We start from the raw sequence: 56,984 nt of genomic DNA, 5'->3' as shown, positions 1-56,984 counted from the left end.
AATGCGGGCATGGTGGTGGGGATCGACCCGAGCGACTACCCCACCGATGCCGCCGCATTCGACGCCCACCTGGGCCACACCCACGGCATCGAAGCAGTGCCGCAGGGGCAGTTCCACCCGCTGGCGGGCATCGTGCTGCAGCGCCAGCTGGAGTCCAACGCCTTCGTGCTCGGCGGGCGCGACTACAGCGCGCCGGGGCAGCTGGTGGGCGACTTCATCAAAGGCACGCCGTCCAAACATCTGGGCGATGTGGAGCCCTCGTACAAGCCCGGCGTGGCCCTGGGCGACCTGCACGCCGCCCTGCCCGGCTACGCCATCGCCGCACTGCGCGAGGCGCTGCCCGTGTTCGGCCGCAAGATCAAGGGCTTCGACATGCATGACGCGGTGCTGACCGGCGTGGAGACACGCACGTCGTCGCCGCTCAAGATCGGGCGCAATGAGAACCTGCAGAGCCTGAACACCGCCGGCCTGTACCCGGCGGGCGAAGGCGCGAGCTATGCGGGCGGCATCCTGTCGGCAGGGGTGGACGGGATCAAGGTGGGCGAGGCGGTTGCGCGCGCCCTGCTGGGCACCACGGCCTGACGTAGTGGTGGTGGCATGCCGGCTGCGCTGACGCACCCGACCCGCGCGCAGTTCGCTGCCGCGGCCCTGGCCATGGCCGCCGTGGTGCTGGCCTCCAACATCCTGGTGCAGTTCCCGATCAACGACTGGCTCACCTGGGGTGCCATCACCTATCCGGTGGCCTTCCTGGTGAGTGAACTGGTCAACCGCGCCCACGGCCCGCAGCAGGCACGCCGCGTGGCCTGGGTGGGCTTTGCGGTGGCGGTGGCCGCATCGCTGGTACTGGCACCTGCGCGCATTGCCATCGCGTCCGGCACGGCGTTTTTGCTGTCGCAATGGCTGGACATCGCCGTGTTCGACCGGCTGCGCCACGGCACCTGGTGGCGCGCGCCGTTGGTGGCCACGCTGTTGGCTGCGGTGCTGGACACGGCGGTGTTCTGGAGCATCGCCTTTGCTGGCAGCAACGATCCGTGGGTGACGTGGGCGCTGGGGGATCTGGGGGTGAAGCTGGTGTTGGGTGTGGCGCTGCTGCTGCCGTTTCGGCTGCTGGTGGGTCGGAGCGCTGCGCTCTACACACGGTCGGGTTGAGGTTGTAGAAACCTGTGCGCTTGACCTGCGTCCGTTCGGGTTGAGCCTGTCGAAACCGGGGCGCATCGATCCACGTCCGTTCGGGTTGAGCTTGTCGAAACCGGGGTGCGCTCGCAGGCTCGCTGGTTTGTACCGCGTGCCTGGTTCAAGGGCGGAGGCCGGGAGTCGCCCGGCGTGCGAGTAACTTTCTTTCCGTGGGGTGCGCTGCGGAACTCGCTGCGCGCTGCCGCGCTACGCTCAAACATCCGCAGCGAGTCAGTTCACKATGCGTGTGTCCTTCGGCACACGCTCACCCCACGCCCTGCGCTCCTCGGCGCATCCTGAAGGGATGGGGCAGCCGGACATCCACACGGGCCATTGCTTCGCTCGGCCCCACCTCGCGGGCGCAAGCGCCACGCGCTGCGCAGGCAGGGCCGAGCGCAGCAATGGCCCGTATGGCTGTTCGGAGGTTGGCTGTTCGGCTGTCCACCCCCTGTGGCTGCGCCTGCGTCGGGGCGGTTGCGGGGTGGCATGCGCGTCGSAGCGCGCATGCYTCGTSMTCTAGCTCGCCGCAGTTGTCTGAACGGAGCGCCTCAGGCGCGCAGTGAGTTCTGCGGCGCACCCCGCAACCGCCCCGACGCAGGTTTGCCCCGTAGCGCAGCGAAGGGGTCGCAGACTKGGGGTCGCCTTCTCTTTGGTGACTTTCTCTTGGCGAACCAAGAGAAAGTTACCGCGCCGCCGGGCGCGCACCCCGGCTCCCGCACTCAACACGGGCATGCTGCCGAATCAGCGAGCCCGCGAGCAGCACCCAGGTTTCGACAAGCTCAACCCGAACGGATAGCGGGCAGATCACCGGCACAGGCCCAGGCTTCGACAAACTCAACCCGAACGGGCGAGGCTGCAACAGCTCAGGTTCCGACAAGCCCAATCCACGCAACCTGAAGAGCCCCAACCCCAGTCGCCACCACAACCAGCGCCGAGCCCCACGCCCTACTTGCGCTGCAAGAAATCCACCGCCAGCGCAGCCAGCGTGCGCGCCCCCACCGGCAACTGGTCTTCATCGATGTCGAACAACGGCGAGTGATTCGACGGTGCCTTGTTGAAGTCCGCCCCCTTGGGCGGCGCGCCCAGGAAATAGAAGAAGCCGGGAGCCACCTTCTGGAACTCCGAAAAATCTTCCGATCCGCTCACCTTGGGGATGATCATCGCCTTGCCCCCCGACGCCAGCTTGAGCGCGGGCAGCGATGCGGCAGTCAGCTCGGCCGGGTTGGTGGTCACCGGGTAGGCCACGGGCCCGAAGCGCACCTTGGCCTTGGCGCCGCTCGATGCTGCGATCTGCTCGGCCGTGGTGGTGATGCGCTTCAAGGCCTCCTGGCGCATGCCTTCGTCGAAGGTGCGCAGGGTGCCCAGCAGCTCCACGTTGTCCGGAATGATGTTGTAGCGCGTGCCGCCGTGGATGGAGCCGATGGTGACCACCGCAGGCTCCTGGCTGATGTTGAGCTGGCGGCTCACCACCGTCTGCAGGCCCAGCACGACCTGGCTGGCGGCCACCACCGGGTCGACCGCGTTCCAGGGCGACGAGCCGTGGCCGCCGCGGCCTTCCACCTGGATGCTGATGTTGTCCGAGCCCGCCATCAGCGGGCCGCTGCGGTAGCCCACCACGCCGGACGGCAGGTTGGCCGTGATGTGCAGGCCGTAGATGGCCTGCACGTCCTTCATCGCGCCCTCTTCCACCATGGCCTTGGCGCCGAAGCTGGGCACCTTGCCGTTGGCGTCGGCCTCCACCGGGGCGCCTTCCTCTGCGGGCTGGAAGATGAACTTGATGGTGCCGGGCAGCTGGGCCTTCATGCCGGCCAGCGCCTCGGCCGCGCCCATGAGCATGGCCACGTGGGCATCGTGGCCGCAGGCGTGCATCACCGGCACTTCCTTGCCCAGGTAGGTGGCCTTCACCTTCGAGGCGAACGGCAGGCCGGTGTTTTCGGGCACGGGCAATGCGTCCATGTCGGCCCGCAGCGCCACCACCTTGCCCGGCAGCCCGCCGCGCAGAGTGCCCACCACGCCGGTGCCGCCCACGTTGGTCTGCACCTCCATGCCCAGCTTCTTGAGGTGCTCGGCCACGAGCTTGGCGGTGCGCACCTCCTGGCCCGACAGTTCCGGGTGGGCATGGATGTCGCGGCGCCAATTGACCATCTTGGGCGCTACCTTGTTCACGGCGGTGTCGATGGCCTGCAAGCCGGCGGCATCGAGCGCTTGAGCGTGGGCCGAAGATACGACGGCCAGCCCGCTGGCAGCGAGGCCGGCGGCAAGGGCGATGGCAGAAAGGGTTTTGTGCATGGAGCAGGTCCGTAAAGGTGGGTGGCAGCTTGCAAAGCCGTGATGGAACAAAAAAGCACGTCCATGCTAAAAGCTGCACCCCACTGCATGACAAGCGAAAATAGCCATCCAAAGAGCCAATACCGCCATGCAGCCTCCACGTTTCCCCCCGCCCGCCGGCACGACGGGTCGCACCGAGCCTGCGGTGTATCGCATCGACATCCCTTTGCTGCCCGAGTCCGCGGCAGGCAATGCGCTGCAGCTCATCGACCTGCTGCGCAGCGCGAATCTGCTGGCCGGCTTGCGCCTGGGCGCGCAGGCACCACGCCTGGCCTGGCGGCTGCTGGACGCCGAGGGCCTGCCCCTGCCGCAGTTGCCGGGGCCGCTGGCGGCCTATGGCGCCGCCCCTACCCAGTCAGACGACCCGGCGGCCGACCGCGCGCCCGCCCAGGCGCTGTTCATCCCGTCGTTCCACGCGCCGGACATTCCGGCCATCCGCGCGGTGGCGGGCCGCTACGGCGCGCTGTCGCGGCAGCTGGGCATTGCGGTCGATGCGGGTTGCAAGCTGGTCACCGTGGGCAACGGCGCCTGGCTGGCCGCGCACAGCGGGCGGCTCAACGGGTGCCAGGCGAGCCTGCCGTGGTTCTACATCGCGGGGTTCGAGCGGGACTTTCCGGGCATCGGCCTCAGCCTGGGCCAGGATGTCTCGGACGACGGGCCCTGGCTCAGCGGCGCGCTGCCGCACAGCGTGAATCTGCTGGCCATCGCCCTGGTACGCCACGCGATGGGCCCGGAACTGGCCGCCGCCTGCGAGTCCGTGATGGCACCCGACCACCAGCGCGCCCGCGCCGCGTTGCAGGCCAACGCGCAGCAGCACATCCCGGCCACGCGCGACAGCACCCTGGCGCGCGCCATCGCCTTCATGGAGGCGCACCTGGACCAGCCCTACGCCCTGGCCCGGCTGGCCGAGGCTGCGTCGGTGAGCACGCGCACGCTGCTGCGGCACTTCCAGCAGGAGCTGTCGCAGTCGCCGCTGGACTACCTGCACGGCCTGCGCTGCGCGCGCGCCCGGGTGATGCTGGAGGTGACGCTGGAGAGCGTGCCCAGCATCGCCGTGGCCTGCGGCTATGCGGACCCGGCGGCCTTTCGGCGCATCTTTGCGCGCTACACCGGCATGGCGCCGGCCGAGTACCGCAAGCGGCATGCGCTGCGCGCGCCGCGCCGGCGCTGGCGGGTGGAGGTGGCGGCGCGCTGAGATCGGAAGGGTCTAACGCAGCAGCGCGTTGCCGGCGGGCAGGCGGAACGCCTCCACCAGCTCGGCCAGTTGCTGCGCCTGCACCCGCAGGCCTTGGGCGGCGGCCGACGATTCCTCGACCAGCGCGGCATTCTGCTGCGTCATCTGGTCGAGCTGCGACACGGCCTCGCCCACCTGGCTCAGGCCCGTGGTCTGCTCGCGCGCGGCGGTGCTGATCTCGCCGATGATGGTGGCCACCTGGCCCACAGAGTCGACGATCTCGCCCATGGTGCTGCCGGCCGCGTGCACGAGCTTGGAGCCTTCGTCCACCTGGCGCACGCTGTCGCTGATCAGGCCGCCGATCTCCTTGGCCGCCGTGGCCGAGCGCTGGGCCAGGTTTCGCACCTCGCCCGCCACCACCGCAAAGCCGCGGCCCTGCTCGCCCGCGCGGGCGGCCTCCACCGCGGCGTTGAGCGCGAGGATGTTGGTCTGGAACGCGATGCCGTCGATCACGCTGGTGATGTCGGCAATGCGGCGCGACGACAGGGCAATGCCGTCCATGGTACCGACCACGCGGTCCACCGCCTCGCGGCCGCGGCGCGCCACATCGCTCGCGCCCGTGGCCAGGCTGCTGGCCTGCGCGGCGGCGTCGGCGCTGTGGCGCACGGTGGCCAGCAGTTCTTCCATGCTGGCGGCGATTTCTTCCAGGTTGGAGGCCGTGTGCTCGGTGCGGGCCGACAGGTCGCTGTTGCCCGCGGCGATCTCGCTGCTGGCGCCCGCCACCGAGGTGCTGGCCTGGCGCATGCCCACCACCAGCCCGGCCAGCCGTGCCTGCATGCCGCCCAGGCGTGTCAGCAGGGCTTGCAGTTCGTCGCGGTTGCCGGCACTGGGCGTGGGCACGGCGGTCGTCAGGTCGCCTTCGGCGATGCGGTCGGTCACTTCGGACGCTTGTGACAGGGGCTGCAGGATGGAGCGCGAGAGCAGCCAGGCGCAGGCCAGGCTCAGCAGCAGCCCCACGGCAGAGCCTGCCGCCAGCAGCGCGATGCCCTGGCTTTCGCTGCGGCCAGCGGCTTCGCGGGCTTCCACCACGCGCTGGCGCTGGTACTCGGCCAGCTTGTTCACCGACGCCGCGTACGCATCGGCTGCAGGGCGCAGGCGCGTGGCGATGGCGTCGGGCGGCAGGGCCTCGCCGTCCTTGCGGCGCTTGACCAGATCGTCGCGCACCGTGCGAAAGCCGTTGCCGGCCTTGTCGATGGCATCGAACAGGGCCTGTGATTCGGGGTCGGCCGCGAGTTCGTCCAGCCGCTTGCGCACCTCGGCCGAGCGGGCCGAGGTGACCTTGCGGTCCGCATCGATGCGGGCCGCGTAGGCCGCGTTGTCGATCTCCAGCAGGGTCTCGGCGCGCACCGAGCTCAGCACCACGATGGCGTGCAGTTCGCGCGCCAGCAAGGCGCGTTCCGACGAGGCGCCCCCCAGGTCATCCGCAATGTCCTGCAGCCCCGCCAACCGCCAGATGCCGACGGCGGCAGACAACGACATGACAAGGCACACAACGCCAAAGGCCAGGGCCAGGCGCACCGCAACACGTGCGTGGGAGATGGACATACAACAGGGTTCCGTAAGAAGGTTTTCGGGGCACGGCGTACACGACCGGCCACACTGCCCGGCCCCGTGGCGAGTTTATCGACAGAAAGTTACAAACACTTGAGAGCTGAGGCCACCTCCCCACGCCTGGGCCCAGAGGCAGGGGCCGCTCGGCACGCCTGCCACCGCACTCGCCGCGGCTCGGCCTTCCCCCACGAGCGCCGGGCCCCGCCGAGGCGCCCATGAAAAAACCGCCGCAGGGCGAAACCCTGCGGCGGTCGATGGTGGGGGGCACGGGGGCGTTGAAAACCCCGTGCAATCCGCCTTACTGCTGCGCGTTCTGCAGCGCGGCGATGCGCTCTTCGATGGGCGGGTGGGTGGAAAACAGCTTGCCGATGCCGCCGGCAATGCCGAAGGCGGCGACGCTCTTGGGCAGCTCGCCGGGGTGCATGCCGCCCAGGCGGGCCAGGGCGTTGATCATCGGCTGGCGGCGGCCCATGAGCTGGGCGGCACCCGCGTCGGCGCGGAACTCGCGCTGGCGGCTGAACCAGGCCACGATCATCGCGGCGACGAAGCCCAGCACGATGTCGAGCACGATGGTGGTCACGTAGTAGCCGATGCCGGGGCCCGAGCTGTTCTCGTCGTTCTTGCGCAAAAAGCTGTCGACCGCGTAGCCGATGACCCGCGACAGGAACACCACGAAGGTGTTCATCACGCCCTGGATCAGCGTCATGGTGACCATGTCGCCGTTGGCGATGTGGGCCACCTCATGGCCGATGACGGCCTCGACCTCGTCGCGCGTCATGCCCTGCAGCAGGCCGGTGGACACCGCCACCAGCGCCGAGTTCTTGAAAGCCCCCGTGGCGAAAGCGTTCGGGTCGCCTTCGAAGATGCCGACTTCGGGCATGCCGATCTTGGCCTGGTCGGCGAACTTGCGCACGGTCTCCACGATCCAGCGCTCATCGGGGGAGCCGGTGCCGTCGATCACGCGCACGCCCGAGGTCCACTTGGCCATGGGCTTGCTGATGAGCAGCGAGATGATCGCGCCGCCAAAACCCATGATGAGCGCAAAGCCCAGCAGCGCGCCCAGGTTCAGCCCGTTGGCCGTGAGGTAGCGGTTCACGCCCAGCAGGCTGGCCACCACCCCCAGCACGACAACGACGGCCAGGTTGGTCATCACAAATAACAGGATCCGCTTCATGGAATGAGTTCTCCGTGGGGTCTACAACAACAACAGTGTTCGCTGGTCCAGATGGGGGCCGGGGGCGGTGCTTCAAGCGGCACGCCCAGCGTGGAAAGCCGCCTGCACCCCGCGCCGGCCCGCCCATGGCCGCGATTTCATCGCGCTATGGTAGGTGCAAACCCGCGGCGCGACCTTGATCACACAAGCGTTGACGGGAATTACGGCCGGGGCCCGGGGCGCGGCGCTGCCCGAAAGACCTGGGCGTCGGCATAAAAGCCGGGGGCCTCGTTGGCCGGCCACCAGCCCGGCACGCCCAGCACCGGCAGCGGCACGAACGGCTTGGCAGCCCAGGTGTGCGGCTGCACGGCCTGCGCCAGCCAGGCGTCGAGCTCGCCCAGGCCGTCCCCAGCACCGATCACTCCCGAATTGATAGCTACTGGCGCTGGATAGACGTGCGCCACCATGGGTTTTCGGGGTGCTACCAGCTTCTCCAGCAAGGCATGGCCGAACAGCACCAGCCGGGCCTGGGGCCACAGCGGGCGCAGGTCGATGAACAGGCGCTGCCAGTCCCGTGCGCGAAGGGCATCCCACAGCGCATCGGGCGCCTGCAGCACCGCGCCGTTTTCATCGAACACCGTGAGCGCATCGCGCAGCGGCCCGCGCACGGCCTGCACGCCATCGGCCGCGATGGCCTGGGCCTGCAGCTCGTTCAGGCGGCGCTTGGCCTGCGGGAAGTGCAGCCACACCAGGCCGTTGAAGAAGTCGTGCAGGTTGTCGCGGGTGGGTACGCGGCGGGTGTCCCAGATGTACTGCTCGTAGGCCGTGCCCTCGGGCAACTCGGACTGGGCGGCGAACACCACCGGCGCAGCACCGCGCACCGCAGCCTGCAGCGCCTGGCCGACCGGGCTGCCGACCTGCACCTGCTGCGCCACCGGCAGGCCCCTGGCGCGCCACGGCGCCAGCCAGGGAGCGCTCCAGTCGATGGCGCCCGGCAACGTGGGGGTGGGCGGGCTTACACCAGCCGCCACGGCAGCGCTTCACCGGAGCGCAGGGGCTTGAGGTTGGCCTCGCCGAAGACGAAGCTTTCGGGCGGCGTCCAGGATTCGCGGCGCAGGGTGATGGTGCCGGTGTTGCGCGGCAGGCTGTAGAAGTCGGGGCCGTGGAAGCTGGCAAAGCCTTCGAGCTTGTCCAGTGCCCCCGCGTTGTCGAACGCCTCGGCGTACATCTCCATCGCGGCGTGCGCGGTGTAGCAGCCGGCGCAGCCGCTGGCGTGCTCCTTGAGGTGTGCGGGGTGCGGCGCGCTGTCGGTGCCCAGGAAGAACTTGGCAGAGCCGCTGGTGGCGGCCTCCACCAGCGCCACGCGGTGCGTCTCGCGCTTGAGCACGGGCAGGCAGTAGTAGTGCGGGCGCACGCCGCCGACGAAGATCGCGTTGCGGTTGTACAGCAGGTGGTGCGCGGTGATGGTGGCGGCCGTGAAGCGGTCGGATGCCTGCACGTAGTCGGCCGCGTCCTTGGTGGTGATGTGCTCGAAGACGATCTTGAGCTCGGGGAAGTCGCGGCGCAGCGGGATGAGCTGCTGGTCGATGAAGACGGCCTCGCGGTCGAACAGGTCGATGTCGCTGCTGGTGACTTCGCCATGCACCAGCAGCAGGATGCCGGCCTTCTGCATGGCCTCCAGCGTCTTGTAGGTCTTGCGGATGTCGGTCACGCCCGCGTCGCTGTTGGTGGTGGCGCCGGCGGGGTAGAGCTTGCAGGCCACCACGCCCGCGTCCTTGGCGCGCGCGATCTCGTCGGCGGGCAGGTTGTCGGTGAGGTACAGCGTCATCAGCGGCTCGAACTGCACGCCGGCCGGCACGGCGGCCAGGATGCGCTGCTTGTACTCGAGCGCCTGCTGCGCCGTGGTCACGGGCGGGCGCAGGTTCGGCATGATGATCGCGCGGCCGAACTGCGCGGCCGTGTGCGGCACGACGGTCTGCAGCGGCTCGCCGTCGCGCACATGCAGGTGCCAGTCGTCGGGGCGGGTGATGGTGAGGGTTTGAAGGGGGTGGGAAGATGCGGCGGTCATGGCCTGCATTGTCCCATTGCGCGCCACACCCCATTGCACGCTATGCATTTGATAGCTGGTGGCGCTTGCCTACGGTGCGGCAGGCGGTCAAAACCCTTCAAATCGCCTATCACGCACCACCAGTCCTGGCGCCAGCAGGTCACTCCGCCGTGATACCGACCTTGCGCACCACTTCGCCGAACTTCACCAGGCGCTCGGACATCATCTTCTCGAACTGGGCGGGCGTCATCTCTTCCGGCGCGATCACGCCGCGGTCCTTGAGGTTGGCGACCATGGCGGGCGACGTGGCCACCTGCCGCACCGCCTTGAACAGCGTCTGCACCACGGCATCGGGCGTGCCGCCGGGCGCGGCCAGGCCGGTCCAGGACGTGAGGTTGAGCTCTGGGTAGCCCACCTCGGCCAGCGTGGGCACGTCGGGCAGCTGCGGCAGGCGCTGGTCGGACGCCACGGCGAGGGCGCGCACCTTGCCCGCCTGGACGTGGGGCAGCATGATGACCAGGTTGTCCAGGATGAACTGCACCTCGTTGGCCAGCACCGCCGTGATCAGTGGCGTGCCGCCGCGGTACGGGATGTGCGTGGTGAAGGCGCCGGTCGCGGCCTTGAACATCTCGACGTTGAGCTGGCCCATGCTGCCCACGCCGCCGCTGCCGTAGTTGAGCTTGCCGGGGTTCTTCTTGGCATAGGCCACGAACTCGGCGAACGTCTTGAACGGCAGGCTGCTGTGCACCACCAGTGCGTTGGGCTGGCGGCCCAGGATGGCGATGTTCTCGAAGTCCTTGACCGGGTCGTAGCCCACCTTGGGCTGGGTCAGCGGGTTGGCCAGGTGGCTGCTTTGCGACGACACGACCAGCGTGTAGCCATCGGGCTTGGCACGCGCCACGTACAGCGCACCCACCGAGCCGCCCGCGCCGGCACGGTTCTCCACCACGATGGGCACGCCCAGCACCTTGGACAGGGGCTCGGAATACTGGCGCGCCATGATGTCCACCGACCCGCCGGGCGGGAACGGCACCACGAGCGTGATCGGGCGCGAAGGGTATTTCTCGTCGGCCTGCACGGCCAGTGGTGCCAGGCCGGTCATGGCCGCCAGGCCCAGCGCCAGGCTGGCGGAAAGAACGCGACGGCGGGGAGTTTGCGAGGCAAAAGACATGGGTCTACTTTCAGGAAACTGGGATGGAGATGGAGCGTCGGCGCAGCGGCATCGGCGGACCTGTGCTGACTTGTACGGACAAGCGGATGGGCGCGGAATGGTTCAGGGGTGGTCGAGCACCGCCAGCGCCACGGCCTGCGCGCGCGGCACGAAGGTCGACAGCTCGCAGTACTCGCGCTCGGTGTGCGGGTGGCCGCCCACGGGGCCGGTGCCGCACAGCGTGGGCGCGCCCACCGATGCGGTCAGGCCGCTGTCGGCCGCGCCCCCGGTGAACTCGCCCTGCACCTCGAAGCCCAACGACAGCGCGCCGCGCTGGTACAGCGCCAGCAGCGCGTCGGGCGTGGGCTTCATGGGCAACGTGCGGCGCGATTCGGTGATGCGGCCCTGGGTGCGCGGCACGGACTCTTCCTCGACGATGGCGCGCACCTTCTGAAGCAGTGCCTCCGGATCGGTGTCGGAGGTGAAGCGCAGGTCCACCTCGGCCTTGGCATGCGGGGCCACCATGTTGGGCACGATGCCGCCGTGCACCACGCCCACGTTGACGGTGGTGCCCGTGGCGGGGTCGGTCAGCGCGTGCAGTGCCAATATCTTGCGGGCCAGGGCCTCGATGGCGCTCGCGCCCGCCGCGTGGTTGATGCCGGCGTGGGCGGCGACGCCCTCCACCTCGAACTCCACCACCATCGAGCCCTTGCGGCTCGTCACCAGGTTGCCGCTGACGCGGCCGGGCTCGGCATTGAGCACCGCCTTGACGCCGCGCGCCTGGGCCATGATGCGCTCGCGCGTGACGGGCGAGCCGATCTCCTCGTCGCACGAAAAGAACAGCTGCAGCGGCCCTTTGAGCCCGCCGCAGCGCGCAAAGGCCTCGGCCACGAACACGTTCATCACCAGGCCCGACTTCATGTCGGCCACGCCGGGGCCGTAGGCACGGCCGTCCTCCACACGAAACGGGCGCCGCGCCACGGTGCCGACAGGAAACACGGTGTCCATGTGGCCCATGAGCACGATGGGCGGGCCGTCGGCGGCGCCGGGAACGTGGGCGTGCAGCAGCACGCCATAGCCCGGCACGGGCTCGAACCGCACGGCCACGCCGGCGGCCTCCAGCCGCCCCCGCAGGGCGATGGCCACCGCTGTCACACCTGGCTCGTCGCGGCTGCCGCTGTCGATGTTCACGACTTTCTGCAACAGATCTTGCATGGCTTGGGATTGGCCGGCCAGCCAGTCCAGAATGCGCTGGCGCACCGCCAAGCCTTGGTTTTCAAGGGTATCCTGCATCTCAATCCTCAGGTTTTGCCCCGGAGTCGGGGCGCGAATCTGGGTTGAAGTGTTGCATGCGGCGTTCATGTTTGCAATACGTTTTTCACAAAAGAGACATCAATGAAATCATCATTGCAAACATCCACAGGCCTGCTGACCGAGCGCCTGGCGCGGCAGAGCGCAGAGCTGACCGCCAGCGAACGCGCCCTGGCCGAGGCCCTGGGGCGCGACTACCCGCACGCGCTGCTCGAGTCGGCCACAGCCCTGGCCGCGCGCAATGGCACCAGCGCGTCGACCGTGGTGCGGCTGTTCGCCAAGCTGGGCTACGCCAGCTATGCCGAGGCCCAGCGCGAGGCGCGCGGCGAAGTCACCGCCCTGCTGCAGACGGCCGGCCAGCGCGCCCCGGTGACCATCGGCACCGAGCGCAGCCTGCCGCAGTGCGTGGACGATGCTTTGCTGCACGACCAGCACAACATCACCGCCACCCGCGACAGCCTGGACATGGCGGCTTTCGAAGCGATGGCCCGGCGCATCGCTCAGACCGAGGGGCGGATCTTCGTGCTGGCGCAGATCAACAGCGCCCCCGTGGCCGCGTGGCTGGCGCTGCACCTGAACATGTGCCGCCCGGGCGTGCACGAACTGGGTGCCGGTGCGGTGGCCGCCACCGACCAGCTGCTGTGGGTGCAGCCCGAGGACACGCTGCTCGTCTTCAGCATCCGCCGCTACGCCAGCGGGCCGGTGAAGGTGGCCCAGCGCTTTCGCGACGCGGGCGCGCAGGTGCTGGCCATCACCGACAGCCCGGCCGCCCCGCTGGCGGCGCTGGCGCGGCACCTCGTGCAGGTGCGCACGTCCAACGCATCGCCGTTCGATTCATACACCGCCGCGTTCTTCGTCTGCAATGCCCTGGTCTCGGCCGTCGCGCAGCTTCGCCATGCCCAGGTGTCCGAGGCGCTCAAGCGCAGGGACACGCTGTGGAAGGATGTGGAGGACCAGCAGCTCATCGTGGCCGAGCAGCCGGTGCGCAGGATGTCACGCAAGTAGCGGGAAAGCGCAAGCGCGCGCCCACTGCCGTTGGCGGACAGGTGCGGCGCTCAAAACAAAGGCGCCCGAAGGCGCCTTTGTGGAATCCACCGCATCGCACCCGAAGGGCTGCGATGCAATGCGGGCGCACCGGTCAGTGCGCCAGGATCTTGTTGAGGAAGTCCTTCGTGCGGGGCTGGCGGGCGTCCGGGTTGTTGAAGAAGTCGTCCTTGGAGCAGTCCTCCAGGATCTTGCCGCCCACGTCCATGAAGATCACGCGGTTGCTCACCTTGCGGGCGAAGCCCATCTCGTGGGTCACGCACATCATGGTCATGCCTTCGTTGGCCAGGCCCACCATCACGTCCAGCACTTCGCCGACCATTTCGGGGTCGAGCGCGGACGTGGGTTCGTCGAACAGCATCACGATGGGGTCCATCGACAGCGCACGGGCAATGGCCACGCGCTGCTGCTGGCCGCCCGACAGCTGGCCCGGAAACTTGTCCTTGTGTGCCATCAGGCCCACGCGTTCAAGCATCTTGAGGCCACGCTTCTTGGCGTCGTCCGCACTGCGGCCCAGCACCTTGACCTGCGCGATCGTCAGGTTCTCCGTCACCGACAGGTGGGGGAACAGCTCGAAATGCTGGAACACCATGCCCACGCGGCTGCGCAGCTTGGGCAGGTCCGTCTTGGGGTCGTGCAGGCGGATGCCATCGACCGTGATCTCGCCCTTCTGGAAGGGCTCCAGCGCGTTGATGGTCTTGATCAGCGTGGACTTGCCCGAGCCCGACGGGCCGCACACCACCACCACTTCACCCTTGTTGATGGTGGCCGAGCATTCGTTGAGCACCTGCACGGGGCCATACCACTTGGATACGTTCTTGAGTTCGATCATTTCTTTCTCCAATCTCTTCTCTCGTCACTGGTTCAGGGCGCCGCGCATGGGGCCGATCCGGCCCCATGCGACGATGCCGTGGAACTGGCTTTGCCAGCCCACTGGCGTCGTCCCGCTCGGGGGAAGGCGCCGAAGGCGACTCAGGGGGCTACCGAATAATGGCGATCTTCTTGTGCAGGCGCTTGACCATCCAGGACAGCGCGTAGCACATCACAAAGTACAGGACGGCAGCCGCCAGGTAAGCCTCGATGGGGCGGCCGAAGTTCTTGCCGGCCACTTCGAAGCCCTTGAGCATGTCGTAAGCACCGATGGCGTAGACCAGCGACGTGTCCTGGAACAGGATGATGGTCTGCGTGAGCAGCACCGGCAGCATGTTGCGGAACGCCTGCGGCAGCACCACGAGCTTCATGTTCTGGCCATACGTCATGCCCAGCGCCTGGCCGGCATGCACCTGGCCGCGCGGGATGGACTGGATGCCCGCCCGCATGATCTCGCTGAAGTAAGCGGCCTCGAAGGCGATGAAGGTGATGATGGCCGACACCTCGGCGCCGATGGGTCGTCCGATGATGGCAGGCACCAAGAGGAAGAACCACAGGATCACCATCACCAGCGGAATGGAGCGCATGCCGTTGACGTAGATAGTGGCGGGCACATCCAGCCACTTCTTGCCCGACAGGCGCATCAGCGCCAGCAGGGTCCCGAAGAACACGCCACCGACGGTGGCGACAGCCGTGAGCAACAGGCTGAAGTACAGCCCCTTGAGCACGAAGTTGGAGATCAGGTCCCAGTTGTAGAAGGAAAGGTCGAGATTCATATCAGTGACCTCCGCCGCCGCTGGCCACGACCATACCGGGGATGCGCACGCGTTTTTCGATGAACGCCATGATCCGGTTGATCGCGAATGCCGACATGACGTAGAGCGCCGTCACAGCCAGGTACACCTCGATGCCGCGCGAAGTCTCTTCCTGCGCCTGCATGGCGAACATCGTGAGTTCGGCCACCGACACGGCGAACGCCACCGACGAGTTCTTGAAGATGTTCATCGTCTCGCTGGTGAGCGGCGGGATGATGATGCGAAACGCCATGGGCAGCAGCACATAGCGGTAGGTCTGGAAGGTGGTGAAGCCCACCGCCATGCCCGCATAGCGCTGGCCGCGCGGCAGTGTCTGGATGCCCGAACGCACTTGCTCGGCGATACGCGCCGAGGTGAAGAAGCCCAGGGCCAGCACCACGAGTGCGAAGCCGGGAACGCCTCGGAGCACCGGGAACAGGCTCGGCAGGACGTGGTACCAGAGGAAGATCTGGACCAGCAGCGGAATATTGCGAAACAGCTCGACCCAGGCGTTGCCCAGCCGAACGATCATCGGCCGGTCCTGCAAGGTCCGCAGCGTGCCGATGAAAGAACCCAACACAAGCGCCAGCACCAGGGCCAGCAACGAAACAGATACCGTCCAGCCCCAGGCCGACAGCATCCAGTCCAGGTACGTGATGTCGCCGCCTTTGCCAAAGCAGCTTTGCACGACTTCCCTGTCCATGGTGTCCTGGCAGAACACCTGCCAATCCCAACTCATAGGAGCACCCCTTTAATTCTTGGAAAGGCGTTGGGCTGACCCGCAGGCGCAGCCCAACAAAAAAGCCCCCTCGAACCGGTTGGCCGAAGGGGCACAAGCTCAGCGAAGATTACTTCTTGGCGTAGTCTTCCATGGGCTTGTCGTTAGGCGATGCCCAGGCAGCCTTGGTAGCGTCCGACATCGGCAGGCCGATCTTGGTGTTGGTCGGTGGCACGGGTTGCATGAACCACTTGTCGTACAGCTTGGCCAGCGAGCCGTCGGCGATCTGGCGCTTGATGGAGTCGTCCACAGCCTTCTTGAAGGCGGCGTCGTCCTTGCGCAGCATGCAGGCGATGGGTTCCACCGACAGCACTTCGCCAACGATCTTGTAGTCGGCAGGGTTCTTGGACTTGGAGATGTTGGCAGCCAGGATCGAGCCATCCATCACGAAGGCGTCGGCACGGCCGGTTTCCAGCATCAGGAAGCTGTCGGCGTGGTCCTTGCCGAACACTTCCTTGAAGTCGATGCCACCAGCGCGCTCATGCTTGCGCAGGGTCTGCACCGAAGTGGTGCCCGTGGTCGTAGCCACGGTCTTGCCAGCCAGGTCCTTGATCGAGGCGATGCCGGAGTTGGCCTTCACCACGGTGCGCACTTCTTCCACGTAGGTGGTCACGGCGAACGCCACGTCCTTCTGGCGGGCAGCGTTGTTGGTGGTGGAGCCGCACTCCAGGTCCACGGTACCGTTGGTCACCAGGGGGATGCGGTTTTGCGAGGTCACGGGCTGGTACTTGATGTCCAGCTTGGGCAGGCCCAGTTGCTTTTGAACGTCGTGCAGGACGATTTCACCCATTTCCGTGTGAAAGCCGACGTACTTGCCGTTGCCCAGGGTGTAGGAAAGACCCGAAGACTCCCGCACGCCGAGCGTCACGCTGCCCGAGGCCTTGATCTTGGCCAGGGTATCCGTGGCTTGCGCAAAGGCGCTACCTGCAGCGAGGGCGGTCACAGCAACCGCGAGCAAATGCTTCTTCATGAGAATCTCCTTGTATGTGAAGCGAAAGGACAGAGGGGAATTTTAGGGCTCCGCACAGGCCGGGGTGGCCGGCAGGCAGAGCATTCCGGAAAGGGTACTCAACCAGGATTGTTAGTCAGAACGGAACCTGGTCAGTAGGGTATTTCCAGAAGTCCCGCAGCAAATAGCTGACGGGAAGGTTCAGCACCGTGCCGGTCGGGGGGATCGGCTTGTTGAACCACTTGTCATAAACGGGGTAGATGTCGCGGCTGGTGATCATGCGGCGCATTTCCTCATCCACCAGCTTCTTGAATTCGGGGTCGTTCTTGGGCAGCATGATCGCCAGGGGTTCGGTGGTCATGAACCGGCCCACCACCTTGAGCGCCTTGGGGTCCGGCCGGCCCGCGGCCAGGCCGTACAGCAGCACGTCGTCCATCACGAAGGCATCGGCCTCGCCCTTTTCGACCATGTCCACCGCCTTGGCGTGGTCGGGCGCCTCCACGATGGTGATGCCCATCAGGCGCTCCCGGTTGGCCTGGTCGGCGGCCTTGAGCGGCGTGGTGCCCTTGGTGGACACCAGCTTCTTGCCGTTGAGGTCTTCCACCTTGTCGATCGGGCTCATGGCCTTGACCAGCAGGCGCGCACCGGTGATGAAATGGGGGATGGTGAACGCCACTTTCTGGCGCCGCTCGGCGTTGTTGGTGGTGGAGCCGCACTCCATGTCCGCCTTGCCTTCTTCGATCATCGCGATGCGGTTGGCGGACGTGACGGCCACGAACTCCACTTCCATGTCCTTCTTGCCGGTCTTCTTGCGCACTACATCGGCCAGGCGCAGGCACAGGTCCACCGCATAGCCCACGGGCTTGCCGGTCTTGGAATCCACGTACGAGAAGGGGACGGACGAGTCGCGGTGGGCGATCACCAGCTTGCCGCCGGCGCTGATCCGCTCCAGGACGGTGGCAGCCTGCACGGGCAGCGCCAGCGCGCAGCACAGGCCTGCAAGGCCTGCGGCGAATCCCCATTGCTGTACTTTCATGCGATGCCCCGTTGAGTGAATGAACCGGATCTGCAATCTTCGTGCCATCTAGCGCTTGACACGTTCTGCAGTGCCCGACCCAGCGATGGCGCGAACTGTACGTGTCGTTACCATGAAACTCCAATGCCGTTTGCGGGCGCAACTATGCAAAGTGTTTATATCCGTAGTTACCCTTAGCATGACCCTGCCTGCGCCTGGAGGTAGGTCCACAGCGCCTGGGCCGTGCTCTTGGGCGCCTCTTTGCCGCCCGGCTTTTCGCGGTAGGCCCGCACGTCCATGGTCATCTGCAGGCCGTCGGTGTCCGGCGGGGCCGCGCTCACCAGGCGCCGGGCGCGCAGTTCCTTCTTCACCGCGCTGTGCGGCAGGAAGGCCACGCCGTGGCCTTCGAGCGCCATGGCCTTGAGGCCCTCGGCCATGTCGGTCTCGTACACGCGGTCCAGGTGGATGGGGGTGCCGGACTCCTTGAGGATGAGTTCCGTCACCCGCCCCAGGTAGGCACCGGGCGCGTAGCCCAGGTACGGCAGGGGCTGGCCCGAGCGGCCCGGCAGGCGGTGCAGCGGCTGGCCGTCGGCATCGGCCTTGCTGTAGGGGGAGATCACCTCCTGGCCCAGGCTGACCATCTCGTAGCGGTCGGCATCGAGCTGAAACGGCTGCGACGGGTGGTGGTAGGCGATCAGCAGGTCGCAGCCACCCTCCACCAGGCGCATGACGGCGTCGTGCACGTTCAGCGCGATGAGCCGGCTCTTGAACGGGCCGAACTTGTCGGCCAGGCTCGATACCCAGGCGGGGAAGAACGTGAACGCCAGCGTGTGCGGCACCGCGAACTCGATCATGTCCTTGCCGGCACTGGTGTGCGCCCGCAGCATGGCCCGGGTGTTCTGCAGGGCCTGCAGCATTTCCAGCGCCTGGTCGTACAGGGTCTTGCCGGCCGGCGTCAGGCGGGTGGGATAGGAACTGCGGTCCACCAGATCGGTGCCTGCCCAGGCCTCCAGCGCCTGTATGCGCCGCGAAAAGGCGGGCTGCGTTACATGCCGGAGCTGGGCGGAGCGGCTGAAGCTGCGCGTTTCCGCAAGACTGACGAAATCTTCAAGCCACTTGGTTTCCATCGGCACATTATCGGCGCGGGGCCCGGCCAGCGCAGTGCGGGGATATGAGGGTTTACCTAGCGCTTACCGCGCGCACCATTGGTGTGCACACTTAGCAACACATCGCATAATACCGAGCAGCGCCCACCGCGCCTGTTTGCCCTCGGGGCATGCCGCCAGCCCCTGGTGCACAACACTGCCGGGCAGAGCCATCGACCAGCATTCGCCTGTTTGTTCTCCTCCACCCCTGCTCCCCGCTCCAATGTCCTCCTCTTTTCCTCCGGGGGCCAAGGCCCCCGACGCGGCACCCGTGGCTGCCGAGAGCCCCGAATCCGAGCCGCGCTCCCTGCGGCTGGAAGACTGGCTCACCGTCATCGTGATGGCGGCGCTGGCGCTCATCACCTTCGCCAACGTGCTGGTGCGCTACTTCACCAATTCGTCCTTTGCCTGGACGGAAGAGATCTCGGTCTTTCTGATGATCGTGCTGGCCCTGGTGGCCGGCTCGGCTGCGGTGGCGCGTGACCAGCACATCCGCATCGAGTACTTCGCAGAAGGCGGCTCGGCAATGCGCAGCAAGCGCCTGGCCCAGCTGGGCGCCATCTGCGTGGCCGTGCTGTTCGGGCTGATCGCGGTGTTGAGCGTGCGCGTGGTGTGGGACGACTACCGCTTTGGCGAGACCTCGCCCGGCATCGGCGTTCCGCAGTGGTGGTATTCCATCTGGCTGCCGGTGCTCTCCACGCTGATCGCGGCCCGCGCCGTGGGCCTGCTGGTGCGCCGCAACCGCGAAGCGCGCCGTTCCGACGCCGCCGCCCAGGACGCCCAGCCATGATCGCCACGCTCCTGTTCGTGGCCTTTCTGGGCCTGATGTTCGTGGGCGTGCCGATTGGCGCCGCCCTGGGCCTGGCAGGCGCCGCCGCCATCGCCCTGGCCAATGCCGACAGCCAGTGGTTCGGCCTGCTGGCCGTGCCGCAGAACTTCTACGCGGGCCTGGGCAAGTACCCGCTGCTGGCCATCCCGATGTTCGTGCTGGTGGGCTCCATCTTCGACCGCTCGGGCGTAGCGCTGCGCCTCGTGAACTTCGCCGTATCAATAGTCGGGCGCGGCCCGGGCATGCTGCCGCTGGTGGCCATTGCGGTGGCCATGTTCCTCGGGGGCATCTCGGGCTCGGGCCCGGCCAACGCCGCCGCCGTGGGGGGCGTGATGATCGCCGCCATGTCGCGCGCGGGCTACCCGCCCTCGTTCTCGGCCAGCGTGGTCGGCGCGGCAGCGGCCACCGACATCCTGATCCCGCCCTCGGTCGCGTTCATCATCTACTCGGTGCTGGTGCCGGGCGCTTCGGTACCGGCGCTGTTCGCAGCCGGCATGATCCCCGGCATCCTGGCCGGTATCGCACTCATCGTGCCGGCCGTGTGGATGGCCCGCAAGCACAAGATGGGCGCGCTGGAGGCCACCATGCCCCGCCCCCCGTTCTGGAAGAGCCTGCGCGAGGCCACCTGGGGCCTGGCCGCACCGGTGCTGATCCTGGGCGGCATGCGCGCCGGCTGGTTCACGCCCACAGAAGCCGCCGTGGTGGCCGTGTTCTACGGCCTGTTCGTGGGCATGGTGATCCACCGCACGATCAAGGTGCGCGACCTGTTCCCCATCCTGCGCGAGTCGGGCGAGCTGTCGGCGGTGATCCTCATCGTGGTGTCGCTGGCGGGCATCTTTGCATATTCGCTGTCCACGCTGGGCGTGATCGACCCGGTGGCCAACGCCATCGTGAACTCGGGCCTGGGCGAGTACGGCGTGCTGGCGCTGCTCATCGTGCTGCTGATCACCGTGGGCATGTTCCTCGACGGCATTTCGATCTTCTTGATCTTCGTGCCGCTGCTCTTGCCCATCATGCAGTTCTACAAGTGGGACCCGGTCTGGTTCGGCGTGATCCTGACCCTGAAGGTGGCCCTGGGCCAGTTCACCCCGCCGCTGGCGGTGAACCTCATGGTCTCGTGCCGCATCGCGGGCGTGCGCATGGAGTCGACCGTGCGCTGGGTGGGCTGGATGCTGCTCGCCATGTTCCTCGTGATGGTGCTGGTGATCGCCTTCCCGCAGCTGGCGCTGTGGCTGCCCGCCAAGCTGGGCTACTGACCGACTGACCGCCGTACCGACGCATTGCATTGACTGACTGACTGACGCATTGACCCATCGATTTCTACAAGGAGACTGACACCATGAAACTGCGCACCTTCCTGACCTCGGCCGTGGCCGCCGCAGCGGCCCTGGCCTTCACGGCCCCTGCCGCCATCGCACAGACCGCCTACAAGAGCGAGTACCGCATGTCGCTGGTGCTGGGCACCGCCTTCCCCTGGGGCAAGGGCGGCGAACTGTGGGCCAACAAGGTTCGCGAGCGCACCAGCGGCCGCATCAACATCAAGCTGTACCCCGGCGTCTCGCTGATCCAGGGCGACCAGACGCGCGAATTCTCCGCACTGCGCCAGGGCGTGATCGACATGGCCGTGGGCTCCACCATCAACTGGTCGCCCCAGGTCAAGCAACTGAACCTGTTCTCGCTGCCCTTCCTGTTCCCCGACTACGCGGCGGTGGACGCGGTGACGCAGGGCGACGTGGGCAAGCAGATCTTCGCCACGCTGGACAAGGCCAGCGTGGTGCCGCTCGCCTGGGGCGAGAACGGCTACCGCGAAATCTCCAACTCCAAGAAGGCCATCAAGACGCCCGAGGACCTCAAGGGCCTGAAGATCCGCGTGGTGGGCTCGCCCCTGTTCCTGGACACCTTCACCGCGCTGGGCGCCAACCCCACGCAAATGAGCTGGGCCGACGCACAGCCCGCCTTTGCCAGCGGCGCCGTGGACGGCCAGGAGAACCCCATCGCCGTCTACATGGCCGCCAAGCTGCACACCGTGGCGCAAAAGCACGTGACGATGTGGGGCTACGTGAACGACCCGCTGATCTTCGTGGTCAACAAGGACATCTGGGCCTCCTGGACCCCTGCCGACCGCGAAATCGTCAAGCAGGCCGCCATCGACGCCGGCAAGGAAGAGATCGCCATCGCACGCAAGGGCATGGTCGAGGCCGACAAGCCCCTGCTCAAGGACATCGCCGCCAACGGCGTGACCGTGACGCAACTGTCCCCCGCCGAGCGCGTAGCTTTCGTGAAGGTCACACGCCCGGTGTACGACAAGTGGAGGGGCCAGATCGGCGCCGACCTGGTGACGTCGGCCGAGAAGGCGATTGCGGCGCGCAAGTAAGCTGACGCTATCAAAAAAGGAGCTGCTGGCGCTTGTCTATCAAGCGGTAGCAGCTCTTTTTTCGTGTGTCACAGGTTGGGGGCTTTGGGTGGAGGGTGTTTCACCGCGTTCTTCGCCAGCTTGCGCTCCACCGCAGCGTGCAGGTCCACGCCCGCGTGGTCGGCGATCTGCAGCAGGTACAGCAGCACGTCGGCCACCTCGTCGGCGATGGGCTCAGTGAGCGCCGGGTCGTCGCGCGCGGCCAGGGACTGCTCGGGCGTCATCCACTGGAAGATCTCGGCCAGCTCGGCCGCCTCCACCATCAGCGCCATCGACAGGTTCTTGGGTGTGTGGAACGGCTGCCAGTTGCGCTCGGCAGCGAACTCTCGCAACCGGGTTTGCAGGGCTTTCAGGTCCATGGTGCTTCTCTCTTCCAGCTCATTGGCTGACTTTTCATCGCCATCAAGGCTGGCTGCATCTGCTGCTGATTGCTCGTCCTCATGCAGCACCATCCGCAGCCGCCACCGATGCCGCGATGTCCGCCATGGACCGAAACAGCACCAGCGGGTCGTCGCGTGAAGCGATGAAGCCCCGCCGCGTCCAGAATGCGGCGGCACCCTCATCCACAGCGTGAACGACCAGAGCACGGCCACCGATGAGCTGGGCCGCTGCCACGCTGCGCTGCAAGGCATGCTTGACCAAGCCTGTACCCACGCCCTGCCCGGCCCAGCGGCTGTCGGTGGCCAGTTGCCCCAATAGCAGGCAGGGCACCGGATCGGGCGGCTGGCCGGTGCGGACGGAGCGCGGCAGTTGCACGGGCAGCACCGCCGTGGGCGACAGGCCGTAGAAACCCACCACGCGGCCCTGCACATGCACGACGACCACGGCCGTGAAGCCCTTTTGCTGGTTGGACAGCGCGCGGGTGTGCAGCCACCGGTCGAGCGCGGGGTGGCCGCACGAGAACGACGACACCTCGTGCTGGGCCGTCAGGGCCTGCGGCCCTTCGATCTTCACAGGGTGCGTTCCCAGGGCGCGGTGCGCTGCAGCGTCTGCACCATCTCCGGCACGGGCGTACCGGGCTCGGCGAGCACGGACAGAAAGGCCTCGAAGCCCTCGGGACTCATGCGGATGGGCAGGGCTTCGAGCAACGCTTCTTCCGCAGCCCGCACGGCGGCATCGCGCATGAACTCGGTGCGCGACCGACCGCGCAGCGCGGCGGCGCGGTCGATGATGGCCAGGTCGCCGGTGGCCAGGCGCAACGACAGGGGATGAACGGTGAGGGCAGTCATGCGCACATTGTAGCCATGTAGCGCAAATAGCACTACACGGAAAAACGCGCCTACGACCCCTTCACCGCGACGCCCAGTTCACCAGCCACCGCTCTAGTTGCCCAGGTGCATGGTGAATCACGGCCAGATATCCATCTGGCCGTAATTCAGATCGGCGACACCGGCGCCTCGCCCGCCAGGTGCCGGCGCGCGTTCTCCAGGAAGCGGTCCACCGACGCCTGCACCGCCTCGGGCGACCAGCCGGCGACGTGGGGGGTGAGCACCACGGTGTCCAGGCCGGTCAGTTCGGCCGGCGGCGCAGGCTCGCTCTCGTACACGTCCAGGCCCGCGCCTGCGATGGTGCCATCGCGCAGCGCCTGAGCCAGCGCGGCGGTGTCGATGACGCTGCCGCGCGCGATGTTGACCACATGGCCGCCCGGGCCCAAAGCCCGCAGCACCTGCGCATCGACCAGATGCTGCGTGCCCGCGCCGCCGGGCGTGGCCACGATCAGAAAATCCGCCCACCCGGCGAGCGCCGCCACGTCGGCGAAGTAACGGTAGGCCACATCGCTGCGCGCACTGCGGTTGTGGTAGCCCACCTCCATCTCGAAGCCCAGCGCGCGCTGGGCGATCTTCTTGCCGATGGTGCCCAGGCCGATGATGCCCAGCCGCTTGTGCGACACGTTGGGCGGCAGCGGCAGCGCCGTGCGCCACACGCCCTGGCGCGTGAGGCCGTCCAGCCTGGGGATGCCACGCACGGTGGCGATCAGCAGCCCGAACGCATGGTCGGCCACGCAGTCGTCATTGGTGCCCGCGCCGTTGGCCACCACGATGCCACGCGCCTTGGCATGCGCCACCGCGATGTTCTCGTAGCCCGCGCCCAGCGCGCAGATCAGCGACACCTGCGGCAGCGCATCGATCTGCGCCGCGGACAGGCCCGTGGCGCCGATGGTCAGCACCACCGCGATGCGCGCGCCATGCCCGGCTATCGCCGCCGCAGCCTGCGCCGCGTCGGGCGCATAGATCACCTCGAACGACTGCGCCATCTGGGCGCGGTGTTCTTCGGACAGGAACATGAGGGCAAGCAGGACAGGTTTCATGGGAGCGGAAGGAACAGGATGAACGAGGAACCGAAAACAACGGAACAAAACAAGGGACGCCACAGAGGCAGGCAACGTCAGTCACCCCACCGACGCATGCAACAAGCACGGCCCCACCAGCGCCACCGTGGAACCGGCTCTGCCGGGCCACCGGTGGCGTCCCCCTCAGGGGGATAGCGCGAAGCGCTTCAGGGGGAGCTCTCATTCTGCAGTGCCCACATGCTCGAATACCGCCCGCGCTGCGACAGCAGCTGCGCATGCGTGCCGCGCTCGATGATGCGGCCCGACTCCATGACCAGGATCTCGTGCGCGTCCACCACGGTGGACAGGCGGTGCGCGATCACCAGCGTGGTCTTGTTCTGCGCCACGCTCTGCAGCTCGGCCTGGATGGCGCGCTCGTTGGCCGAGTCCAGCGCCGAGGTGGCCTCGTCGAAGATGAGGATGGGCGGGTTCTTGAGCAGCGTGCGCGCGATGGCCACGCGCTGCTTTTCGCCACCCGACAGCTTGAGCCCGCGCTCGCCCACCATGGTGCCGTAGCCCTTGGGCGCGCTGGCGATGAAGTCGTGGATGCGCGCCGAGCGGGCCGCGGCCTCGACCTCGTCCTGCGTGGCGCCCGGGCGGCCGTAGGCGATGTTGTAAGCCACGGTGTCGTTGAAGAGCACGGTGTCCTGCGGCACGATGCCGATGGCCTGGCGCACGCTGGCCTGTGTCACGCCGCGGATCTCCTGGCCGGCGATGGTGATGCGGCCCTGCTGGATGTCATAGAAGCGGAACAGCAGCCGCGCCAGCGTGCTCTTGCCCGAGCCCGACGGCCCCACCACCGCCACCGTCTTGCCGGCCGGGATCTCGAAACTCACGCCGTGCAGGATGGTGCGGCCGCCCTGGGGGTCGTAGGCGAAGTGCACGTCCTCGAAGCGCACCGTGGGCTGGTCCAGCCCTGCCAGGGGCTGCGCGCCGGGGGCATCGGCCACCTCGCGCTCGCGGTCGAGCAAGGTGAACATCTTGTCCAGGTCGGTCAGGTTCTGCTTGATCTCGCGGTAGATCACGCCCAGGAAGTTGAGCGGGATGTACAGCTGGATCATGTAGGCGTTGACCATGACCAGGTCGCCCAGCGTCATGGTGCCCGCCGCCACGCCCTGCGTGGCACGCCACAGCATGGCCACCAGGCCCACCGCGATGATGAGCTGCTGGCCGGTGTTGAGCAGCGACAGCGTGAACTGCGCCTTGATGCGCGATCGGCGGTAGCGGTCCAGGCTCTCGTCGTAGCGCCGCGCCTCGAAGCCCTCGTTGTTGAAGTACTTGACCGTCTCGTAGTTCAGCAGCGAATCCACCGCCTTGGTGTGTGCGGCCGAATCGAGCTCGTTGGCCTCGCGCCGGTACTTGGTACGCCATTCGGTCACCGTCACGGTGAACAGGATGTACAGGCCCAGCGCGCACAGCGTGATCCACGCGAACCAGGCGTCGAACTTCACGGCCAGGATGGTGAGCACCAGCACCACCTCGATCAGCGTGGGCACGATGCTGTAGAGCGAGTACGAGATCAGCGACTCGATGCCCTTCACGCCGCGCTCGATGTCGCGCGTCATGCCACCGGTCTGCCGCTCCAGATGAAAGCGCAGGCTCAGCGCATGCAGGTGCTCGAACGTGGCCAGCGCAATGCTGCGCGTGGCGCCCTGCGTGGCGCGCGAGAACACCAGTTCGCGCAGCTCGGTGAACAGCGAGGTGGACAGGCGCAGCAGCCCGTAGGCCACCAGCAGGCCCACCGGCACCACCAGCACCGCCGTGGGGTCGCCGGGCTTGATGCTCATCGCATCGACCAAGTTCTTGAGCAACAGCGGCACGCTCACGTTGGCCACCTTGGCCCCCACCATGAACAGCAGGGCCGCGAGCACGCGCCACTTGTACTGCCACAGGTAGGGGAACAGGCGGGAGAGCGTGGACCAGTCGGACTGCGTGGAGGCCGCCGCGGCGGCGCCCGGGGGCGTGGGGAGGGGGGAGGTGGATTCGCCGGTGCGGCGCATGGGGGACAATTCCGGTTGTTTTTTTATCTACCCGGGATTTTGCCCATGTCTGCCATCTTCAGCCCACCACCCGCCGCATTGCCCACAGACAAGGAGCTGGTGCTCAAGGTCATCCCCATGCCCGCGGACTGCAACGCCAACGGCGACATCTTCGGCGGCTGGGTGATGGCGCAGGTGGATCTGGCGGGCTCCGTGCTGCCCGCGCGCTACGTGCAGGGCCGCATGGCCACGGTGGCGGTCAACGAATTCATCTTCAAGCAGCCCGTGCGGGTGGGCGACATCCTGTCGTTCTGCTCGGCCATCACGCGCGTGGGTAACACCTCGATCACGGTCGAGGTGGAGGTGTACGCCGAGCGTTTTGCCGAACAGGGCCGGTATGTGAAGGTGACCGAGGCCCGCCTGACCTACGTGGCCATCGACGAACAAGGCCGCCCGCGGTCCGTGCCCAAGCTCACGCAGCCGCCTGCGGCAGCGGAGCAATAGCCACACGGATGCTACTGGGGCAGCGCTGGGTCATCGCAGCGCTGGGGCACCACCGGGGCCGGCACCTGGCAACCCTGCGCATCGGGCCCCCAGGCGCGCGGCGCAGGGGCACAGGCGCCAATCAAAAAGCACCCGTTGCGATGAACGCCAGCCCATTGGCTGGGCCATCGCGGGTGCCTGGATGGGTGGTTGCCTTGCGGGGTGGAATGCCGCCAAGGCGGCGCGGCGATCAGGCCGCCATGGCAGTGGGCTCAGCCCGCAGGGGCGCGGATGCGGTGCGCTGCGCGCTCGACGACGATGATGCGCCGCTGGCAAAACCGGCTTCGATCTCGCCCGCCAGCTGGCCGCCCTCTTCCACCACGAGCTTGCCGTAGCGGATCTTGCCGTTGACCTTGCCCGTGCTGTAGATCACGAGCTTCTGGCGCACGGTCAGCGTGCCGTTGAACTCGCCATGGATCTCGGCGATGTCGATCTCGGCCGAGCCGCGAAAGGCGCCGTTCTCGGAGATCTGGATCACGCGCGAATCCATGGTGGCCTCGACCGTGCCTTCGACCACGAGCGTGTCGCAATCGGTGATCTCCACGCCCTTGAGCTTGATGTTGGGGCCCACCGTGAGCTTGCTGCCCGTGGTGTCGGTGGGCGACTTGGCCGCAGAGCCCGACAGCGCCTGCGCATTGAGCCCGCTGGTCGCCGCCGTGCCCGTCAGGCCGGCGGAGGTGGAGGGGGTCGGTGTGGAAGTGGTGGCGCTGTGGCGGGGTTGGAACGATTCGGGTTCACGCTTGCCAAAGAAGGGGTTTTGCACGGCCATCAGATCTCCTTGAAAAGAAGTCATCGTAGGGACCGTGTGTAGGGAAAGATGCCTTCGTTACGCAAGAACGGTAACCAAACGGTTCTCTCGTTGCATGCACTTGCAAGGCTTGCGGGATCACACATTCGGCGGTGAACGCTGCGCCGGGTTGAACTTTAGGCATTGCAGCGCTGGAGCCAAGCCACCCGATCGCGCCCTCCCCCTGCTGGCGAGCGCGCAGCCCGCTACGACACGATGTACGCAGCCGCTCCCGCCGACATGATCTCGCCGTCCGGCCCCAGGAATTCCATGCGGGTGCTGGCCACGCGCGAGCCCAGGCGCAGCACGTTGGCGCGCAGCTCGAAATGGCTGCCGATGCCCGGGCGCAGGTAGTCGATGCGCAGGTCGATGGTGCCCAGCTTGGCAAAGCGGTGCAGGCGCTGCTCCGGCGGCTCGTCCATGTGCTTGGCACCGATGGCGGCCATCACGGCCAGGCCGCCCATCGCATCCAGGCCCGCACTGATCACGCCGCCGTGGATGCGGTTGTACGCGTAGTGCCCCACCAGCTCGGGCTTCATGTCGATGCGGCCGGTCACGCCGTCGGGCCTGAGGCTCGTGACCTTCAGGCCCAGCACCTGGTTGAACACGATCTTCTCTTCGAAGATGGCCTTGAGCCCGGTGATGAACTCAGGCTCGAACGCCCGCGGCTCGGCGGCAGAGGGCGTGTTGTGGTTGGTCTTGCTCATGCGGTTCCTGTTCGGCTCCTGTGCGGTGGCGCCAGCGCTTCGTGAAGAGGCCTGCACCGTGGATGCTACTATTTTTATAGCTTCCAGCGCTTGGTGATAAAGCGGTAGCGGCTATTTTTCCTTAAAACTCTCTCTGCGGTACGCCCGCCCCGGTCCTGCAGCGATCGAGCAGGACGGATCGCAACGTCGCGCGCAGCTGAGCGAAGCCGCTTCATGTCACCCACGCGACACGGCACGCCATGAGCGCGCGAGCGATCCCGAGGCCCGCGCCGGTGCGCCACCAGGCCACCCAAGCCTCTCCAGGCCGTCTGCATGGCGCCTGCAGCGCGCCCCGACGCGACCAACACCGCTGACACGCCCGATACCGCGATGGGTGCCCGCCCCGGCAACCCGAGCCCGCCTAGGCCGCAACCCTTATTGCGCCGTGCACCGGGCTGCGTCAATATGCGCCGCGGCCCCCCGCACTCCATGCCCCTGAACGCGCCATCAGGGTTAGCCCCGAGTGCGGTGCGCCCGCAGCACGTGCACCATTATTTATGCAAAGCAATCGCTTTGTATAAATATCTGCCAAGGCCCACGCAGACCAGGACGGACACACCGCATGTCCAAGGCCCTGCGCGTTGCCCCCGTCCGATCTGCGTCAGTCCTCTTCGGGAGAGCCCGTGTGCAATTCGTGCAACTGTTGATCAGTGGTGTCTCCCAGGGGTGCATCTACGGGCTGATCGCGCTGGGCTTCGTGCTGATCTACAAGGCCACCGAAACCGTGAGCTTCGCGCAGGGCGAACTCATGATGCTGGGCGCGTTCTGCGGACTGGCGCTCATGACGGTGCTGGGCTTTCCGTTCTGGGTGGCGGTGATCGCGAGCATCCTGGCCATGGGCCTTTTCGGCACCGTACTCGAGCGCGCCGTCATCCGCCCCATCCTCGGCCAGCCCGCGTTCTCCATCGTCATGCTCACCATCGGCATCGGCTATGTGCTTCGCGGCCTGGTGACGATGATCCCCAACATCGGCACCGAGACCCACACGCTGCCCGTGCCCTACAAGGACATGTCGCTGCGGGTGGGGGCGCTGGTGCTCAACGCCGAGCAACTGGTGGTCATCGGCGCCACCGCCGTGCTGTGCCTGCTGCTGTTCGCGATGTTCCGCTACAGCAAGCTGGGCATTGCGATGCAGGCCTCGTCGCAGAACCAGTTGGCGGCCTACTACATGGGCATCCCCGTGCAGAGGCTCAACGGGCTGGCCTGGGGCCTGGCCGCCGCCGTGGCCGCGGTGGCGGGGCTGCTGCTAGCGCCCATCACCTTCGTGCACGCCAACATGGGGATGATCGGCCTCAAGGCCTTTCCGGCGGCCGTGGTGGGCGGCTTCGGCAGCCTGCCGGGCGCCATCGTGGGAGGGCTGGTCATCGGTATCGTCGAATCGCTGTCGGGCTTCTACCTGCCCGACGGCTTCAAGGACACGGCCGCGTACATCGTGGTGCTGATCATGCTGATGGTCAAACCCAACGGTCTGTTCGGCGAAAAATTGAGAAAGAAAGTCTGACACCATGCGCTTTCTTTTCAAGACCTCCTACGAACAAGGCCTGCGCCTGGCAAAACATGGCGGGCATGTCTTCTGGTACAGCCTGCTGGCCGTGGCGCTGGTCGCAGCTCCCTGGGTGGCCCCCGAGTACTGGCTGGCGCAGCTCACCTTCGTGCTGATCTACGCCATCGTGGGCCTGGGGCTCATGCTGCTGGCGGGGTTCACGGGGCTGTTCTCGCTGGGGCATGCGGCCTTCCTCGGCGTGGGGGCGTACACGCAGGCGGTGCTCACGGGCATGGGCTGGCCGTTCGCGCTGTCGCTGGCCTGCGCGGCGGGGCTGTCGGCCGCCGTGGGCGTGGTGGTGGGCCTGCCCGCGCTGCGCGTCAAGGGCATCTACCTGGGCATGGCCACGCTGTCGTTCGGGTTCATCGTCGAAGAGGTGTTCGCGCGGTGGGAATCGGTGACGGGCGGCAACTCCGGCAAGCACCTGGTGCCGCCCGAAATCTGGGGATTCAAGTTCGAATCCACCGAGTCGTTCTACTTTCTGTGTCTCGTGATTGCCGTGGTCAGCACGCTGGCCATCCTGAACCTGCTGCGGTCCTCCACGGGCCGGGCCTTCGTCGCGATCCGCGATTCGGAAATATCGGCGCAGAGCATGGGCATCCACCTGGCGCGGTACAAGACGCTGTCGTTTTCCATCTCGGCGGCCCTCGCCGGCATCGGCGGTGCGCTCTATGCGCACAAGCTGCAGTTCATCTCGCCCGACCAGTTCAACATCCTGCAGTCCATCGACCTGCTGCTGATGATCGTGATCGGTGGGCTCGGGTCGGTGCATGGCGCGTTCCTCGGGGCCATCTTCCTCATCACCATGCCCCAGATGATTTCGCTCAGCAAGGACTGGCTGCCCGCCGCCATCGGCCAGGCGCCTGGGCTGCAGGCCGTGGTTTACGGCGCGGTGCTGATCGCGTTCGTGCTGTTCGAGCCCATGGGCCTGTACGGCCGCTGGCTCAAGGTGCGCACCTGGCTGCAGATGTTCCCGTTCTACCGCAGGGGGATGTTCAAGCGGCAGAAGTCCTTCCAAAAATCGGACAGGCTGAAATGAACGACGACATCCTGCTCACCGCCCAGAACCTCAGCGTGCGCTTTGGCGGCGTGCTGGCGGTCAACAACGTGAGCTTCGACGTGCGCCGGGGCGAGGTGTTCACCCTCATCGGCCCCAATGGCGCCGGCAAGACCACGGTGTTCAACCTCATCAGCCGCATCTACACGCCCACCACCGGCACCATCGCGTACGCGGGCCCGGGCGGTGCCATGCTGCCTTTGACTGACCAGCCGCCGCACAAGGTGGCGGGCCTGGGCATCGCCCGCACCTTCCAGAACATCGAGCTGTTCGAGCATGCGAGCGTGCTGCACAACCTGCTGATCGGTCGCCACACGCGCCGCGAGACCGGCGTGTGGGCAGAGATGTTCTTCACCCGCAAGGTGCGCGACGCCGAGGTGCGAGCCCGCGAGAAGGCCGAGCAGGTCATCGACTTTCTCGACCTGCAGCACTACCGCGACACGCTGGTGGCCGGCCTGCCGTACGGCGTGCGCAAGGTGGTGGAGCTGGCGCGCGCGCTGTGCACCGAGCCCCAGCTGCTGCTGCTCGACGAGCCCTCGTCGGGCCTGAACGTGGAGGAGACCGACGACATGGCTTTTTGGATCCAGGACATCCAGCACGAGCTCGGCATCACCGTGCTGATGGTGGAACACGACATGTCGCTGGTCTCCAAGGTGTCCGACCGCGTGCTGGCCATGAACCAGGGCGAAGTGGTGGCGATGGGCACGCCGCGCGAGGTGCAGTCGCACCCCGGCGTCATCGAGGCCTACCTCGGCACCATCGACGACGTGAGCAACCTGCGCCGCCCGGCCGGTTCCAGCCAGGGGGTGCGGGCATGAGCGCCGTTCTCGCCGTCGACAACGCTGGCACCGCGGCCGTGGCCGACCCCCAACCCCTGCTGAAATTGCAGAACGTGGAGAGCGCCTACGGCCCCATCAAGGCCATCCGCGGCGTGAGCCTGCAGGTGCGGCGCGGGGAGATCGCGGCCGTGCTGGGCAGCAACGGCGCGGGCAAGACCACCATCTTGAAGACCATCAGCGGCATCATCGACCCGCGCAAGGGCACCATCGAATTCCAGGGCCAGGACATCACCGCGCGCGACCCCGCGGCCATCGTGCGCCGCGGCCTCATGCACGTGCCCGAGGGGCGCGAGGTGTTTGCACTGCTGTCGGTGCGCGACAACCTGCTCATGGGCGCCTACACCCGCAGCGACACCGATGCCGTCGCGCGCGACATCGAAACGGTGTACGGCTACTTCCCCATCCTCAAGGAGCGCGCCGCGCAGGACGCTGGCCTGCTGTCGGGCGGGCAGCAGCAGATGCTGGCCATCTCGCGCGCGCTGATGGCCAACCCCGAGCTCATCCTGCTCGACGAGCCCAGCCTGGGCCTGTCGCCCAAGCTCACCAAGGAAATCTTCGAGATCGTGGTGCGCATCAACCGCGAGCGCGGCACCACCATCTTGCTGGTGGAGCAGAACGCCAACATGGCGCTCAACGCCTCGGACTACGGCTACGTGCTGGAGAACGGCCGCATCGTGATGGAAGACAGCTGCGAACGCCTGCGCGAGAAGGACGACATCAAGGAGTTCTACCTGGGCATGAAGGACGAAGGCGTGCGGGGCGAGCGGCGGTGGAAGAAGAAAAAAACCTGGAGATAAGTCCACATGTCGAATCTCTGGGACCTCGATCACATCCAGCCCGCCGGCACCGACGTGCTGGCCGGCAGCACCATCTCCGCCATGTTCTGGAATGCGGTGGCATTGCGCGGCCCGGCTGTGTGGATGCGGCAAAAAGAGCTGGGCATCTGGAAGAGCTGGACCTGGGACCAGACCGCCGAGGCCGTGCGCGAGATCGCGGGCGGCCTCATGGCGCTGGGCTTTGCGCGCGGCGACTGCGCGTCCATCCTGTCGAACACCAACATCGAATGGGTGCTGGCCGACCTGGCCGTGCTCAGCTGCGGCGGCGTCTCCAACGGCATCTACCCCACCGACGCCGCGGCGCAGGTGCACTACCTGAGCGAAGACTCCGCCACCACCGTGCTGTTTGTCGAAAACGACGAGCAGCTCGACAAGGCGCTGGAGGTGCGTGCGGGCCTGCCGCTGCTGCGCAGGATCATCGTGTTCGACATGGAAGGCCTGCGCGGGCTGCAGGACCCTGGCGTCATCAGCCTGCAGGCACTGCGCGACCTGGGCCGCGCCTGGAACCAGCAGAACCCAGACGCGCTCATGCGCCGCGTGCAGGCCTGCCAGCCCGAGGACGTGGCCATCCTCGTCTACACCTCGGGCACCACCGGCAAGCCCAAGGGCGCCATGCACACGCACGCCGCGCTGGCCTACACCGTTCGCGGCTACAACACGCTGATCTCGCGCACGGACCAGGACGAGGCCATGTGCTTCCTGCCGCTGTGCCACATCGCCGAGCGCATGGGGGGCGAGTACTTCTCGCTGTACACCGGCTCGCGCCTGAACTTCGTCGAGAACCCCGACACCGTGCCCGAGAACGTGCGCGAGATCGCACCCACCGTGTTCACCGCCGTGCCGCGGGTGTGGGAGAAGTTCTATTCGGGCGTGATGATCGCGCTCAAGGAATCCACCGCGCTGCAGCAGGCGGCGTATGCGTGGTCCATCGGCGTGGGCACGCGCATTGCCGATCTGGTGCTGGCCGGCCAGCCCGTGGGCGGGCTGCTGAAGGCGCAGTTCCAGCTGGCGCGCTGGCTGGCGCTGAACAACGTGCGCAAGCTCATCGGCATCCATCGCGCGCGTTTTCTGGTCACGGGGGCGGCCCCCATCTCGCCCGAACTGGTGAAGTGGTACCTCGCCCTGGGCGTGCCCATGCTGGAGGTATGGGGCATGACGGAGACCTGCGGCGCGGCCACCGGCGTGCCGGCCAGCCGCATCAAGCCCGGCTCCATCGGCCCTGCGGCGGCCTACAACGAGGTGCGCATCGACCCCGCCACCGGCGAGATCCTGGTGCGCGGCCCCAACGTGTTCAAGGGTTATCTCAACCTGCCCGAGAAGACGGCCGAGACCATCGACGCCGACGGCTGGCTGCACACGGGCGACGTAGGCACCATCGATGCCGACGGCTACCTGCGCATCACCGACCGCATGAAGGACATCATCATCACGGCCGGTGGCAAGAACATCACGCCCAGCGAGCTGGAGAACGAGCTCAAGTTCAGCCCCTACGTGACGGACGCGGTGGTCATCGGCGACAAGCTGCCCTACCTCACGGTGATCATCATGATCGACCAGGAGAACGTGGAGAAGTTTGCGCAGGACAACGACGTGCCGTTCTCCAACTACGCCAGCCTGACCCGCGCGCGCGAGGTGCAGGACCTGATCCAGGCCGAGATCGACCGCGTGAACACGCAGTTCGCCCGCGTGGAGCAGATCAAGAAGTTCTTCCTGCTCGACACCCAGCTCACGGCCGAGGACGAAGAACTGACGCCCACCATGAAGCTCAAGCGCAAGCTGGTGCAGCAGAAGTACGCGGCGCAGATCGAGGCGATGTACCGGTAGGGGCGGCCTTCGACAGGCTCAGGCTGAAAGGGTGGGGGTTGCGGGTTGGTGCATTGAGCCCGAAGACCTTGCAATCCCCCCACCGTTCGGGCTGAGCTTGTCGAAGCCTGGGCCCATTGCGCAGCGGCCCCCCGGCCTCCGGGCCTTCGACAAGCTCAGGCGGAACGGGACATGTGGGAGGCATCGGGAATGCGGCGGTGCGCTTGCGAGCACACCCCCGACCGTTCGGGCTGAGCCTGTCGAAGCCAGGGCGCACCGCCACCCAGGCCCGCCGCAGATAGGGAAAGTGCTGGTGCCCCACCCCGGGCATCGTTCTATAACGAGCGATCGTGTTCGATCCAACCGAAGGAGACGTGCCATGAAACTTCATCCCATCGCAGCCCTGGCTGCCATGGCCCTGGCTGCAGGCGCCGCGCATGCACAGGCCACCCAGGGCGTGAGCAAGGACACCATCACGCTGGGCTCCATCCAGGATCTGTCGGGCCCGCTGGCGGGCTTTGGCAAGCAGGTGCGGCTGGGCATGATGCTGCGCGTGGACGAGGCCAACGAGCAAGGCGGCGTGAACGGCCGCAAGCTCGACCTCAAGGTGGAGGACTCGGGCTATGACCCCAAGAAAGCCGTGCTGGCCGCGCAAAAGCTTGTCAACCAGGACAAGATCTTCATGATGATCGCGCACATCGGCACCGCGCAGAACCTGGCCGCCATGCCGGTGCAGTTCAGCAAGAACGTGATCAACTTCTTCCCGGTGACGGCCGCGCGCGAAATGTACGAGCCCTTCCACAAGCTCAAGTACTCGTTCGCCGCCACCTACTACGACCAGATCCGCCTGGCCGCGCCCAAGCTCATCAAGGAGAAAGACGCCAAGAAGGTCTGCACCATCTACCAGGACGATGAGTTCGGCCTGGAGGTGATGCGCGGCGGCGAGGCGGCGCTCAAGTCCATCGGCATGGAGTTCGCCGAGAAGACCTCGTACAAGCGCGGCGCCACCGACTTCTCGTCCCAGGTCGCCAAGATGAAGTCGTCGGGCTGCGACTTCGTGATTCTGGGCACCATCATCCGCGAGACCATCGGCACCATCGGCGAGTCGCGCAAGACGGGCTTCAACCCCACCTTCCTCGGCTCGAGCGCCGCCTACACCGACCTCATCCACAAGCTGGGCGGCAAGCCCATGGACGGCCTGTACGCCACCATGACGGTGCAGCACCCCTACCTGGACGAAGCCAGCCAGCCCATCCGCTTCTGGGCCAACAAGTACAAGACCAAGTTCAACGAAGACCCCACCGTGTTCTCGGTGTATGGCTACGGCGCGGTGGACGCGTTCATCAAGGCCGCGCAAAAGGCAGGCACGGGCCTCACCACCGACAGCTTCATCAAGGCCATGGACACCATGGTCATCCCGCCCGACATGTTCGGCAGCGCCGAGGCCACCTACGGCCCGCAAAAGCGCCTGGGCAGCGACCTGTCGCGCCTGTCGCAGATCACCGACGGCAAGTGGAAAGTGGTGTCGGACTATGTGAAGTAGGCGCGCGCCGGCTCTGCCGCCCCAAAGCCGCCCCCCCCGGGCGGCTTTTTCATTCGGGGGTGCGCTGGGGCTTGGACAGTGGCAGAATTTAACCAAGCAGTAACTTTGCAAAAATAGGATCGCCGCCATGATCGACCGCACCCTTTTCCAGAGCGACCACCTGGCGTTTGCCGACAGCTTCCGCCGCTTCATCGACAGGGAAGTGGTGCCCCACCACGCTGCCTGGGAAGACCAGGGCTACGTGGCGCGCGAGGTGTGGAGCCAGGCGGGCGCCAACGGCTTTCTGTGCATGAGCCTGCCCGAGGAATACGGCGGCGCCGGGGCCGACAAGCTCTATTCGGTGGCGCAGATGGAAGAGCTGGCGCGCGCCGGCACCACCGGCATCGGCTTCGGGCTGCACAGCGAGATCGTCGCGCCGTACATCCTGCACTACGGCACCGAAGCACAAAAGCGCCGCTACCTGCCGCTCATGGCCAGCGGCGCGGTGGTGGGCGCCATCGCCATGAGCGAGCCCGCCGCCGGCAGCGACCTGCAGGGCATCAAGACCACAGCGCTAAAGAGCGCCGATGGATCGCACTATGTGCTCAACGGCAGCAAGACCTTCATCACCAACGGCTGGCACGCCGACCTGGTGATCGTGGTCGCCAAGACCGACCCGGCGGCCGGGGCCAAGGGCACCAGCCTCTTCCTGGTGGAGCGCGGCATGCCCGGCTTTGAAAAAGGCCAGCGCCTCAAGAAGATGGGCATGAAGGCGCAGGACACCTCCGAGCTGTTCTTCACCGACGTGAAGGTGCCCGCCGACAACCTGCTGGGCGGCCCCGCCATGGAAGGGCGTGGCTTCATCTGCCTGATGGAGCAGCTGCCGTGGGAGCGCCTGCAGATCGCCATCACCGCCGTGTCCGCCGCGCAGGCCGCCATCGACTGGACGGTGGACTATGTGAAGGACCGCAAGGTCTTCGGCCAGAGCGTGGCCTCATTCCAGAACACCCGCCACACCCTGGCCGAACTGCAGACTCAGGTGCAGGTGGCGCGCGTGTTCGTCGACAAATGCTGCGAGCTGATCACGCGCGACCAGCTCGACACCCAGACCGCCAGCATGGCCAAGTACTGGACCACCGACCTGCAGTGCAAGGTGATGGACGAATGCGTGCAGCTCTTCGGTGGCTACGGCTACATGTGGGAATACCCCATCACCCGCGCCTACGCCGATGCGCGCGTGCAGCGCATCTACGGCGGCACGAACGAGATCATGAAAGAGGTGATTGCGCGTGCCATGGGCCTGGGCAAGTGACACAACGCGCAAGACAACGTGAACCCGCCCCGCACCGCCCTTGGCGCCCTCGGCCTCGCGTCCAGCCATCCCATGCTGGTCAGGCTGAGCTGGTCGACGCCCCGCGCGGCGCTCCGACCAGCGCAGCGTGATCGGCTGCTTGGGCTGGAGGGCCAATGGGTATCCGCACGCGCCGAACGCTCCTACAGGTACCAGGCGGCGCGTGCCTCTTCAGGACTGAGCGGCGCACCGGGGCGGCGGTCGGTCACGTTCAGCCACGCACGGACGCCCTGGCTGCCGCTCAGCGCACGCATCAGCAGCAAGCCAGCACCGATGCCCCGCACGGCGGCCGCAGTCCGCGACGGCGCCATGAACGCCGACACCGCCAGCGCGCTGGATGCGGCCAGCGCCACGTGGTGCTCGAGCGCAAAGCCCTCGCGCGTGTCGTCGTACTCGATAGCGCCACGGACCATGCGCTGCAAGGCGGAGGATGGATTTGATTTCATAGCCAGAAATTTAGATGACAACCCCACAAAGATAGTGCAAAAACCGCTGCACCCGCGTCAGAGAGCGTGCTGTCGTGGTGTGAGCGGCCCATGCGCCCCACGCACCAGCGTGTGCGAGGTGCAGGCCACCAACACCCGCTGTCACCCCTCAGCGATTCACCCATTGTGACGACCACCGGAGACCATTCATGACCGAAGCCTTTGTATTCGATGCGCTGCGCACCCCGCGCGGCAAGGGCAAGAAGGACGGCACCCTGCACGAGGTCAAGCCCATCGACCTGCTCACCGGCTTGCTGATCGAGCTGCAGGCACGCCACCGCTTCGACACGGCCGCGGTGGACGACGTGGTCATGGGCATCGTCTCGCCCGTGGGCGAGCAGGGCTCGGTGCTGCCCAAGGTGGCCGCCCTCAAGGCTGGGTGGGATTTTCGCTGTGCGGGCGTGCAGGTCAACCGCTTTTGCGCATCGGGCCTCGAAGCCGTGAATATGGCCGCGCAAAAAGTGCGCAGCGGCTGGGAAGACCTGGTGGTGGCCGGCGGCGTGGAGAGCATGAGCCGCGTGCCCATCGGCTCCGACGGCGGCGCCTGGGCGCAAGACCCTGCCACCAATTCGGAAACGCTGTTCGTGCCCCAGGGCATCGGCGCCGACCTGATCGCCACGCTGGACGGCTACACCCGCGCCGACGTGGACGCCTTCGCGCTCGAATCGCAGCGCCGCTCCACCGCGGCGCGTGCCGCGGGTTACTTCAAGCATTCCGTCGTGCCCGTGCGCGACTTCATCGGCCAGACCATCCTGGCGGAAGACGAATTCATCAAGCCCAAGACAACCCTCGAAGGCCTGGGTGCGCTCAAGGCCTCGTTCGAGCAACTGGGCGGCATGGGCTTCGACGCCGTGGCGCTGCAGCGCTACCCGCAGGTGGAGCGCATCCACCATGTGCACCACGCGGGCAACTCGTCCGGCATCGTGGACGGCGCCGCCGCCGTGCTGATCGGCAACGAGGCCGCCGCCAAGGCCCACGGCCTCACGCCGCGCGCGCGCATCGTGGCCACGGCGCTCAGCGGCGCCGACCCCACCATCATGCTCACCGGCCCCGTGCCCGCCGCCCGGAAAGCGCTGGCCCGTGCGGGCATGGCCATCGACCAGATCGATTTGTTCGAAGTGAACGAGGCGTTTGCCGCCGTGCCCATGCGCTTCATGCGCGAGCTGGGCGTGCCGCACGACAAGGTCAACGTGAACGGCGGCGCCATCGCCATGGGTCACCCGCTGGGCGCCACGGGGGCGATGATCCTCGGCACCCTGATCGACGAGCTGCACCGCCGGGGCCAGCGCTACGGCCTGGCCACGCTGTGCGTGGGCGGCGGCATGGGCATTGCCACCATCGTTGAACGCATTTGATTGACGGGCAGGAGACAAGAACATCATGCAAACCATCCGCTACGAACTCATCCCCGCCCAGGGCACCGAAGGCCAGGTCGCCGTCATCACCTTTGACGAAGCCAACTCCCCCGTCAACACCATGTGCCGCCAGTGGCAGCAAGAGCTGGGCGAGGTCACCGCCCAGGTGGTGGCAGACCGCGAGCGCCTGGGCGCCGCGCTCCAAGGCATCGTCCTTGCATCCGCCAAGACCAGCTTCTTTGCGGGCGCCGACCTCAAGGCCACGATGCGCCTGACACCCGCCGACGCGCCTGCCGCGTTCGGCGAGATCGAGCGCATGAAGGCGCACTTCCGCACGCTCGAAACACTGGGCATCCCCGTGGTGGCCTGCCTCAACGGCGCGGCGCTGGGCGGTGGGTGGGAGGTGGCCCTGGTCGCCCACTACCGCATCGCCGTGGCCGACCCCAAGATCCAGTTCGGCCTGCCCGAGGTCACGCTGGGCCTGATGCCCGGCGCCACCGGCGTGACCAAGATGACGCGCCTGCTGGGCCTGATGGGCGCGCAGCCCTACGTGCTGGAAGGCAAGCTCTTCAACCCTGCCGAGGCGCTGGACCTGCAACTGGTGCACGAGGTGGTGGCCACGCGCGAGCAACTGCTGCCCGCCGCCCTGGCCCACATCGCCACCCACCCGCACGCAGTGCAGCCGTGGGACGACAAGAATTACAAGATGCCCGGCGGCACACCCGCCAACCCCAAGATCGCCAGCGCCCTGACGGTGGCGCCCGCCATGCTCAAGAAGACCACGCGCGGCCGCTACCCTGCGCCCGAGGCGGCCCTCGCCGCCATGGTCGAAGGCGCGATGGTGGACTACGACACCGCCCTGCGCATCGAAAGCCGCTACCTCGCCCGCCTGATGACAGGCCCCGTGGCGCGCAACATGATCAACACGTTCTTCTTCGACATGAACGCGATCAAGAGCGGCAAGTCACGCCCGGGCTCGGTCCCACGCTACAAGCCACAAAAGGTCGGCATCCTGGGCGCCGGCATGATGGGCGCCGGCATCGCCTGGGCCCAGGCCAGCCGGGGCATCGCCACCGTGCTCAAGGACGTGAGCGCGGAAAAGGCCGAGGCCGGCAAGGCCTACAGCACCAAGCTCGCACAAGCCCGCGTGGACAAGGGCCGCATGACGGCCGAGGCGCAGCAGGCGCTGCTATCGCGCATCACGCCCACCGCCAGCGCAGCCGACCTGGCGGGTTGCGACCTCATCATCGAAGCCGTGTTCGAAAGCCGCGACCTCAAGGCCCGGGTCACGCGCGAGGCCGAGCCGCGGCTGGCACCCGGCGGATTCTTTGCCAGCAACACCTCCACCCTGCCCATCAGCGGCCTGGCCACGGCCAGCAGCCGGCCCGAGAAGTTTGTCGGCATCCACTTCTTCAGCCCCGTGGACAAGATGAAGCTGGTGGAGATCATCCGCGGCAAACAGACGGACGACGAGACCGTGGCCCGCGCGTTCGACTATGTGCAGGCCCTGGGCAAGGTGCCCATCGTGGTCAACGACGCGCGCGGCTTCTACACCAGCCGCACCTTCGGCACCTACGTGATGGAAGGCGCCGCCATGCTGGGTGAAGGCATCCCCGCCGCCGCGATTGAAAACGCCGCCCTGCAGGCCGGCCTGCCCGTGGGCCCGCTGGCCGTGCTGGACGAGACCGCGCTGACCTTGAGCGTGCACGTGCTGGACCAGACGCGCGCCGACTACGCGGCGGAAGGCAAGACCTACACCGCCACGCCCGGCGAGCTGCTGGTGGAGCGCATGGTCAAAGAGTTGAAGCGCCCTGGCCGCGCGGGTGGCGGCGGTTTTTACGACTACCCCGCAGGCGGCAAGAAGCACCTGTGGCCGGAGCTGAAACCTCTGTTCGAAAAGTCCGGCGTGGCATGGAGCGTGCAGGAGATCCAGGACCGGCTGCTCTACCGCCAGGCCATCGAGACCGCGCGCTGCCTGGCCGAGGGGGTGCTGACCAGCGTGCATGACGCGAACATCGGGTCGATCTTTGGGATCGGGTTTCCGGCGTGGACGGGGGGTGCGATGCAGTTCGTTTACGGCACGGGAATGGAGGCGTTCCTGAAGCGGGCGGATGAACTGGCGGCGACGTACGGGGCGGGGTTCGTTGTGGAAGCAAAAGCCCGAGATGCCCTTCGAGACTTTCAGCCCACCTATTGATCGACCGTGTTTCAGTCGAACCGGATAGCTGAAGGCACTCGCTTCTGGCACACCAAGCGCATCACCGACCAACTGCACTATCCGCTGGTTCGGTATTGTGGAGAACACCCACCACAGCTCTGCGCTGCTCTGCGCTGCGCAGTGCGAGAAGCACCACGTCTTTCAGCGTGAAGCGTCCGCCGCCATGGAGCTTACCGCGCCACCATCCGCAACCCCAGCGCAATGAACACCGTGCCTGCCAGCCGGTCCAGCCATACACCCACCCGCGGCTTGCGGTGGATCCACCCACCGACCCTGCCTGAGAAGTAGCCCAGCAACCCGAACAGCACCGCCGCCTGGGCCGTGAACAGCAGCCCCAGCAAGCCCAGCTGCAGCTCCATGCCGCCGCGCGATGCATCCACGAACTGCGGCAGAAACGACAGGAAGAACAGCACGACCTTGGGGTTGATGGCGTTGGCTATCAGGCCCTTGGAGAAGGTGCGGCCGAGCGATTCAGCAGCGGTTTGGCTGCTGGAGCTGCCATGGGCGCCTTCGATGCGCACAGCGCCTGCATGGCGCAGGGCCTGGGTGCCAAGCCAGATCAGGTAGGCACCACCCGCCCACTTGAGCGCCGTGAAGGCCACTGGCGATGCGGCCAGGATAGCGCCTACGCCAATGACGGCCAGCACGGTATGGCTGAGGCAACCCAATGCGCAACCCAGGCCAAACACGATGCCAGCGCGGCGGCCTTTGGACATGCCGACGCTGAGCACCATGAGGTTGTCGGGACCGGGCGTGGCTGTGAGCATGACGGCGGTGAGAAGAAACGCGATGGCCTGGGCGGTGGTCAACATGGTGGTGGCTGCCTGGCTTTTTTGGCTGGCCGCCCCTGGCTGGCCGGGGCAGACGGTGACGGTGATGGGGATGGTGGTGTGCTGAGGCTTGCCCTGAATATCCAAGGCATCGCAGCAAACCGAATACTATCCAATCAATAGCATTGATTCCTTTGCAAACCAGCGGCAGAGGCCTGAAAAGATGGAAGCTGGGCCAGCCAACGCCCGCCGCTTGGGCTGCAGGTCCAGATGCCAGGCTGCTTCCGGGGCCGAAGGACCCGCAGCCCCGCCGACCACCACCCGTGGCTGTATCGGAGCCGGGCGGATGCCGTGTCCGGCAGATACGGGCCCGGCCAGCTCGCCGCCATCAATCCACGATGAGTTTGTTGTTGTCCAGCAGCCGGGTAATGATCTGCTGGTCGGTGGTGGCGACGGAGTAGAGAGACTGCAAGTCGACCCCCGAAAGAACGATCTGCTGGGCTTCGGTGGCGCTGGTATAGGCCGCCCCCACGAAGTGGGAATCCGCAGCAAACCCACCCGTGTGGCTGATGTGGATGATGGTGTTGCCCCCCGAGATCTCGAAGTGCACATAGTCCGCCAAGTTGCCCGCGCCGTTGGATGGACCCACGTGTTCCCCCTGCAGCAGGTCGCGCAGGTCCAGCACGTCGCCCCCCGCGGTATTGCTGCCCGCTGCCGCCGTTTCGAAGTTCTGGATGGTGTCCACCGCAGGAGTTCCGGCAGCGCCCTGGTCGCCCAGGCTCCAGACAAACACGTCCACGAAGTTTTCACCGGCATCGCCGCCGATCAAGGTGTCGTTGCCGGGACCGCCCGAGATCACGTCGGCACCGCTGCCGGCGTTGATGGTGTCGTTGCCGCTGCCGCCGTAGAGCATGTCGGACCCGCCCCCGGCAGAGAGGCTGTCATCACCGTCACCACCGTGGACGATGTTGTTGCCATTGGCGGCATTGATGGTGTTGTCGCCATTTCCACCTTGGATGAATTCGTTGGCAGAGCTGCCGGTGTAGCTGCCACTCGCTGTCGTGGTGATGTCCACCGTTGTGTAGGCCGCCTTGAGCGTCACCACACTGCTCACGCTCGCAGTGACGCCACCGTTGGTTTCCGTGGATGTGACCTGTACGGTCAGGTGGGTTGCGTTGGTCGTGTAGCTGCCAGGAAGATTCAGCATCAGGTTGGGCAGGTCCGCCTCGGCAAGCTGCCACACGCCGCCACCCAGGTTGGCGCCCGCATTGAACGAGACACCCGTGGGCACGTTGCTCACCCTGATCGACAGGCTCTCGGAGCCATCCGTGTCCACCAGTATTGTGGTGATAGGGAACCTGGCGCTGGTTCCACCAGTGCCGTGCGCATTGACCACCAGGGACTTCAAAACCACCAACGAAGGCGTGGTGGCCGAGCCGACGGTCACATTGACCGTGGCCGTGCTGCTGGCGCGGGAGGGATCCTCTATGGTGTAGGTGAAGCTGGCGGCACCTTCGAAGCCGCTGGCTGGCGTAAAGATGACATTGTTGCCGATGCGGCTGACCGTGCCGTTCACTGCCGCCTGTACCGACACCAGGGTCAGCACGTCTCCATTGGCATCGGTGTCGTTGGCCAGCAACGTGGACACGGGAATGGAAATGGCCGTGTCCATGCGCGTGAGGGCCGTGTCGTTGGCAGCGACCGGCGCCTGATTCACGGTGGGATTCACAGTCACCGTGACGGTGCCGGTCGCCGTGTGGCCATGCCCATCGTCGACGGTGTAGGTGAAGGTGTCCGTACCGGTAAACCCGGCGTTGGGGGTGTAGATGGGGTTGCCTGTAACGGCATCGATCACCACCGAGCCATTGGCGCCCTGAGTCACGCCAACAACCGTGAGCGAATCGCCATCGGGGTCCGTGTCGTTGCCGCGCACGGCAATGACTACAGAGCTGTCTTCATCCACTGTCGCCACATCGTTGTTGGCGACGGGCGCGCCATTGGCCGGCGCATTGACCGTGACCGTGACGGTTGCGGTGGATGTGGCGCCCTTGCCGTCGCTGATGGTGTAGGTGAAGCTGTCACTGCCGGCAAACCCTGCGTTGGGTGTGTAGATGGGGTTGTTCGTGACGGCATCGATCACCACCGAGCCGTGAGCGCCCGGCGTCACACTGGCAACCGTGAGGGGGTCACCGTCGGCATCGGTGTCGTTGCCGCGCACAGAGACGGTCACAGGGGTGTTTGCATTGGTGGAGACTGCGTCGTTCACCGCCACGGGCGCACGGTTCACGGTGATGCTGAGCGTGCTCGATGCGCCTGTGTGCACGGTGTAGGTCACTACCAGCGGACTGGCGCCAGTGAACGGCGAGGCCGCCACAAAGGTGTAGTCGCCGTTGCTCTGCATGGTCAACGTGCCCAGCCCTGCCGCCGTGGCCGGCGTGCCGGCCGCGTACCGCGTGCCCTGGTAAGTGAAGCTGGCCAGCACCAGCGGGCCATCAGGGTCCAGGTCATTGAGCAGCACATTGCCCGTGGCCTGCGCTGCCGCCACCGCCGACACGGTATCGGCCAGCAAGGTGCTGGACTGATGGCCCTGCGCCGCGGTGGCCGCAGCAGCGCACAGTGCCGCCACATCGACCCAGCACGCGCCGCCTGCAGGCAGTGCAGTGCCAACGGCACAGACGGTGCCCGGGCGGGCCGGGGTCACTGGCAGGGGCGACGGAATGCCCAGCGGAAAGCAGGTGCTCCAGGTCGGCTGCGTGATGCTGGTGATGCGCAAGCCGGACGCTGTCCCGTTGGTGTAGACCACCGGCAGGAATCCCGAAGGATCGCCACCGGGTGTGGTGCCCGTGGACTGCACGGGAATCGTGAGCGTTTCTCCACCCGCCTGGTGGAACGCAGCCTGCAGCTCCTGCAACTGGGCCTGCACAGCGTCACCCCACACCACCAAGGCGCCCAGCACCGTGGCCACGGCTCCCAGGGCCAGGCTGCGCAAGGTGGCGGAGGACACGAGGCCTTTCGTGCGCACCATCCAGCCCATGCAGGCCACCATGGCCACCGCCAGCAGCAGCAAGGCGCCAGGGTGGTCGACGGGTATCGCTGCGGCCGCGAGCGCGCCTGCCGTAATCGTCTGCGCCTGCGCCGCCGGCAATGCGGCCACCAGCAGCATTGCAGCCGCCAGGCGCCGCAATGCACTGCGTGCACCGAGAGGGTCAGCGAAAAATGGGGCGCAATACCAGGGGCGCAACATCGATAGTCCTTCGTTGTTGGAAGAATGAAAGCTCATGGGGGGTTGCCTGTCGGGCATGCCTGCACAAGGCCTGCGGCAGGCCGCCGGGAGGGATGGCGCCGGCACTCTACCCTGTAAAAGCAGGTAAGCCATCATAGAAAATTGCAACAGACCCACGGAGCACAAGACTTACTCCAACGCCGTGGGGGAGGCGCAAGTACGCAAACTGCCTGCCAAAGCCGCGCAACAGGCGGGCAATGCGTGGCCTACGCTATGCGCCAGCCAACCCCAACATGCCCCGCGCCTCCTGCGGCGACGCCACTTCCCGCCCCGCATTGCGCGCGTACTGCGCCAGCTTATCGATCAACGGCCCGTTCGAATCCGCCTTGGTCCCATCCGGCAGATAGAACGTATCCTCCAGCCCCGTGCGCAAATGCCCGCCCAGCTCGGCCACGCGCTGGTGCACGGGCCAGATCTCGCTGCGGCCGATGACGGTGGCCTGCCAGGGGGCGTCCTTGATCTTGAGCTTGAGCAAGATGGGCAGCAGGTCCGGGTCCGCGGGCATGCCGGACTCGACACCCATCACGAAGTTGTATTCGGGCAGCCGCGCGGTGTACATGCCGGTCTGCACATACATCTCCACGCAGCGCACGATGCCCACGTCGAAGCATTCGAACTCGGGCAACGTGCCGGTTTCCAGCATCACGTCGATGAAGTCCTTGACCTTGGCGGGCTGGTTGTCGAACAGCATGGGCGGCCAGGCCCAGGTGCCGTTGCTGCGCACCTTCAGGTAGTTGAGCGAGCCGGCGTTGCACGCGGCCATCTCGGGGCGGGTGGCGCGCAGGCAATCCAGCGGGCCCTGGTAGTGGGGGCCGACCACGCCGGTGGTCTGGTTGATGATCAAACCGGGGCAGGCCTCGCGCATGGCCTGCACGCAGTCGCGCGCGACCTGCGGGTCCCAGCTGGGCAGGTGGCCCTTGCCGGGCTCCTGGTTGCGAAAGTGCACGTGGACCACGGCGGCGCCTGCGTCGCAGGCGCGGCGGGCTTCCTTCGCCAATTGCTCGGGCGTGACGGGCACGTGGTGCTGGCCGGGGTCGGTCAGCACGCCGGTGATGGCGCAGGTGATGATGGCTTTGTGGCTGGTTGCATGACTGGTCATGTGCGTCTCCGAATGGCGTTACTGCTCTTGCTTCGCAACACCCCGACCGTTCGGGCTGAGCCTGTCGAAGGCGGGTGCCCTGGCTTCGACAGGCTCAGCCCGAACGGTTGATGGTGGGCGTGCCATGGCTTCGACAAGCTCAGCCTGAACGGTCTGGGGCAGCGGAGACCTGGCTTCGACAGGCTCAGCCCGAACGGTGGGAACAAGCGTGGGCGTTTGGTCACGGGCAACGCTTCCATTCAAATACCCAACTGCTTGGCAGCCAGGTCTTTCATGATTTCTTCCGCACCGCCACCGATCATCATGACCTTGACCTCGCGGTAGATGCGTTCGCTGACGGTGCCGCGCATGAAGCCCATGCCGCCCAGGATCTGCACGGCCTGGTCGGCGCAGAACTGCAGGGTCTGGGTGGCGTGGTTCTTGAGCAGGCACACGTTCGCCACCCACTCGGTACCGGTGTGGCCCGCATCGGCCTGCGCAGCCACGGACTCGCACCATGCGGCCGTGGACTGGATGCGCATCTGCATGTCCACCAGCTTGTGGCGGATGACCTGGTGCTCGACCAGCGCGGCACCGAAGGTCTTGCGCTGGCGGGCCCAGGCCAGCGCTTCGTCGTAGCAGGCCTCGGCAAAGCCCAGGGCCGACACGGCCAAGCCGAAGCGCTCGCCGTTGAAGTTGGACATGATGATCCGAAAACCCGCACCCTCTTCGCCCAGCAGGTAGCGCGCCGGCACGCGCACGTTGTCAAGGCGCAGGTGCGCGGTGTCGGAGCAGAGCCAGCCCATCTTGTCCAGGCGCGTGCGCGAAAGGCCCGCGCTGTGGCCGGGGATGAGCAGCATGGAGATGCCCGCGCTGCCCTTGCCGCCGCCGGGCCGCCCCAAGGCGGCAAGCGCCCCCTCGGGGGGCAGCGACCCCTGCAAAGCAGGGGAGCGTGGGGGCTCATGGTCTCTGCCGGACTCCCCGGTGCGCACGGCCACGGTGATCCAGTCCGCACGCATGCCCGACGTGATGAACACCTTCTCGCCATCGACGACGTAGTCATCCCCCTCGCGCCGCGCGGTGGTCCTGAGCTGTGCCACGTCCGACCCGCCACCGGGCTCGGTGATCGCCAGCGCGGCGATCTGCTCGCCCGCCAGCACGGGCGGGATGACCTCGGCGCGCACCGCGTCGCTGCCGTGGGCCAGCACGGGCGGCAGGCCGATGTTGTGCGACAGCAGGCTGGCCAGCACGCCGCCGCTGGCACCGTGGCGGCTGAGCGCGCGCCACAGCGGCAGGCGCAAGGCGTAGCTGGCGGGCGTGCCGCCGTACTGCTCGGGGTAGCCCAGGCCCAGCAAGCCCAGGTCCGCTGCGCGGCGGTACAGGCTGCGAGGGAATTCACCGGCCGCGTCCCAGGCGCCCACGTGCGGGGCGATCTCGGTGCGGGCAAAACGGGTGACGGTGTCGGTGAGTGCGTTGCGGTCTTCGTCGCTCTCCGACGTCGTGTGCGTCGGGGCTGTCATGCGGGACCTCCTGGCAGGGCGGGAGCAAAGCGCACCAGCACCTGGCCGGGTGCCACCTGCTGGCCCGGCGCGACCAGCAACTCGGCCACGGTGGCGGCCACGGGGCAGGCCAGGCTGTGTTCGAGCTTCATGGACTCGATGACCACCACGGTATCGCCCGCCGCCAGCGCCTGGCCCGCGGCCACGGGCAGCGCGACCACCTTGCCGTTGAAGGGCGCGCGCAGCTCGGCGGCGCCACCGGCGGCGCCCGCGCGGGCTGCCGGCTCCCACGACGCGTCTTCGACCCAGCCGTCCACGCCACCGGTATGCCAGTGCCAGCGCAGCCGGCCCACGGGCACGGCGTGCACCGTGTGGTCGGCCACCGGCGCATCGCCGCCCTGGCCGGTGGCACGCACCGCACCGCCGGGCTGCGGGGTCAGTTGCACCGTGGTGGTGGTCGTGATGGTTTCCATCGACCCTGGCGAGGCGCTGGCAGGCTGGGCGCGCTCCACATGCAGCCGCCCGGCCCCCAGCTCGCGCACCGACAGCGGCAGCACTGTGCCCTGGTGGCGCAGACGCAGCGGGCGCGCCAATGAGCACGGCAGGCTGGCGGAGGCTGGTGTGGGTGAATTTGAAGCAAAAATGGCCGCTACCGCGCAAGGGACCAGCGCCAACAGCTCCTCTTTTAATAGCAGATCCTGCAGACCCGCTGCATGCTCTGCCAGAAACGGCACCAGCGCCTGCCCGCCCCGGAACGCCGGGTGCTGCAGGCACGCCGCCAGGAATGCGCGGTTGGTGGGCAGGCCCAGCACGCGGGTGGCGTTGAGCGCGCGCACCAGCGCGTCGATGGCCTCGGCCCGCGTGGGCGCGTGCACGATGAGCTTGCCCAGCATGGCGTCGTAGTGGGGCGAGACCTCGGCGCCCTCCTCCAGCGCATGGTCAAAACGCAACGCACCCTGCGCAGCGCGTTCAAAGGCCGTGGCCGCGGGCGCGCTGAAGTGCAGCACGCTGCCGGTGTGCGGCCGAAAGTGCGCGTCTTCGGCACACAGGCGCACCTCGATGGCGTGGCCTTGCAGATCGACCTGCGACTGCGTGATGGGCAGCGGCTCGCCGCACGCGATGCGGATCTGCCACTCCACCAGGTCCAGGCCGGTGAGGGCTTCGGTCACCGGGTGCTCCACCTGCAGGCGGGTGTTCATCTCCATCAAGAAGAATGGCGCCCCTGCGCTCTTCGGCGAAAGAGCCCCGGCGGCTGTTACGGGGCGTGAGTCTTTCGCAGCTTGGGACGTTGCGGCGTCACCCACACCGTTGCCATCCAGCAAGAACTCCACCGTGCCCGCGCCCACATAGCCGGCAGCCTGCGCCAGGGCCACGGCGCAGGCGCCCATGCGCTCGCGCAGCGCGGCGCCTACCGCCGGGCTGGGGGACTCTTCGATGAGCTTCTGGTGGCGGCGCTGCACCGAGCAATCGCGCTCGCCCAGATGGATGCACGCGCCGTGGGCATCGGCAAAAACTTGCACCTCCACATGGCGGGGCTGCAGCAGCGCACGCTCGATCAGCAGGTCGCCACAGCCAAAGCCCGCCAGCGCTTCGGACCGGGCGCTGGCCAGTGCGGCAGGCAGTTGCGCTGCATCGGTGACCAGCCGCATGCCGCGCCCTCCCCCACCCGCCACGGCCTTGACCATGGCGGGGTAGCCGATGCGCGCGGCCTCTTGCGCAAAACGTTCATCGCTCTGGTCGTCCCCCGCGTAGCCCGGCAGGCACGGCACCCCATGCACCGCCGCCAGCGCCTTGGCACCGGCCTTGCTGCCCAGCGCGCGGATGGCCGCGGGGGGCGGGCCGATCCAGGTCAGGCCGGCATCGACCACGGCCTGGGCGAAGTCGGCGTTCTCGCTGAGGAAGCCGTAGCCGGGGTGCACCGCATCGGCGCCGGTGGCACGCGCCGCGGTCAGCAGCTTGTCGGTGCGCAGGTAGGTGTCGGCACTGGATGCGCCGCCCAGCGCAATGGCCTGCGTGGCCTCCCGCACATGCAGGGCGTTGGCGTCGGGGTCGGAGTAGACGGCCACCGTTGCGATGCCCATGCGGTGGGCGGTGTGGATGATGCGGCGGGCGATTTCGCCGCGATTGGCGATCAGTATCTTTTTCATAAGCTGTGCCCTCGCGGCTCCATCGCCCGCCTGCACGCTTCGCGTGCGCGGGCAATTTGCTTCGCCATGCCTGCGGCATGAACGCCGCGATTGGCGATGAGTATCTTTTTCATGGCTTCGCACTCCAAGGCGGCGTCTTGCGCGCGGCAAATGCAGTCAGCCCTTGCGGTGCCTCAGGCCCACGCAGCGCTTGCGCAAAAGCCAAGGCCGCGTCATCCAGCAGCGCGAGCAATGGCGTCTCGGGCTGGGCCAGCAACAAACGTTTGGTGGCGGCCACGGCCTGCGGCGCTGCGGCGGCGTGGCGTGCGATGGCAGCTTGCACAGCGGCCTCCATGCCACCAGCGACCACCTCATCCACCAGCCCCGCACGTTGAGCCGTCGCGGCATCCCAGCGCACGCCTGTCAACAAACACCCCCGCGCTGCCGCTGGGCCCAGGCGCCGCACCACAAACGGTGCGATCTGCGCAGGCACGATGCCCAGCGTGACCTCGGGCGTGGCGAACTGCGCGCCGCTGTGTGCCAGCACGCGGTCGGCACAGCACACAAGCCCAAAGCCGCCGCCCATCGCGGCGCCCTCCACCACCACGATGAACCACTGCGGCAACGCACACAGCGCCTGCAGCAGCGTGCCAAAGCGGCGGTTCAGCGGCACCAGCGGGTCAGCCTCGCCCGCAGCCAGGGGCTGTCCAATGGTCTTGGCAAAGCCACCCAGGCTACCCCCCGCGCAGAAGTGCCCACCGGCACCCCGCAACACCACGCCGCGCAGGTCGGTATCGGCCGCAGCCCGCTCACAGGCGGCTATCAAACCATCAACCATCGCCTCCGACAGCGCATTGCGGCTGGCCGGGTCATTGAGCGTCCAGGTTTCCACACAGCCGCTAGCCAGCGGCGCGCGGTCGATCAACAGCGAATCGGCCATGTCAGTGCGCAGGCCGCTTGGCGATGCCCATGAGCTTGGCGAGGATGCCCAGCATCACCTCGTCCGCACCGCCGCCGATGGACGCCAGCCGCCCGTCGCGGTACATGCGCGAGACCTTGTTCTCCAGCGTGTAGCCCATACCGCCCCAGAACTGCAGGCAGGTGTCGGGCACCTCGCGGTTCAGGCGGCCGGCCTTGAGCTTGGCCATGCTGGCCAGCTCCAGCACGTCCTGCCCGTTCACGTACAGGTCGCAGGCGCGGTAGGTCAGTGCGCGCAGCGCCTCGACCTCGGTCTTGAGTTCGGCCAGCTTGAATTGCACCCACTGCTGGTCGGCCAGCGTGCTGCCAAACAGCTTGCGCTCCTGTGCGTAGTCGATGGTCCACTGAATGCAGTGGTTCAGCGATTCGAGCGTGCTGGCGGCGCACCACAGGCGCTCTTCCTGGAACTGCTGCATCTGGTAGATGAAGCCCTGGCCTTCCGCGCCGATGCGGTAGCGCTGCGGTACGCGCACCTCGTCGAAGTAGATGAGCCCGGTGTCGCTGCTGTGCATGCCGATCTTGCGGATCTTCTGCGCCACCTCGACGCCCTGGGTCAACCGACCGCCGGGGCCATCGCGCAGGGGCACCATGACCAGGCTCTTGTTCTTGTGAGGACTGCCGCCCGTCACGCTCTGGCCGTCGCCCGTGTTCACCAGCATGCACATCCAGTCGGCCTGCAGGCTGTTGGTGATCCACATCTTCTGCCCGGTGATCACGTAGTCGTCACCATCCTTGCGCGCCACGCTTTTGATGCCCGACACGTCGCTGCCCGCCGCCGGCTCGCTCACGCCGATGCAGCCCACCATGTCGCCCGCGATGGCCGGGGCCAGAAACTGGCGCTTGAGCTCTTCGCTGCCGTAGCGCGCGAGCGCAGGGGTGCACATGTCCGTCTGCACGCCAATGGCCATGGGCACGCCGCCGCAGTGGATGTGGCCTAGCGTCTCAGCCATGGCCAGGCTGTACGAGTAGTCCAGACCCGCGCCGCCGTATTCCTCGGGCTTGCACAGGCCCAGCAGGCCCAGCCGTCCCATCTTCTTGAAGACCTCGTGCGCGGGGAAGATCTCGGCCGCCTCCCACTCGTCCACGTGGGGGTTGATCTCTTCGTCGATGAAGCGCTTCAAGGTCTTCTGGATCTCGCGGTGCTCGTGCGTGAACTGCATGGTGCCTGTCTCCTGCGGTTATGTGTTGTGCCTGCGAACCTCGACCCCGAACATCACGACAGATCGAACTGCCCCAGGGGCTGCGGCCGCCCGTTGAGCACCAGCTCCACCTGGTGCGCGCCAGGGTAGTGGGTGCGTGTGGTCATCTGCTGCAGCGACAGCGTCTTGCCCACGGTCACGGTCGCCCCTGCTGGGATGTCCAGCGTCTGCAGCTTGAACACCTTGGGCGCAGCGCCACCGTGGGCCTTGACGTAGTGCACCTTCAGGTCGGCCAGCACGCGCTGCGGCAGTGGCGTGGGGTTGTGCAGCTCGGCCTCGATGCGCACCTTGCCGCCGATGCGCGCGCGCTCGGGCACCACGCGGGCGGCCCTCACATCCAGCGCCACGGCGTGGCCCACTCCCAGGGCATCGAGCGCGCCAGCGTCGCCGCGCTTGATGAGAAAACGCAGGCCGTGGCGCACCAGGGCTTCGCGCGGGGCGGGTGCACCCTGCAGCCAGGTACGGGCGGTGCCCACGGCCAGGTCGGGGTGGTCCTTGGCGATGTCGCCCAGGTGGTTGGCCACCGAGCGGCGCACATAAGACGATGGGTCGTCCTTGAGCGCATCGAGCAGCGGCAGGGCCAGCTGCGGGTCTTTCTGGAATGCAGGCAGGCGCGGCGCCCAGGGCAGGCGGGGCCGCGTGCCTTCGCTCACCAGGCGGCGCACGTGGGCGTTCTCGTCTTGCGCCCAGTCCCGCAGCCGCGCGAGCGTGGCCTGCTGGTGGTGCAGCAGATAGGGGCGGATGCAGAACTCGGCGGTAAAGCGCTGGGTCAGCGCATGCTGCGCGGCCATGGCCGCCTCGAAATGCGCCAGGCCCTGCGACCCGATGTACAGGCTGTGCGGCAGGTACAGGAACGCGCTGTAGGGGCGGTCGCCCGCATCGGGCTCGCCGGCGGCGTCCAGGCCCATGGGCGGGTCCATGGAATCGACCAGCACGGCAAGAGCGCGGGGTATGTCCTGGGGCAGGTGCGCCTGCAATGCCTGCGCAATGCGCTGGCCGCGCGCCATCAACTCCAGCGACTCGTAGCCGGGCTCGACCTGCCGCAGAAAGGCGGCCGTGTCGAACTTGCGCCAGGCGCGCTGCACCATGGCGGCGATGCGCGGCGGCACGGTGTCGTTCAGCAAATATTTGAGAGGTTCGGCCATGGTGTGTGTCTGTGTGCTTGCACCCTCGTCGCTTACATCCGCGCCACGCCAAAGCCCAGGGGCCGCAATGTGCGGGACTGTGCCTCGGCGCAGGTATCGAGGCAAAAGGCCAGCACGGCACGCGTGTCGCGCGGGTCGATCACGCCGTCGTCCAGCAGCAGGCCGCTGGTGTAGAACGCATCGGCCTGGGCCTCGAACATGGCAACGATCTTGTCGAACCGGGCTTGCGATTCAGTGGGGTCGGGCGTGACGCCTTTGCGCGCCAGCGCCGCCTCGGTCACGATCTGCATCGTGCGCGCCGCCTGCTCGCCGCCCATCACGGCCGTCTTGGCCCCGGGCCAGCTGAACAGAAAGCGCGGCGCATAGCCCCGCCCGCACATGCCGTAGTTGCCCGCGCCGAAGCTGGCGCCGCACTGGATGGTGATCTGCGGCACGGTGGCGTTGGTCACGGCCTGGATCATCTTGCTGCCGTGCTTGATCATGCCGCCCTGCTCGCTGTCCTTGCCCACCATGAAGCCGGTGGTGTTCTGCAGGTAGATGATGGGGTGGCCCAGCTGGCACATCCACTGGATGAAGTGCGTGGCCTTGTTGGCGCCCGCCACGTCGATGGGGCCGTTGTTGCTGATGAAGCCCACGGCATGCCCGCCGATGCGGCCCTGCACGCAGAGCGTGGCCATGCCGTAGCGGGCCTTGAACTCGAGCAGCTCAGACCCATCCACCAGCCGCGCGATCACCTCGCGCATGTCCACGGGCTGGCGCAGGTCGCCGGGCATCAGGGCCAGCAGGTCGTCGGCGGGCAGCGTGGGGCCGGGAGCGCTGGGCCGCGCGGGGGTGGTCCACCCCAGCTGCGCGATCACGTCGCGTGCCACGCCGATGGCCTCGCGGTCGTCCTGCGCCAGGTATTCGCCCAGGCCCGAGACGGCGGTGTGCATCTCGGCGCCGCCCAGTTCCTCTTCGGTCGCGACCTCGCCCGTGGCGGCCATGAGCAGCGGCGGCCCGGCCAGGAAGGCGCGCGAGCGGCCCTGCACCATGATGACCACGTCCGACAGCCCCGGCATGTAGGCCCCGCCTGCGGTGCCCGAGCCGTGCTGCACGGTGATGACCGGTATGCCCGCCGCCGACAGCCGCGCGAGGTTGCGGAACAGCGTGCCCCCGTGCACGAAACCTTCGACCCGGTAGCGCATGAGGTTGGCGCCTGCGCTCTCAACGAGGTGCACGAAGGGCAGGCGCTCGCGCAGGGCGATCTCCTGCACGCGCAGAATCTTTTCCAGGCCCATGGGCTGGATCGCCCCCGCCTCGATGCCGGAGTCGCTGGCCACCACCATGCAGCGCACACCGCTGACCCACCCGATGCCGGCAATCATCCCGCCGCCGGGCACGGACTTTTCGGGGTCCTTCACATCCTGCAGGTAGCCCGCCAGGTTGCACAGCGGCAGCCACGGCGCGCCCGCATCCAGCAGCAGCGCCACGCGCTGGCGCGGCAGCAGCTGGCCGCGTTTGTCGAACTGCGGCAGCGAGCGGGCCGATGCCGCCGCGGCCCGCTCTTGCAGCGCGCGCAGGGCATCGAGGCGCGCCGCCAGGGCCGCGCGGCGTTTTTGCGCATCGGGTGCGCCGGGGAGGAAGCGCGAAGCGAAGGCGGTGGTCATTCGTCGGAGTCCTTGGGTGCACTGCCCGCCGGTTCTGCGGACGCTGCAAACACACGCGGCACCTGCGCACGGTGAAAGCCCGCATAGGGCTTGACCGCAGCACGCTGCTGCGTGGCGGCATCGGGCACGCGCAGCGGCCAGCCCAGGCGCACCTGCGGCCGCGCGCCGTCCACGCGCAGCGTGCTGCCGCTGATGAAGCTGGCGGCCGGGCTGAGCAGGAAGACGATGGCCGCCGACACCTCGGCCTCGTTGCCGAAGCGGCCCAGGGGCACGGTCTGCGGCATGGCGCGCAGCGTGTGCGCGGCGGCGGGCGGGTAGTTGTCCATGCCGCTCGATGCGATGTAGCCCGGCGCGACCGCGTTCACACGCACGCCGCTGCAGGCCCATTCGAGCGCAGCAGTTTCGGTGAAGCTGACCATGCCCGCGCGCGCCGCACCGCTGTGCCCCATGCCCGGCATGGAGCCCCACATGTCGGCCACGATGTTGACTACTGACCCGCCGTTCGGCGCCATCCACTGCCGGTAGCATTCGCGCGCCACCAGGAAGCCGCCGGTGAGGTTGGTGTGCAACACCGCCTCCCAGCCCTTGGCGCTGATGGATTCGAGCGGCGACATGAACTGCCCGCCCGCGTTGTTCACCAGGCCATCGATGCGCCCGTGCGCGGCCAGCACCTGCTGCACCAGCACGACCACCGCGTCTTCGGAGCGGATGTCGCACGCATGCCAGGACGCTGCGCCACCATCCGCAGCGATCTCGTCGACTACGGCCTGCAGCTTCTCGGGCTTGCGCCCGACCAGCACTGCGTGCGCGCCCAGGCGCGCCAGCTCGTGCGCCGTGCAGCGGCCAATGCCCGAGCCGCCGCCCGTGACGATGACCACCTGGCCGCTGAACAGGCCTGGCGCGAACACCGACTGGTAGCCGCTGGGTGCATTGAAGGCCGTGGAAGCCATGGTGGGTGCGCCTTTTTATTTTGCTGTTATGTGCGGATGAAGAGGGCCAGGGCCTCGTCGGTGAGTGCGTCGAGCGATTTGCCCTTCTTGGGCGAGAACCACTGCACCGCCCAGTTGAGCGCGCCAAAGATGAACAGCCGCGCCACGCCAGGCTCGGCCTGCAGCGCGCCCTGCTGCGCGAGCGCCTCGAGCGCAGGCATCCACGCGGCCTCGTAGCTGTCCTTGATGCGCGCAATGCCCTTGCGCTGCGCCGGTGTGAGCGAGCGCCATTCGTACAGCATCACCGGGATGAAGCTGCTGCGCGGGCCGAGCAGGATCTCGAAATGGTGGCGGATGAGTGTGTGCAGCTGCTCGCGTGGCGTGGCCTTGGCCGGCAGCGCACCGAGCGCCTGCTGCTGGCTTTGCGTGGCCATGGTCATGCCCTCGCTCATCACGGCGTAGAGCAGCGCTCTTTTGCTTTCGAAATGGTAGAAGGGCGAGCCGCTGTGCATGCCGGCGGCGGCGGCGATGTCGCGCGTGCTGGTGGCGGCAAAGCCCTGGGTGCGGAACAGCTTTGCGGCGCCGTCCATGAGCTTGCGGCGGCGGTTGCCGTCGTCGAGTTCTTCGGCGGTTTTGCGGGGGCGACCGCGGGGGCGGCGGGGTGGTTGTTTTTCTTCTTCGGCGGTGGAGATCTGAGACGTGGCGGCCTTGCGTTGGCGGGCTGGTGGGAGGGGTGCAGCGGGCGCGGATGCGCGGGGGCGTCGGGCTGGGGATTCCATGTTTTGCACGATAGCAAAATGGATTATTTTTAGCAAGCAAGTGCTTTGTAAAAATATGGATGCTTGTGCTGAAAGGATAGAGCGCTTCAGAGGCGGGGTGCCCTACGGGTTTGGAGTGCCCTCGCCCTCATGTCCGCCCGGGTTGAGTTGGTCTACGTGTATCGACCCCACCGTTCGGGCTGAGCTTGTCGAAGCCTGGGCACATCGATCCACGTCCGTTCGGGTTGAGCCTGTCGAAACCTGGGCGCATCGACCCATGGCCGTTCGGGTTGAGCTTGTCGAAACCTGGGCGCTGCTCGCAGGCTCGCTGATGGGCAGCATGCCTTTGTTGAGGGCGGAGGCCGGGAGTCGCCCGGCGTGCGAGTAACTTTCTTT

49 protein-coding genes (1 of these 49 running past the window's edge) are annotated in these 56,984 nt (G+C 67.2%); 17 read left to right on the top strand and 32 right to left on the bottom strand.

The window, feature by feature from the left end; all coding sequences use genetic code 11:
- Together ASG27_RS08865 and ASG27_RS08860 are read left to right on the top strand one after the other, a co-directional pair.
- Window positions 1–582 carry the final stretch of an NAD(P)/FAD-dependent oxidoreductase gene (locus ASG27_RS08865; RefSeq protein WP_056417031.1) on the top strand. The gene continues 1,137 nt to the left of window position 1, outside the view, so 582 of the gene's 1,719 nt are visible here — the last part of the coding sequence; its start codon lies off the left edge, out of view; it ends in the stop codon at window positions 580–582.
- 15 nt (window positions 583–597) lie between these two features.
- Window positions 598–1,149 (top strand): VUT family protein, encoded by a 552-nt coding sequence (locus ASG27_RS08860; RefSeq protein WP_056417028.1) that lies wholly within the window; start codon window positions 598–600, stop codon window positions 1,147–1,149.
- 969 nt (window positions 1,150–2,118) lie between these two features.
- On the opposite strand, the gene ASG27_RS08855 is transcribed toward ASG27_RS08860, so the two are convergent.
- Window positions 2,119–3,462: an amidohydrolase gene (locus ASG27_RS08855; protein WP_056416551.1), complete on the bottom strand. Its 1,344-nt coding sequence runs from the start codon at window positions 3,460–3,462 to the stop codon at window positions 2,119–2,121.
- Window positions 3,463–3,589: 127 nt separating this feature from the next.
- On the opposite strand from ASG27_RS08855, the gene ASG27_RS08850 reads away from it, so the two are divergent.
- Window positions 3,590–4,696, top strand: a complete 1,107-nt coding sequence (locus ASG27_RS08850) for a GlxA family transcriptional regulator (RefSeq protein WP_056416554.1) — start codon at window positions 3,590–3,592, stop codon at window positions 4,694–4,696.
- Window positions 4,697–4,708: 12 nt separating this feature from the next.
- Here ASG27_RS08850 and ASG27_RS08845 read toward each other — a convergent pair whose 3' ends face one another.
- The 6 genes from ASG27_RS08845 to ASG27_RS08820 form a co-directional block, all read right to left on the bottom strand.
- The gene (locus ASG27_RS08845; RefSeq protein WP_056416558.1) at window positions 4,709–6,280 is read right to left on the bottom strand and encodes a methyl-accepting chemotaxis protein; all 1,572 of its coding nucleotides are present in this window, start codon (window positions 6,278–6,280) and stop codon (window positions 4,709–4,711) included.
- A 304-nt stretch (window positions 6,281–6,584) separates the two neighbouring features.
- Window positions 6,585–7,460 (bottom strand): protease HtpX, encoded by an 876-nt coding sequence (gene htpX, locus ASG27_RS08840; RefSeq protein WP_056163883.1) that lies wholly within the window; start codon window positions 7,458–7,460, stop codon window positions 6,585–6,587.
- A 200-nt stretch (window positions 7,461–7,660) separates the two neighbouring features.
- A complete protein-coding gene (locus tag ASG27_RS08835) occupies window positions 7,661–8,470 on the bottom strand; it encodes a DUF3025 domain-containing protein (RefSeq protein WP_235504012.1) in 810 nt (269 codons plus the stop codon).
- A complete protein-coding gene (gene pyrC, locus ASG27_RS08830) occupies window positions 8,455–9,507 on the bottom strand; it encodes a dihydroorotase (protein ID WP_056416657.1) in 1,053 nt (350 codons plus the stop codon). The genes ASG27_RS08835 and pyrC overlap by 16 nt, the downstream gene beginning before the upstream one ends.
- A gap of 139 nt (window positions 9,508–9,646) precedes the next feature.
- Window positions 9,647–10,657 (bottom strand): Bug family tripartite tricarboxylate transporter substrate binding protein, encoded by a 1,011-nt coding sequence (locus ASG27_RS08825; protein ID WP_056163889.1) that lies wholly within the window; start codon window positions 10,655–10,657, stop codon window positions 9,647–9,649.
- A 102-nt stretch (window positions 10,658–10,759) separates the two neighbouring features.
- A complete protein-coding gene (locus ASG27_RS08820; RefSeq protein ID WP_056416565.1) occupies window positions 10,760–11,929 on the bottom strand; it encodes a M20 family metallopeptidase in 1,170 nt (389 codons plus the stop codon).
- A gap of 102 nt (window positions 11,930–12,031) precedes the next feature.
- Between ASG27_RS08820 and ASG27_RS08815 the strand changes: the two genes are divergently transcribed.
- A complete protein-coding gene (locus ASG27_RS08815; RefSeq protein WP_056416568.1) occupies window positions 12,032–12,952 on the top strand; it encodes a MurR/RpiR family transcriptional regulator in 921 nt (306 codons plus the stop codon).
- Window positions 12,953–13,085: 133 nt separating this feature from the next.
- Here ASG27_RS08815 and ASG27_RS08810 read toward each other — a convergent pair whose 3' ends face one another.
- The 6 genes from ASG27_RS08810 to ASG27_RS08785 form a co-directional block, all read right to left on the bottom strand.
- On the bottom strand, window positions 13,086–13,823 hold the full coding sequence (locus ASG27_RS08810) for an amino acid ABC transporter ATP-binding protein (RefSeq protein ID WP_056416571.1): 738 nt from the start codon (window positions 13,821–13,823) through the stop codon (window positions 13,086–13,088).
- 148 nt (window positions 13,824–13,971) lie between these two features.
- Window positions 13,972–14,637: an amino acid ABC transporter permease gene (locus tag ASG27_RS08805; protein WP_056416573.1), complete on the bottom strand. Its 666-nt coding sequence runs from the start codon at window positions 14,635–14,637 to the stop codon at window positions 13,972–13,974.
- Window position 14,638: 1 nt separating this feature from the next.
- Window positions 14,639–15,394 (bottom strand): amino acid ABC transporter permease, encoded by a 756-nt coding sequence (locus tag ASG27_RS08800; RefSeq protein WP_056163901.1) that lies wholly within the window; start codon window positions 15,392–15,394, stop codon window positions 14,639–14,641.
- 109 nt (window positions 15,395–15,503) lie between these two features.
- A complete protein-coding gene (locus ASG27_RS08795; protein ID WP_056416576.1) occupies window positions 15,504–16,403 on the bottom strand; it encodes an amino acid ABC transporter substrate-binding protein in 900 nt (299 codons plus the stop codon).
- Between the two features lie 115 nt (window positions 16,404–16,518).
- Window positions 16,519–17,418, bottom strand: a complete 900-nt coding sequence (locus tag ASG27_RS08790; RefSeq protein WP_056416578.1) for an amino acid ABC transporter substrate-binding protein — start codon at window positions 17,416–17,418, stop codon at window positions 16,519–16,521.
- A gap of 173 nt (window positions 17,419–17,591) precedes the next feature.
- Window positions 17,592–18,524: a LysR family transcriptional regulator gene (locus ASG27_RS08785; RefSeq protein ID WP_056163913.1), complete on the bottom strand. Its 933-nt coding sequence runs from the start codon at window positions 18,522–18,524 to the stop codon at window positions 17,592–17,594.
- A gap of 241 nt (window positions 18,525–18,765) precedes the next feature.
- On the opposite strand from ASG27_RS08785, the gene ASG27_RS08780 reads away from it, so the two are divergent.
- The 3 genes from ASG27_RS08780 to ASG27_RS08770 all read left to right on the top strand — a co-directional run bounded on the left by ASG27_RS08780 (window position 18,766) and on the right by ASG27_RS08770 (window position 21,745).
- Window positions 18,766–19,332, top strand: coding sequence for a TRAP transporter small permease (locus ASG27_RS08780; RefSeq protein WP_056416581.1), 567 nt, complete (start codon window positions 18,766–18,768; stop codon window positions 19,330–19,332).
- A complete protein-coding gene (locus ASG27_RS08775) occupies window positions 19,329–20,627 on the top strand; it encodes a TRAP transporter large permease (RefSeq protein WP_056163919.1) in 1,299 nt (432 codons plus the stop codon). Before ASG27_RS08780 ends, ASG27_RS08775 begins: the two co-directional genes overlap by 4 nt.
- Window positions 20,628–20,710: 83 nt before the next feature.
- Window positions 20,711–21,745 (top strand): DctP family TRAP transporter solute-binding subunit, encoded by a 1,035-nt coding sequence (locus ASG27_RS08770; RefSeq protein ID WP_056416584.1) that lies wholly within the window; start codon window positions 20,711–20,713, stop codon window positions 21,743–21,745.
- A 68-nt stretch (window positions 21,746–21,813) separates the two neighbouring features.
- Here ASG27_RS08770 and ASG27_RS08765 read toward each other — a convergent pair whose 3' ends face one another.
- The 5 genes from ASG27_RS08765 to ASG27_RS08745 form a co-directional block, all read right to left on the bottom strand.
- A complete protein-coding gene (locus ASG27_RS08765; protein ID WP_056164135.1) occupies window positions 21,814–22,143 on the bottom strand; it encodes a nucleotide pyrophosphohydrolase in 330 nt (109 codons plus the stop codon).
- A 79-nt stretch (window positions 22,144–22,222) separates the two neighbouring features.
- Window positions 22,223–22,738: a GNAT family N-acetyltransferase gene (locus tag ASG27_RS08760; RefSeq protein ID WP_056163925.1), complete on the bottom strand. Its 516-nt coding sequence runs from the start codon at window positions 22,736–22,738 to the stop codon at window positions 22,223–22,225.
- The gene (locus tag ASG27_RS08755) at window positions 22,735–23,013 is read right to left on the bottom strand and encodes a type II toxin-antitoxin system TacA family antitoxin (protein WP_056416587.1); all 279 of its coding nucleotides are present in this window, start codon (window positions 23,011–23,013) and stop codon (window positions 22,735–22,737) included. Before ASG27_RS08755 ends, ASG27_RS08760 begins: the two co-directional genes overlap by 4 nt.
- A 146-nt stretch (window positions 23,014–23,159) precedes the next feature.
- A complete protein-coding gene (locus ASG27_RS08750) occupies window positions 23,160–24,092 on the bottom strand; it encodes a 2-hydroxyacid dehydrogenase (protein ID WP_056416589.1) in 933 nt (310 codons plus the stop codon).
- Between the two features lie 188 nt (window positions 24,093–24,280).
- Entirely contained in the window at window positions 24,281–26,113 is a 1,833-nt protein-coding gene (locus tag ASG27_RS08745) for an ABCB family ABC transporter ATP-binding protein/permease (RefSeq protein WP_056416592.1), read from the bottom strand.
- Between the two features lie 45 nt (window positions 26,114–26,158).
- Here ASG27_RS08745 and ASG27_RS08740 point away from each other — a divergent pair, with 45 nt between their 5' ends.
- On the top strand, window positions 26,159–26,596 hold the full coding sequence (locus ASG27_RS08740) for an acyl-CoA thioesterase (RefSeq protein ID WP_056416595.1): 438 nt from the start codon (window positions 26,159–26,161) through the stop codon (window positions 26,594–26,596).
- Between the two features lie 229 nt (window positions 26,597–26,825).
- Here the strand turns inward: ASG27_RS08740 and ASG27_RS08735 are convergent, their stop codons facing one another.
- Both ASG27_RS08735 and ASG27_RS08730 read right to left on the bottom strand, forming a co-directional pair.
- Window positions 26,826–27,404 carry a bactofilin family protein gene (locus ASG27_RS08735; RefSeq protein ID WP_056416598.1) on the bottom strand — a complete coding sequence of 193 codons (579 nt, stop codon included), beginning with the start codon at window positions 27,402–27,404 and terminating at the stop codon, window positions 26,826–26,828.
- Between the two features lie 224 nt (window positions 27,405–27,628).
- Window positions 27,629–28,129 (bottom strand): thioesterase family protein, encoded by a 501-nt coding sequence (locus ASG27_RS08730; protein WP_056416602.1) that lies wholly within the window; start codon window positions 28,127–28,129, stop codon window positions 27,629–27,631.
- 664 nt (window positions 28,130–28,793) lie between these two features.
- Between ASG27_RS08730 and ASG27_RS08725 the strand changes: the two genes are divergently transcribed.
- From ASG27_RS08725 to ASG27_RS08695, 7 genes are all read left to right on the top strand, one after another.
- A complete protein-coding gene (locus ASG27_RS08725; protein ID WP_056163944.1) occupies window positions 28,794–29,669 on the top strand; it encodes a branched-chain amino acid ABC transporter permease in 876 nt (291 codons plus the stop codon).
- A 4-nt stretch (window positions 29,670–29,673) separates the two neighbouring features.
- Window positions 29,674–30,750 carry a branched-chain amino acid ABC transporter permease gene (locus ASG27_RS08720; protein ID WP_056416605.1) on the top strand — a complete coding sequence of 359 codons (1,077 nt, stop codon included), beginning with the start codon at window positions 29,674–29,676 and terminating at the stop codon, window positions 30,748–30,750.
- Window positions 30,747–31,586 (top strand): ABC transporter ATP-binding protein, encoded by an 840-nt coding sequence (locus ASG27_RS08715; protein ID WP_056416607.1) that lies wholly within the window; start codon window positions 30,747–30,749, stop codon window positions 31,584–31,586. Before ASG27_RS08720 ends, ASG27_RS08715 begins: the two co-directional genes overlap by 4 nt.
- Window positions 31,583–32,404, top strand: coding sequence for an ABC transporter ATP-binding protein (locus ASG27_RS08710; protein ID WP_056163951.1), 822 nt, complete (start codon window positions 31,583–31,585; stop codon window positions 32,402–32,404). The genes ASG27_RS08715 and ASG27_RS08710 overlap by 4 nt, the downstream gene beginning before the upstream one ends.
- Before the next feature lie 6 nt (window positions 32,405–32,410).
- Complete coding sequence (locus ASG27_RS08705; protein WP_056416610.1) at window positions 32,411–34,267, top strand: AMP-dependent synthetase/ligase; 1,857 nt, start codon at window positions 32,411–32,413, stop codon at window positions 34,265–34,267.
- Between the two features lie 358 nt (window positions 34,268–34,625).
- Window positions 34,626–35,789, top strand: a complete 1,164-nt coding sequence (locus tag ASG27_RS08700) for an ABC transporter substrate-binding protein (RefSeq protein ID WP_056416613.1) — start codon at window positions 34,626–34,628, stop codon at window positions 35,787–35,789.
- Between the two features lie 127 nt (window positions 35,790–35,916).
- Entirely contained in the window at window positions 35,917–37,080 is a 1,164-nt protein-coding gene (locus tag ASG27_RS08695; RefSeq protein ID WP_056416616.1) for an acyl-CoA dehydrogenase family protein, read from the top strand.
- 182 nt (window positions 37,081–37,262) lie between these two features.
- Here the strand turns inward: ASG27_RS08695 and ASG27_RS08690 are convergent, their stop codons facing one another.
- Window positions 37,263–37,565 (bottom strand): hypothetical protein, encoded by a 303-nt coding sequence (locus ASG27_RS08690; protein ID WP_235504013.1) that lies wholly within the window; start codon window positions 37,563–37,565, stop codon window positions 37,263–37,265.
- Window positions 37,566–37,753: 188 nt separating this feature from the next.
- Here ASG27_RS08690 and ASG27_RS08685 point away from each other — a divergent pair, with 188 nt between their 5' ends.
- Window positions 37,754–38,959: an acetyl-CoA C-acetyltransferase gene (locus tag ASG27_RS08685; RefSeq protein WP_056416622.1), complete on the top strand. Its 1,206-nt coding sequence runs from the start codon at window positions 37,754–37,756 to the stop codon at window positions 38,957–38,959.
- 25 nt (window positions 38,960–38,984) lie between these two features.
- Window positions 38,985–41,156 (top strand): 3-hydroxyacyl-CoA dehydrogenase NAD-binding domain-containing protein, encoded by a 2,172-nt coding sequence (locus ASG27_RS08680; protein WP_056416625.1) that lies wholly within the window; start codon window positions 38,985–38,987, stop codon window positions 41,154–41,156.
- Window positions 41,157–41,347: 191 nt separating this feature from the next.
- Here the strand turns inward: ASG27_RS08680 and ASG27_RS08675 are convergent, their stop codons facing one another.
- From ASG27_RS08675 to ASG27_RS08625, 11 genes are all read right to left on the bottom strand, one after another.
- A complete protein-coding gene (locus ASG27_RS08675) occupies window positions 41,348–41,989 on the bottom strand; it encodes a LysE family translocator (protein ID WP_056416660.1) in 642 nt (213 codons plus the stop codon).
- 346 nt (window positions 41,990–42,335) lie between these two features.
- Window positions 42,336–45,191 (bottom strand): midcut-by-XrtH protein, encoded by a 2,856-nt coding sequence (locus tag ASG27_RS08670; protein ID WP_056416628.1) that lies wholly within the window; start codon window positions 45,189–45,191, stop codon window positions 42,336–42,338.
- 250 nt (window positions 45,192–45,441) lie between these two features.
- Complete coding sequence (locus ASG27_RS08665; RefSeq protein WP_056416632.1) at window positions 45,442–46,329, bottom strand: 3-keto-5-aminohexanoate cleavage protein; 888 nt, start codon at window positions 46,327–46,329, stop codon at window positions 45,442–45,444.
- Between the two features lie 239 nt (window positions 46,330–46,568).
- A complete protein-coding gene (locus tag ASG27_RS08660) occupies window positions 46,569–47,828 on the bottom strand; it encodes an acyl-CoA dehydrogenase family protein (RefSeq protein WP_056416634.1) in 1,260 nt (419 codons plus the stop codon).
- Window positions 47,825–49,954: an acetyl/propionyl/methylcrotonyl-CoA carboxylase subunit alpha gene (locus ASG27_RS08655; protein ID WP_056416637.1), complete on the bottom strand. Its 2,130-nt coding sequence runs from the start codon at window positions 49,952–49,954 to the stop codon at window positions 47,825–47,827. The genes ASG27_RS08660 and ASG27_RS08655 overlap by 4 nt, the downstream gene beginning before the upstream one ends.
- Before the next feature lie 109 nt (window positions 49,955–50,063).
- Window positions 50,064–50,873 (bottom strand): enoyl-CoA hydratase/isomerase family protein, encoded by an 810-nt coding sequence (locus ASG27_RS08650; RefSeq protein ID WP_056416640.1) that lies wholly within the window; start codon window positions 50,871–50,873, stop codon window positions 50,064–50,066.
- A gap of 1 nt (window position 50,874) precedes the next feature.
- The gene (locus ASG27_RS08645; RefSeq protein WP_056416643.1) at window positions 50,875–52,071 is read right to left on the bottom strand and encodes an acyl-CoA dehydrogenase family protein; all 1,197 of its coding nucleotides are present in this window, start codon (window positions 52,069–52,071) and stop codon (window positions 50,875–50,877) included.
- A gap of 53 nt (window positions 52,072–52,124) precedes the next feature.
- Window positions 52,125–53,255, bottom strand: coding sequence for a DNA alkylation repair protein (locus ASG27_RS08640; RefSeq protein WP_056416646.1), 1,131 nt, complete (start codon window positions 53,253–53,255; stop codon window positions 52,125–52,127).
- A gap of 32 nt (window positions 53,256–53,287) precedes the next feature.
- Window positions 53,288–54,901, bottom strand: coding sequence for an acyl-CoA carboxylase subunit beta (locus ASG27_RS08635; RefSeq protein ID WP_056416650.1), 1,614 nt, complete (start codon window positions 54,899–54,901; stop codon window positions 53,288–53,290).
- Window positions 54,898–55,851, bottom strand: coding sequence for an SDR family oxidoreductase (locus tag ASG27_RS08630; protein WP_056416652.1), 954 nt, complete (start codon window positions 55,849–55,851; stop codon window positions 54,898–54,900). Before ASG27_RS08630 ends, ASG27_RS08635 begins: the two co-directional genes overlap by 4 nt.
- 26 nt (window positions 55,852–55,877) lie before the next feature.
- Entirely contained in the window at window positions 55,878–56,609 is a 732-nt protein-coding gene (locus ASG27_RS08625) for a TetR/AcrR family transcriptional regulator (protein WP_056416654.1), read from the bottom strand.
- Window positions 56,610–56,984 lie beyond the last annotated feature (375 nt).

This window comes from Acidovorax sp. Leaf191 (genome assembly GCF_001424425.1).
In the GTDB taxonomy this organism is placed as follows: Bacteria; Pseudomonadota; Gammaproteobacteria; order Burkholderiales; family Burkholderiaceae_C; genus Acidovorax.
This window is presented reverse-complemented; position numbering and strand designations above follow the sequence as displayed.

Excerpts from the sequence above, each read along its gene's own strand:
- ASG27_RS08720 (WP_056416605.1), top strand. The coding sequence starts at position 29,674 with ATGCGCTTTCTTTTCAAGACCTCCTACGAACAAGGCCTGCGCCTGGCA.
- ASG27_RS08730 (WP_056416602.1), bottom strand. The coding sequence starts at position 28,129 with ATGAGCAAGACCAACCACAACACGCCCTCTGCCGCCGAGCCGCGGGCG.
- ASG27_RS08810 (WP_056416571.1), bottom strand. The coding sequence starts at position 13,823 with ATGATCGAACTCAAGAACGTATCCAAGTGGTATGGCCCCGTGCAGGTG.
- ASG27_RS08710 (WP_056163951.1), top strand. The coding sequence starts at position 31,583 with ATGAGCGCCGTTCTCGCCGTCGACAACGCTGGCACCGCGGCCGTGGCC.
- ASG27_RS08670 (WP_056416628.1), bottom strand. The coding sequence starts at position 45,191 with ATGTTGCGCCCCTGGTATTGCGCCCCATTTTTCGCTGACCCTCTCGGT.
- ASG27_RS08640 (WP_056416646.1), bottom strand. The coding sequence starts at position 53,255 with ATGGCCGAACCTCTCAAATATTTGCTGAACGACACCGTGCCGCCGCGC.
- ASG27_RS08700 (WP_056416613.1), top strand. The coding sequence starts at position 34,626 with ATGAAACTTCATCCCATCGCAGCCCTGGCTGCCATGGCCCTGGCTGCA.
- ASG27_RS08750 (WP_056416589.1), bottom strand. The coding sequence starts at position 24,092 with ATGAAACCTGTCCTGCTTGCCCTCATGTTCCTGTCCGAAGAACACCGC.
- pyrC (WP_056416657.1), bottom strand. The coding sequence starts at position 9,507 with ATGACCGCCGCATCTTCCCACCCCCTTCAAACCCTCACCATCACCCGC.
- ASG27_RS08745 (WP_056416592.1), bottom strand. The coding sequence starts at position 26,113 with ATGCGCCGCACCGGCGAATCCACCTCCCCCCTCCCCACGCCCCCGGGC.
- ASG27_RS08845 (WP_056416558.1), bottom strand. The coding sequence starts at position 6,280 with ATGTCCATCTCCCACGCACGTGTTGCGGTGCGCCTGGCCCTGGCCTTT.
- ASG27_RS08650 (WP_056416640.1), bottom strand. The coding sequence starts at position 50,873 with ATGGCCGATTCGCTGTTGATCGACCGCGCGCCGCTGGCTAGCGGCTGT.
- ASG27_RS08825 (WP_056163889.1), bottom strand. The coding sequence starts at position 10,657 with ATGTCTTTTGCCTCGCAAACTCCCCGCCGTCGCGTTCTTTCCGCCAGC.
- ASG27_RS08685 (WP_056416622.1), top strand. The coding sequence starts at position 37,754 with ATGACCGAAGCCTTTGTATTCGATGCGCTGCGCACCCCGCGCGGCAAG.
- ASG27_RS08735 (WP_056416598.1), bottom strand. The coding sequence starts at position 27,404 with ATGGCCGTGCAAAACCCCTTCTTTGGCAAGCGTGAACCCGAATCGTTC.
- ASG27_RS08785 (WP_056163913.1), bottom strand. The coding sequence starts at position 18,524 with ATGGAAACCAAGTGGCTTGAAGATTTCGTCAGTCTTGCGGAAACGCGC.
- ASG27_RS08675 (WP_056416660.1), bottom strand. The coding sequence starts at position 41,989 with ATGTTGACCACCGCCCAGGCCATCGCGTTTCTTCTCACCGCCGTCATG.
- ASG27_RS08690 (WP_235504013.1), bottom strand. The coding sequence starts at position 37,565 with ATGAAATCAAATCCATCCTCCGCCTTGCAGCGCATGGTCCGTGGCGCT.
- ASG27_RS08860 (WP_056417028.1), top strand. The coding sequence starts at position 598 with ATGCCGGCTGCGCTGACGCACCCGACCCGCGCGCAGTTCGCTGCCGCG.
- ASG27_RS08795 (WP_056416576.1), bottom strand. The coding sequence starts at position 16,403 with ATGAAGAAGCATTTGCTCGCGGTTGCTGTGACCGCCCTCGCTGCAGGT.
- ASG27_RS08630 (WP_056416652.1), bottom strand. The coding sequence starts at position 55,851 with ATGGCTTCCACGGCCTTCAATGCACCCAGCGGCTACCAGTCGGTGTTC.
- htpX (WP_056163883.1), bottom strand. The coding sequence starts at position 7,460 with ATGAAGCGGATCCTGTTATTTGTGATGACCAACCTGGCCGTCGTTGTC.
- ASG27_RS08680 (WP_056416625.1), top strand. The coding sequence starts at position 38,985 with ATGCAAACCATCCGCTACGAACTCATCCCCGCCCAGGGCACCGAAGGC.
- ASG27_RS08780 (WP_056416581.1), top strand. The coding sequence starts at position 18,766 with ATGTCCTCCTCTTTTCCTCCGGGGGCCAAGGCCCCCGACGCGGCACCC.
- ASG27_RS08635 (WP_056416650.1), bottom strand. The coding sequence starts at position 54,901 with ATGACCACCGCCTTCGCTTCGCGCTTCCTCCCCGGCGCACCCGATGCG.
- ASG27_RS08770 (WP_056416584.1), top strand. The coding sequence starts at position 20,711 with ATGAAACTGCGCACCTTCCTGACCTCGGCCGTGGCCGCCGCAGCGGCC.
- ASG27_RS08740 (WP_056416595.1), top strand. The coding sequence starts at position 26,159 with ATGTCTGCCATCTTCAGCCCACCACCCGCCGCATTGCCCACAGACAAG.
- ASG27_RS08815 (WP_056416568.1), top strand. The coding sequence starts at position 12,032 with ATGAAATCATCATTGCAAACATCCACAGGCCTGCTGACCGAGCGCCTG.
- ASG27_RS08850 (WP_056416554.1), top strand. The coding sequence starts at position 3,590 with ATGCAGCCTCCACGTTTCCCCCCGCCCGCCGGCACGACGGGTCGCACC.
- ASG27_RS08705 (WP_056416610.1), top strand. The coding sequence starts at position 32,411 with ATGTCGAATCTCTGGGACCTCGATCACATCCAGCCCGCCGGCACCGAC.
- ASG27_RS08645 (WP_056416643.1), bottom strand. The coding sequence starts at position 52,071 with ATGCAGTTCACGCACGAGCACCGCGAGATCCAGAAGACCTTGAAGCGC.
- ASG27_RS08665 (WP_056416632.1), bottom strand. The coding sequence starts at position 46,329 with ATGACCAGTCATGCAACCAGCCACAAAGCCATCATCACCTGCGCCATC.
- ASG27_RS08775 (WP_056163919.1), top strand. The coding sequence starts at position 19,329 with ATGATCGCCACGCTCCTGTTCGTGGCCTTTCTGGGCCTGATGTTCGTG.
- ASG27_RS08625 (WP_056416654.1), bottom strand. The coding sequence starts at position 56,609 with ATGGAATCCCCAGCCCGACGCCCCCGCGCATCCGCGCCCGCTGCACCC.
- ASG27_RS08755 (WP_056416587.1), bottom strand. The coding sequence starts at position 23,013 with ATGACTGCCCTCACCGTTCATCCCCTGTCGTTGCGCCTGGCCACCGGC.
- ASG27_RS08805 (WP_056416573.1), bottom strand. The coding sequence starts at position 14,637 with ATGAATCTCGACCTTTCCTTCTACAACTGGGACCTGATCTCCAACTTC.
- ASG27_RS08765 (WP_056164135.1), bottom strand. The coding sequence starts at position 22,143 with ATGGACCTGAAAGCCCTGCAAACCCGGTTGCGAGAGTTCGCTGCCGAG.
- ASG27_RS08655 (WP_056416637.1), bottom strand. The coding sequence starts at position 49,954 with ATGAAAAAGATACTGATCGCCAATCGCGGCGAAATCGCCCGCCGCATC.
- ASG27_RS08790 (WP_056416578.1), bottom strand. The coding sequence starts at position 17,418 with ATGAAAGTACAGCAATGGGGATTCGCCGCAGGCCTTGCAGGCCTGTGC.
- ASG27_RS08660 (WP_056416634.1), bottom strand. The coding sequence starts at position 47,828 with ATGACAGCCCCGACGCACACGACGTCGGAGAGCGACGAAGACCGCAAC.
- ASG27_RS08695 (WP_056416616.1), top strand. The coding sequence starts at position 35,917 with ATGATCGACCGCACCCTTTTCCAGAGCGACCACCTGGCGTTTGCCGAC.
- ASG27_RS08820 (WP_056416565.1), bottom strand. The coding sequence starts at position 11,929 with ATGCAGGATACCCTTGAAAACCAAGGCTTGGCGGTGCGCCAGCGCATT.
- ASG27_RS08855 (WP_056416551.1), bottom strand. The coding sequence starts at position 3,462 with ATGCACAAAACCCTTTCTGCCATCGCCCTTGCCGCCGGCCTCGCTGCC.
- ASG27_RS08800 (WP_056163901.1), bottom strand. The coding sequence starts at position 15,394 with ATGAGTTGGGATTGGCAGGTGTTCTGCCAGGACACCATGGACAGGGAA.
- ASG27_RS08715 (WP_056416607.1), top strand. The coding sequence starts at position 30,747 with ATGAACGACGACATCCTGCTCACCGCCCAGAACCTCAGCGTGCGCTTT.